Here is a 57,061-nt window from a genome sequence, read left to right as displayed (position 1 = left end):
TACTCGGCGCAGATCAGCTGGTTTTCGAGTTCAGCTTGCGCAGTTCTTCATAGGTCGCCGACTGCACGAACCAAAAGCCGGAGACGATGCACCAGCCCAGGGTGCCGCCTACGAACATACCGAGACCCGAGAGAAAGCTCTGGCTCATCATGAAGAGGGAAACGATCAGGATGACCGCCAATGCGATGTAGAGAACGATGTTGTTGACGCCGATGACGAAATCTTTCATTTGCATTCCTTGGATGTATTTTCCTCTGGCCGCCCTCTATGGCGGCCAGTGCGCGCATCATATTGATATCACCCGGTGTTGCGCTAGTTTCGGTGCCGGATTTTCGTTACTAAAAGCGAAACCACTCTTACTGAGCGGGTTTTTTATCCAGGTCTCTGGAGTCGCTCGACGTCGCCGCATCCTTCTCTGTCTCATGCGGCTCTGATCCCGCGTTGGCGCCTGAGGACTCTTCGCCTTTCTTGTTTGCCTTCTCGTCATGGTCGCGAGAGCTTTCTGCATGATTGACGCCGGGCAAGGCCGTGGCAGGGGTTGCTGCGCCCGCCGTGGATTCGGCTGCCGAAGCGTGAATCGGGCCGATCAGGCACAGGCTGAAAAACGACAAGGCGAAAATTTTCTTGTTCATCACGTGGGCCTTCTGCGCGGTTGGATGTACAGCGTTGGATAGGCCTGTCTGGCAAAGGTGCGCGGTACTGGACGAGCGGCGAATTTCACCCTGATGAAAAAAATCCTGAGAGCAGGCAAATTGCTGGCCCCCAGAGACATTTTGCCCCGGCAAAATCGCCTTTTTTCAAAAGGTTAGGTTGGCTATATGCGGACGATTGTCATCACCGTTGCGATGCTTTCCCTGGCTTTGATCGCCTCGGGAGTGCAGGCAAAAGAGTTAAGCAAGGGCCATCGCTTTGCCTGCACCTGGGGCTCGGATATCGCTGCCGGTGCGCAGCAATCCAAGCTGTCCGGAGTCTCGCTGTATGGCGCGCGCAAGCAATTGCAGGTTCGCCGGTTCCAGCAGCCCTGGATGCGCATGACCGCGATGGGGATTACCGAGCAGACCTACAACAGCAGCTCGAAGCTTAAACCGGCAGCGGTCAAGCAGACTTATTACGAACAATGCGTACGGCACGAATTGGCCCGGCGTTGAGGCAGGTTGACCAAGGCTGACCGGACAACTCAGGAGTCTCGAGAGCCCTTGGCGACTGCCGGCCCGGCCACCCGCGGCAACGGTTTGCTCTGCATCAACGCATCCAGTGCCTTGCGATACCCCTGACCGCCAAGCGCCATGCTGTTGTTGTGCGTTGCTCCGGGCACCAGCAACAGGCGCTTGGGCTGCTCAGCGGCATTGAACAGCTGCTCGCTGAAGCGCGGCGGCACGAAGGCATCAGCCAGGCCATGCACCACCAAAAGCGGCATATGAATATCGGCAATCTTGTCGATGGAGTCGAATTTTTGCGAGAGCAACCAGCGCACCGGGAGCGAGGTGTTGGCCACGGCGGCGGCTACGTCGGCGAGGGAAGTGAAGGTTGACTCGATGACCAGACCACGTACCGGCAGAGGTGTGTGGTTGCGCGCCGCGTTCTGTCCCAGTTCGGCCGCCAGATCAATTGCCACCGCGCCACCGAGAGAGTGGCCGTAGATCAGGCGCTTGTTCGGGTCCGGTTGCAGCAGTTGGAAGCGCTCCCAGGCCACGCGGGCATCTTCATAAACGCTGCTTTCGGATGGTAGATCACCCTTGCTTAGGCCGAACCCTCGATAATCGATGGCCAGCACTGAATAACCCGCCGCTCGCAGTTGTTCGATGCGAAACAGTTGCCCGGTGAGGTTCCAGCGCACACCATGCAAGTAAAGGATTGCCGGGGCATTGGCACGTTCCGCCGGCCACCACCAGGCATGGATGTTCTGCCCCGCCTTGAAACTCTTCGGTTGCAGATCGAGTTCCTGAACGCTGCCGGGCAGTCCGCGATACCAGCCGGCAGTGCCCGGCTCAATGCGAAAAAGCAGTTTGCGCTCGGTGTGTTCCAGCACCGCACAACTCGTCGGCACGCCAATGATCAGCGCGGCCATCATGGCGAATGCCAAGCGGCGGCGTCGCAGACGAGTCAGCAAGGACAGGAACATTAATCGTTTCACCACGGCGCAGACAAAGAACGCTTTTTACCAGATGCCTCGGTCTGCGCGTGATTATTTTCGACCACCGTGCATGTGCAACGATTACAAGATGCTGCAATCACTCACGCCACTTGCAGGACGATCTTGCCGATATGATCGCCGCCCTCCATGCGGGCATGGGCCTGAGCCGCGTCAGCCAGCGGGTAAACCTTGTCGATGATTGGCAGGCAGCGCCCGGCACTAAGCGCAGGCCAAACGTGTTCTCGCAGTTGATCGGCGATGACGGCTTTCTCCGCAGCGGTACGCGCGCGCAGCAACGAACCGGTGACCACCGCGCGTTTGCCGAGGATCGCCAGCAGATCGATGTCGTTGGCGCGGGCGCCGCCGAGGAAACCGAGCATCACCAGTCGGCCGTCCATCGCCAGTGCGCTGATATTGCCGTTCAGATACGAGCCACCCATGATGTCGAGAATCACGTTCACGCCTTGATCTGCGGTCTTCTCGGCAATGACCTTGGCGAAGTCCTCTTCTCGATAGTTGATCGGTTGCCCGCCAAGTTTGCTGATTGCGGCGCATTTTTCAGGACTGCCGGCGGTGGCGAACGCCTCAATACCGAATTCACGGCAGAGCATCAGCGCGGTGGTGCCGATGCCGCTTGTGCCACCGTGAATCAGTACGCGCTGGCCTGCCTTGGCGGCGCCGAGGCCGAACAGGTTGGCCCAGACGGTGAAAAAGGTTTCCGGAATCGCGGCGGCCTGGACCCAATCGACTCCATCCGGCACAGGCAAAGTCTGGCCGGCTGGTACCGCGCAATACTCGGCGTATCCGCCGCCATTGGTCAGTGCGCACACACGATCGCCCACAGCGAACCGCGTAACTCCGGGACCCAGTGCAACCACTTCGCCAGCCACTTCCAGGCCGGGAATCGGGTCCATCCCGGGTTTCATCGGATATTTTCCGGCGCGCTGCAAGGCATCCGGACGATTGATGCCGGCAGCGTGAACGCGGATAAGCACTTGGCCTTCGGCAACGGTTGGCAGCGGCACGCGCCTGGCTTGCAATACTTCAGGGCCGCCGGGTTCGGTGATTTCAATACGGGTCATTTCGTTGGACAGTGACATTGTCGATTCCTGTGAGAAAGGTCGTGTAGATGGGAACGCTGGCAGCGCGCAATGATTCCCTTCAGTTCGCCGCGCAACGGGGTTCAGTTGTAGAGGGCAGCCAGCGCATGGCTTGCTCCAGCAGTAGAGCGACGACGATCGCGCCAGCAGCGATCACAAACAGCAGCGTGTGCTGGCCGCCCGAGGCATTGAACAATGCCGAATAGGCAAACCCGGCCAGCGCCTGAAAGGTTGCGAATGACACAGTGGCACGGCTCCAGGCGATCTGCTGACGGTGATGCGACGGCACCAGTTCATGCACCCGGGCCAGGGCCAGCGGCACGATGCCCGGCGGGAACGAGCCGAGAATCACCGCCAGTAAAGCCAGCGCCAGAAATGAATGGGAGACGGCCAGCAAACCGAGGGCGATGGCTTGCACTACCAACACCAGTCGAATACCAGTGCGGGCGCCGAGCTGGTCGACCAGGAAGCCGTAAGTCACCGGCCCGACAATCGCCCCCAGGCCATAAATGACCCAGACCATTGCGCCGATATGCGCCCCGGCACCCAATCCGCGCGCTACGTAATCCACCAGAAACACCATGGCAGGCACCAGCCCGGCGGCCATGAACGCGTATTGAGCGAATAACAGGTAAACGCCCGACGGTGTTGGCTCATCAGCCGACGTTGCGTGCGCAGCCACGGCATGCGTGGTATCCGCAGGCCAGCCGAACCAGCTCACCGCGGTCAGCAACAACGCCAGCGCGCCCAGTCCCAGCCATGTTGCCTGCAAGCCAAGAGCCAGCAGTGGCGGCACGATGGTGCCGGAGCCGGCAATCCCCAGGCCGATGCCAAGGAAGATTGCGCCACTGGCCAAGCCTCTGCGAGCAGCCGGAACGTGAGGCAGCACGGTTGCCGCCACCAGCACCATGATCGCGCCACCAGCAATCCCGGAGAGCAAACGCCAGCCGAAGAACCAGCTCACCGACAGCGGATAAGCACAGGCAAAAAATGCCGCCGTGACTGCCAGCATCATCAGGCGCAAGGCGTTGCGGTTGCCTGTTCGGTGAGCCATGGGCCGACCGAGCAGGGCGCCGATCAAGTAGCCGACCAGATTGGCCGCGCCGAGGTAGACGACATCATTGGCCGAAAACCACTGCGCCTGAATCAGCGAAGGTATCAATGGCGTGTAAGCGAAACGCGCCAGACCAATGCTGACCAGACTGGCGCAAAGTCCGGCGAAGATCGGCAGCCAGATGCCGGTAGAGTTTGCAGTACGCATGATCGCGATCTCACAAGAGGTGTATGGCGCTCAGCTTATCGGCTATCGTTGCTGCGCATATGCAGCGATTAAGCGGCACAATGATGCAAAAATGCTTCAAAGAGGATCCGTATGAATTGGGATGATGCGCGAGTGTTTCTGGCGGTCTGTCGCGAGTCGACATTGCGCGGGGCTGCGCGTGTTCTGGGCGTCGATCAGGCCACGGTCGGACGGCGCATTACTGCGCTGGAGAAGGCATTGAGCGCGACGCTGTTCCTGCGTACCTCCGACGGTTATGCGCTGACCGCCGTTGGTGAAGCGGCGCGTAAAAGTGTGGAAAAAATGGAGCATTCGGCGCTGGAACTGGAGCGACACATCCACGGGCTGGATGACCGTCTGACCGGTAACGTACGGGTCAGCACCACCGACTCGATGGCCATTGACTTCATCATTCCAGCGATGGCGCGCCTGCATGATCAACATCCAGATGTGCAGATCCAGCTGGATGCGTCGACGCAAATCCTCAGTCTGGCCAAGCGCGAGGCCGATATCGCGGTGCGCAATACCCGGCCGGATAACCCTGATCTGATCGCTCGTCGGATCGCCCGTTGGCCTGTAGGACTTTTCGCAGCACAGGCCTACGTCGATCGCCATGGAGAACCGCAGCCCGGCAGCGCGTTCGAGGGCCATGATCTGGTGGTCTATCAGCCGTACTTACAGAGCAAAAAAGACCTTACGCTGGTCTCTGAACCGTTGACCCGCGGACGCATCGTCACCACGCTCAGCTCCAGCCTTCTGGTGCGCCGCTCTATTGCCGCCGGCCTCGGGGTAGGCGAGATTCCTGTGTACATGGGCGAACGCGACGGCCTGGTCAGACTCTGGCCGGAGCGGACCCGGCCGCTGCCGTATGAAGTGTGGCTGGTCACCCATGCCGACCTGCGTCACACCGCGCGGGTACGGGCGGTCATCGAGCAGATCGTTGAGGCCTTTGCGCTGGAAAACGAATAAGTGGTTCAGGGTTTTGCCCGAGGCTACAACTGCTGACGAAACAGCCTACGTCCGAGACAGAATGGGCCGGCTTGTTGTAGTCCGTGATGAGTTCTATTGTCACTACAGCTCGATGCAGACCTCAGTGACGCATCGAAACGGAGAGCCAGGGAAGGCCGCGTAGCCGCAGGAAGGTGTCGAATTGAAAATCAGGGAAGTGAATCAATATGCAGTCACGGACAGATCGGACGCGGGGCGGGACAGGCAAATCATGAGCAGCATAAGTCGCGAAGAATTCGAGGCCAGGATTGAAACCATCGAGACCAGAATGGACGGCCGCGTGGCAGAAGTGCGCGCCGACATTCGTGGGTTCCTCGCTGCTCAGGCAGAGCAGAACAAGGCCCTACAGGAACGAGACAAACGTTATGACATGATGTGGATGGGCGTGCAGAAAATTGCCGACGAATCGCGGGAAGCGATCAGGCAGGCATCGACGGTAAAGGCCAATTACTGGGCGGCCACCACTGTGCATTTTCTCGGCGTGGCTTCCTTGCTGTTTGGCGCACATTTCGCCAATCAGGCGGCGGTGTTGACCACGATACAAACCACGTTGGCGGCGATTCAGATTGGCAAAGAGGTCTCGTCACCCAAACCGGTCGTACAACCCTCAACAGTGCCGCCGCAATAAAAAACGGCCTTCAGTGGAAGGCCGTTCTGCATCGAGCCAGATCATGGCATTTGCGGCAACTCCTGAGGGCGCAAGTCGAACACCAGCACTTCGGCATCGATACCGTTGCTCAAAGTGAGCAGCTGTTCTTCACGAACCCGCACGCCGTCGCCTTCCTGCAAGGCTTGGCCATTGAGTTCGACGCTGCCACGCGCAACGTGGACGTAGGCGTAACGATTGGCCGGCAATTTCAGCGTGGCACTCTCGTCGCCGTCGAATAATCCGGCATAGACCCGCGCATCCTGACGGACTTTCAGGGAACCGTTGCTACCGTCCGGCGAGATGATCAGTTGCAGGCGACCACGTTTTTTCTGCGCGCTGAAGTGTTCCTGTTGATAGCGCGGCTTGGCGCCACTGACATCCGGCACGATCCAGATTTGCAGAAAGTGCACGGGCTTGGTGGCCGAGTGGTTGAACTCACTGTGCGCCACGCCGCTGCCGGCACTCATCAATTGCACGTCGCCGGGACGGATCACCGAGCCAGTGCCAAGGGTGTCCTTGTGTTCCAGCGCGCCTTCGAGCACATAGGAAAAGATCTCCATGTCGCGGTGCGGGTGCTGGCCAAAACCTTTGCCGGCGGCGACCCGGTCATCGTTGATCACCAGCAGATCGGAGAAACCCTGTTCACGCGGGTTGCGGTAGCTGGCGAAAGAAAAGGTGTGAAACGACTTCAACCAGCCGTGATTGGCGAGGCCGCGATCGGAGGCTTTGCGAAGAGTCAGCATGATGAAATCTCCTGGTTGGACGTGAATTCGTCCGAGTGAGGAGAAGGTTACTGGTTACCTTGGGAGGCAATAAGTAGATGGAAATTGAAAGACTGTCCGGCTCAGGTTGACAGTTTTGCGTTATGGTTCACGCATTCGAACACGCTCATGACGACACAGTCGGCCATAATGCCCCGGCTGTAGCGTGCGTATTGACCCTTGAATATGTGTGATGCCTCCCATGAAAACCGTGGCAATGGTGCTGTTTCCCGACTTTCTGATGCTCGACATGGCCGGGCCACTGGAAGTGTTTTCAGTCGCCAACCGTTATCTGAAACCTGATGTGCACTATCAACTGACGACACTAGGGACGGAGCGCGGCTTGCTCAAGGCTTCCAATGGTGTACAGGTTCAGGCTGATCTGCACATCGACGAGGCGGCCGAGTGCTATGACCTGTTATTGGTGCCCGGCGGCCCCGGCGCTTATAACCAGAGATTTCCCGAGCTGTTTGGCTGGCTGAAGAAAGCCGTGCCGCGTGCGGAGCGTTACGGTTCGATTTGTACCGGCGCATTCATCCTCGGCCATGCCTGCCTCCTTGATGGTTATCGCGTCACCACGCACTGGAATTACACCGAGCGCCTGATCAAGGCTTTCCCGAAAACCACGGTGACCACCGACCAGATCTACGTTGAGGATCGCAATCTCATCACTTCGGGGGGCGTAACCGCTGGCATCGATCTGGCGCTGGCGGTGGTGGCCAGGGATCACGGCAAGAAAATCGCCCAGGACGTCGCCAAGGTGTTGTTGGTGGTCATGAAGCGTCAGGGTGGGCAAGCGCAGTTCAGCCCGTTGATGGCGGCCGTCTCACCGCAAGAAACGCCTATCACCCGCGCGCAGAATTACGTCCTTGAACATCTGGATGAACCCTTTACAGTCGAGCGAATGGCCGGATTGGCCAATATGAGCGCACGGCACTTTGCTCGCCTGTTCGCCCGTGACGTCAACATGACTCCCATGGAGTTTCTGCAGAATGCCCGCATTGACTGCGCGCGAAACCTGTTGGAAACCAGCGATCTGCCGCTGAAAACCATCGCCTACAAAAGTGGTTTCGGCAGTGTCCGGCACATGCGCTCGCTATTCGCCGAAAAGCTCGGTCTTACGCCGTTACAATACCGCGAACAGTTCAGCTAGAGCGGTTCTGTCCGTCAGACGCAGCCGGATGTCCGTGCTGCGTCGGCTCCGGCGGTTGTATCGTCACGCAACAGTGCCAAGATGTTTGGCATGAATAATCACAACGACACAAGCCAAGGTTCGGTGCTGCGTTTTGGCCCCTACGCCTTTCATGTGCGCCAACGTCTGGTCCTTGAAGGCGAGCAGCCGCTACGCATGGGCGGGCGCGCCATGGATATTCTGCAGGTGCTGCTTGAATACGCGGGGAAGGTGGTCAGCAAAGAGCAGTTGATTGCTCGTGTGTGGCCGACATCGATCGTCGAAGAGATCAACCTGCGGGTGCACATCGCGGCGTTGCGCCGCGCACTGGGCGACGGCACCAACGGGCAGCGTTACATCATTCACGTGGCGCACTGCGGCTACAGTTTTGTCGCCCCGGTTGAGCAGGGTCCAAGTGAGGCGCTGAGCATGCTCGCTGCCGCGCTCATGCCACTGCACAATCTTCCGGCACGACTGACGCCAGTCAGTGGGCGCGACGCCCTGATCGGTAGTCTGGTTCGACAAATGCCGGTGTGCCGCTTGATGACCATTACCGGTGCGCCGGGTGTTGGCAAAACCACTGTGGCACTGCGCGTGGCGGAGTTGCTGCTGCAATACTTTCGTGATGGCGCCTGGTGGGTCGACCTTGCCGGCCTCAAAGATGACAAGCCCTTGCTCGAACACCTGTTGCACGCCTTGAATACAGACTTTTTCACACTGACCGGGCGGCACGCCTTGTTGGTGCTGGATAACTGCGATCACCAGCGCGACAACTGCGCGGCTCTGGTAGACACCCTGTTGCATGCCGCGCCTCGCCTGTCGATTCTGGTCACCGGCCGCGAAGCCTTGCACATTCCACAGGAAGCCGTTCATTACGTGCCGCTGCTGGCGATTCCCAAGCGCTCTACATTGAACTCCGTCGAGGAAGCCATGGGCTATCCGGCGGTGCAGTTGTTCGTCAATCGCGCGCGAGCGCGGCAACAGGGCTTCAGTTTGCGTCAACAGGATTTGCCAGGTATGCGCGAAATCTGCCGCCAACTGGACGGTCTGCCGCTGGCGATCGAGCTCGCCGCTGCGCAGATCGACGCGCTGGGCTTGATCGGCTTACAGGCCCAGGTTGAAAACGGTCTGCAATTGCTTGGCCAAGGCCGGCGCACCGCGGAACCACGCCATCAGTCAATGGCCGCTGCGATCGATTGGAGCTTCCAGTACCTGACGGAAATGGAACAGCGTGTGCTGCTGCGGCTGTCGGTGTTCAGCACGGGCTTTACCCTGGAGGCTGCACTGAGCGTGATCAGCTGCGTGGATCTGGCGGGATCCAGGTTGAGCGCAATTATCGAAGGGTTGGCGCGCAAGTCATTGCTCATTCAAGAACCCAACCGGGCAATGGCGCGCTATTGGATGCTCAACACCGTGCGCCGCTATGCTCGTGATCGTTTTGATCGCAGCGACGACAGGCTCGAACTGCAACAGCGGCATGCGCGCTATCTCAGCCGCACGCGCAATGCGTCAGGCCGGGCACTCCTCGCGCAGGCTGTCTAGTAGCACGCGGACCTTGCGCAAGTCCGGTGTGGCGTAGCCTTCGGTGAAGCGCTGGTAGAGGGGGCTGAGCAAATCCCAAGCTTCGCGATGGCGGGACTGGCGTTGCCATAACTGCGCAAGGTCCGTGGCGCTGCGCAGCTCCCAGGCCAACGCGCCTTGGCTTCGGGCGATGGTCAGCGCTTGTTGCAGGGTTTGTTCGGCTTCTCGAGTTTCAGCGGTGTCTGAGCGGAGCGATTCGCGAGCAGGCTCGCTCCCACAGGAAACAGCGCACAACTCGGAATTTGCGCCCGACACCGAGCCCTTGTGGGAGCGAGCCTGCTCGCGAAGGGGCCACTCTGAACCCTTCACTAATGCCGCCGCCCGCGCCCGCAGTATTTCCGCTGCACTCCAACCCGCATCCCCGGTGCGTGCTCGTTCCACCAGTGCCTCATCGACAAAGCGCTCATCCAGCGTAACCATCACTTCCCGGATCAAACCGCTGCTCTGCGTCGATACCGGCGCGGCATTATCCGGATCGATCACCTGCGCGTAGTGCCGCGCCCAATTATTGAACAGCAGCACCGAATGCTTCTGCGACTGCTCCAGCAACAATTGGAGGAGCGCGCGGGCGTTGGCGGCGTCACCGTTGTAATGGGCGATCAGACAACTGGCCAGCGCCAGGGTGTAACAGATCGATGTGCCATGGTCGATCTGCACGGCAATATCCAGCGCCTGCCGTGCCGCGCGCCATGCCTGTTCTGGCAGACCCTGCAGCCATAGCACGCGGGCCAGTACCGTCAGCGAAGCGACGCTCTGGTCGTACTGCACGCCAAAGCCATGGGTGAAACGATTGAGATGGCCGCTGTGGGCCATGCGTTGCAGCACCTGCTCGGCATGTACACGGGCCTGCGGTTGGTCGCCGGCATAATGCAGGGCCAGCACGCGCAAGCGATGCGTGCTCAGCGACAGCAATGGCTCGCCGTGCACGCCGATGCGATCAAATTGCTCACTCTGCGCCAGCGCCATGCGGTAATGCCCGCAACTCAGATTGACCGCCATATGCCCCGATATCGCACGCAGTTGCCCGGCCAAGTCACCGTGTTCTTCGGCTAAGCGGCAGGCGTCGATGAAGGCCTGGATGGTTTGTGGCGTGCCGCCCCAGGTGTGATAGCTGGCGCTGCCGAGCGCCAGTTTCAAGGCGATTTGCAGGCGAGGGCAGGGCGGCAGGAGCGAGTCTGCTGGCGAAGCCTCCAGCAGACTCAGTGCCCGGCGCACATAGCGGCTGTAATCGCGCAGCAACGACAGCTCCTGCCACAAAGGCGCCGACGCGGCTGCCAGTTGCACGCCCAGCTCATCTGGTCCCGGCCCGTTGAGGCTCCAGTCCAGCGCCGCGCGCAAATCCTCCAGCCCCCTGGCATAGCGCTCCATCCACAATACAGTCGGCGTGTTGTCCCAATCCGCCTGCGCCTGCTGCATCAGTGTCAGGCAGCGCTCAGCGTGGCGTTGACGGGTTGCGCTGAGCTCTTCAGCCTGTTCGAGTTTTTCCAGTGCGTAGTGGCGCGTGGTGTCGAGCAACCGGTAGAAAACATCTTCGTCGCCCACTTCGACGCTCAGCAGGGATTTCGCCACCAGTTGCGTGACAGCGGTGAACACCTCGCCGGGGTCGATCTGTTGGCCGATGACCACCGCTGCCGCCGAGGCGAGGGTGAAGCTGCCGCGAAAAATTCCCAGTCGCCGCAGACAGGTTTGTTCGCAGGCGTTGAGCAGGTTGAAGCTCCAGTCCATCGTTGCGCGCAGGGTCAGGTGGCGCTCGGCGCTGCTGTGGTGTCCGGCCGACAATGGCGGCAAACCCTCGCGTAATTGCCTGAGCAATCCGTCCATGCCCAATTCGCTGACCTGCGCGGCGGCCAGTTCCAGAGCCAGCGGAATGCCGTCCAGGCGCTGGCAGATTTCAATCGCTTGCGGCAGCTGTGCAGGGCTCAGTTCAAAGTTTTCCCGCGCCGCGGTCGCGCGCTCGACAAACAGTTGCAGCGCAGCAAAGCCCAGCGCCTGAGCCGGCTCCATCGGCGTCGACATGGACGGGCATTCGAGCGATTCCAGACGCTGCACGAATTCGCCCTCAGCGCGCAGGCTCTCGCGGCTGGTGGCGAGGATATGCACCTTTGGCGCCCCCCGCAGAATCTGCTCACTGAGCGCGGCGACCGCATCGATCAAGTGCTCGCAGTTGTCGATTACCAGCAGCGTTTGCCGGTTACGCAGGCCATCGACCAGACCAGCCTGCGCATCGCCTTCTGGCGCGGACAGATCAAGCAGCGTCGCCAGATGCGAGCCGATCAGCGCGGGATCGGCGATGGGCGCCAAGTCCACCAGGCGGATGCCGTCGCGATACTGGTCGAGCAATTGTTCGGCGACGCGCAGGGCAACGGTGGTCTTGCCGATGCCGCCGGGACCGACCAGAGTGATGCAGCGTCGGCGCGGCAGTTGCGTAATCAAGTGATCGATCAGGGGTTGGCGACCGATCATCCGCGTACTACGCAGTGGCAGGTTGTGCCGGGGCACGGCGATCGCAGGCTTTGCTTCGATGCTATCGAGCAGGATGGGTGCGACAAAGCTGTAGCCGCGCTGCGCCACGGTGACGATGTAGCGCTGACCGTTCTGTCCGTCGCCCAGCGCCTTGCGCAGCGCCGCCATGTGCACGCGCAGGTTGATGTCTTCGACGACGCTGTCTGGCCAGACCCCGGCCATTAATTGCTGTTTGCTCACCACTTCACCGGCGTGGGCCAGCAAAATCAGGAGGATATCCATCGCCCGCCGTCCCAGGCGCATAGGTTGTTGGCCTTCAAGTAGCAATCGTTGCCCGGGATGAATCCGATAGGGGCCAAAGGCAATGGCCTGATTCGGGGAGAAACTCAACAGCGCGCTCCTGCGGTGATGCGGCGGACAGGGCGAATCAGTCCCTGGCGCATGCGCAGGCCGTCTGATCCGGGGTGTCCGGGCATAATCCTCAGGTTTGAGCATCAGTGCAACGGGTGGCGTAACGGCAGCAGTCAAAACACCGCAGGCTGCGCTGCGTTGTTTTTCGGTCTGCCCATGACTCGACAGCGCCAGGCGAAGGGATTGATGCCCTCGCTGCGGGTGAACATGTGGCAGAAGTGCGCCTGATCGCAGAAGCCGCATTCGAGGCTGATTTGCGTCAGGCTGAGGTCGGTGTGCTGGATCAGCAACTTGGCCCGGGCCAGGCGCTGGGCGCGGATCCAGTCCTGTGGCGACACGCCGGTGCTGCACTTGAATGCGCGGGAGAAATGACTGCGTGACAGTGAGCAGGCACGGGCCAGTTCAGCCACTTCCAGACTTTCGCCCAAGCGATCGAGGATCAACTGTTTGATCTGGCGTTCGCGCTGCGGACTGAGTCCGCCAGTCGTGTTTTTCCGCGGTTCGCAGGCAGGGGCGAGGGCGACGGTTTGCTGTAGATAAGCCATGGCCAAGGTCCGTGTCGGTGGGGAATACACGGTCGGCGCATTCCCTCAGGTCAAAAAAGCAACGCTGCGCAGAGGGCTTCATTGTTGGGCGAGGGCGTGAGGCTGACGAGTTAATCGTTGTTAATTTCCTCGCTCAGGCTGGAACTCAGCACATCCTTGCAAGTCACCGCCCCGCGCTTTGCGCGACGATGTCGACAAAGCGCGGCCGCCGTTGGCCAGGATCAAAGGGGAATGCAATGAAAGGCTTGATGAAAGGAGCAACGACCCTGGCGGTCATGCTGGCAATGTCCGGCGCGATGGCGCAGGCACCGCAGGTGGGCACTCAGGCGCCGGGTTATTTCCGCTTGGCGGTGGGCGATTACGAAGTCACCGCGTTGTTCGACGGTTACAACGATTTGTCGCCGAAGTTGTTGCAGGGCATGAGCCAGAGTCAGATTCGCGCGCTGCTCGCACGGCGTTCGATTGAAACCCCGGGCGTGCAGACAGCGTTCAATGCCTTTCTGGTCAACACCGGCACACAACTGATTCTGGTCGACACCGGCGCAGGGCAGTGCATCGGCGCCACCGCCGGGCAGCTTTCGGCCAACATGCAGGTCGCCGGTTACAAGCCCGAGCAGGTCGACACAATTTTGCTGACGCACCTGCACCTCGATCACGTCTGCGGTCTGGTCGATGCACAGAACAAGCCGCTGTTCGCCAATGCCACCGTCTATGCGGCCAAGGCCGAAGCCGATTACTGGCTTGATCCGGCAGCACTGGCCAATGCCCCGGCGGGCGCAAAAGAGTTTTTCAAAATTGCCCAGGATTCGACGGCGCCCTACGTTGCCGCCGGTCGCTTCAAGACTTTTGCCGCCGGGCAGTCACCACTGCCGGGACTGGTCGAAGCAACCCTCGAAGCCGGGCACACCCCGGGCAGCACCACTTACCGCTTCACGTCGCAGCAGCAGAGCATCGTGTTCATGGGCGATCTGGTGCACAACCTCGCGGTGCAGTTTTTGCACCCGCAGGTGTCGATCAGTTTCGACGTCAACAGTCAGCAAGCGATTGTCAGTCGGCAGGCAGTGTTCAGTGCAGCGGCAGCGAGCAAGACCTGGGTGACGGCAGCGCATCTGCCGTTCCCGGGCATCGGCCACATCGCCGCCGAGGGCAAACATTTCCAGTGGGTGCCGGTGGAGTACGGCCCTTACAAACGCGCGGCGAAAGTGCCGTTGATCGAGTAAAGTGCCCAGCGCCAGTGGCATAAAGCGTCTGACACCGATAAGGAAACCACGCCCATGAACCGTAACGATCTGCGCCGCGTCGACATGAACCTGCTGGTGATTTTCGAAGCGTTGATGTTCGAAAAGAACCTGACCCGCGTTGCCGAAAAACTGTTCATGGGCCAACCGGCGGTCAGTGCTGCGCTGGGGCGCTTGCGTGATCTGTTCGACGATCCGTTGCTGCTGCGCAACGGTCGCGGTATGGAACCGACGGCGCGGGCGCTGGCGATCCTCAAGGAGCTGCAACCGGCGATGGACGTGATTTCCGGCGCAGTCAGCCGCGCCAAGGAATTCGAACCGGCGAGCAGTTGCGATGTGTTTCGCATCGGACTGTCGGACGACGCCGAGTTCGGTCTGTTTCCGCCGCTGTTGCGCCAGCTTCAGCAGGAGGCGCCGGGGATTGTCGTGGTGGTACGCCGCGCCAACTACCTGTTGATGCCGGCGCTGTTGGCCTCTGGCGAAATCTCCGTGGGCGTCAGCTACACCACGGATCTGCCGGCCAATGCCAAGCGCAAGAAGCTGCGTGATATTCCCTGCAAAGTGCTGCGCGGCGACGACCGTCCGGGGCCGCTGACGCTGGACGAATATTGCGCGCGTCCGCATGCGATGGTGTCGTTCTCCGGTGATCTGAGCGGCAACATCGACCTGGATCTGGCCAAGATCGGCCGCTGCCGCCGGGTGGTTCTTGGTGTGCCGCAGTTCAGCGGCTTGCGCGCCCTGCTCGCCGGTACCGAGATGATCGCCACGGTGCCGGATTACGCCGCCTGTGCCCTTGTTGAAGGCTGCGCACTGCGTGCCGAAGACCCGCCATTCCCGATCGATGCCGCGCAATTGTCGATGGCCTGGAGCGGGGTGCACGACAACGACCCGGCAGAGAAATGGCTGCGCTCGCGGATCAGCCAGTTCATGGCGGCGCCGCTGGATATTCCTGCGCTTTAACCGCTCTCTATTACACGAGCAGTTTTCATGTGGGAGCGAGCCTGCTCGCGAATGCGGTGTGTCAGTTAGTGTGGATGTGACTGACCTGACGCCTTCGCGAGCAAGCTCGCTCCCACATTGTTTTTGTGGCGGTCTGCAAATGGAGCGCACGCCGCCAAACCCTGTGGGAGCGAGCCTGCTCGCGAAAGCGGTGTGCCAGTCAACGTGGATGTGACTGACCCGCCGCCTTCGCGAGCAGGCTCGCTCCCACAATGTTTTGTGGCTGGCAGCAGAACGTCAGTGACCTGAAAAGCAACTAAGCACACCCATCCAATTTCTTCCGCCCCGGCCTTGGCATGATTCCCGTCAATGACATTCAAAGGGTCGGGTCATGATTGCTACGAGGGATGAACAGGCGCGCGACATCGGGTTGCTGTTCCTGCGGGTCAGCGGCGGGTTGTTTCTGTTGTGGGTGCACGGCTTGCCCAAGTTGCTGGATTTCACCGCGCAACTGCAACTGATCGAAGACCCGTTCCACCTTGGCGCCCACCTGACGCTGATCCTGGCGATTTTTGCCGAAGTCCTCTGCCCATTACTGATCGTCGCCGGTGTGCTGGCGCGTTTGGCCTGCTTGCCTATTCTCTTTGTACTGCTCGTGGCGTTGCTGGTCGTGCATCCGCAATGGAGTGTGGCCGAAGGGCAGTTCGGCTGGTTGCTGTTGATTCTTTTCACCACTGTCTTGATTGCCGGGCCCGGACGGCTGGCGATTCCTGTTCGTTTGCCCGGAGTGCTGCGTTATGCCTGAAGTCCTTAATCAACAAGCACCGGGGGCCGATGAGACCGTCACGTTGATCATCAAACACTCGGTCAAGGCCGGTTTCGAATCGGCGTATGAAGCGTGGCTGCGCAACATCGTGCGCGTCGCCGGCCAGCGCGCAGGGCATTTGGGTGTGGATGTGGTACGCGGCAAGCGCGGACGTCTGGATTTCTACACGTGCGTATTGCGCTTCAGCTCCACCGAAGCGATGCAGGGCTGGCTGGAATCCTCCGAGCGTCAGGCGCTGGTGGCTGAAGCCGCGCCGATGCTGGCTGACGGCGATCAGACCGAAGTCGCGCCGGTTAATGAGTTCTGGTTCACACCGCTGGCCGAAGCCGGCTCGCCACCGCCGCGCTGGAAGCAGGCTGTCGTCACCCTGTTGGTGATTCTGCCGCACACCCTGCTGGTGCCGCTGATCTGGGGGCCGTTGCTGGCGCTGCATCCGTTTCTGTCCAACTACGTGGTCGCCACGTTTTTGATCACCCTGACCATCGTCCTCTCGGTGGTCTACGTGGTGATGCCGCCGGTCACCCGTTTGTTCACCCCGTGGCTGGAAGCCAGTCAGGCCCATGAACACCTCGATTCCCAAGAAACCTCGCCGCGTTGAGCGGGGTTTGCTTCTTTTCACTTTCGCTTGAGGAACTGCGATGAGCGCCGATCTGATTTTATTCAATGGCCAGTTTCATACCGTAGACCGGGAAAAACCACTGGCCAGTGCGGTGGCGATCAAGGACGGCCGCTTCGTTGCCGTCGGTAACGATGCCGAGGCCATGGCCCTCAAGGGCAGCGCCACACAAGTGGTCGACATGAAGGGCCGCTGCGTCATCCCTGGCCTCAACGACTCGCACTTGCACCTGATTCGCGGCGGTCTGAACTACAACCTCGAACTGCGCTGGGAAGGTGTGCCATCGCTCGCCGATGCGCTGCGCATGCTCAAGGACCAGGCCGACCGCACGCCGACCCCGCAATGGGTGCGCGTGGTCGGTGGCTGGAACGAATTCCAGTTCGCCGAAAAACGCATGCCGACCCTGGAAGAAATCAACCAGGCCGCGCCGGACACCCCGGTGTTCATCCTGCACCTGTATGACCGCGCCTTGCTCAACCGCGCCGCTCTGCGTGTGGCCGGCTACACCCGCGACACGCCGAACCCACCAGGTGGCGAGATCGTGCGCGACAGCAATGGCAACCCGACCGGCATGCTGGTCGCTCGGCCGAACGCGATGATTCTCTACTCGACGCTGGCCAAAGGGCCGAAGCTGCCGCTGGAATATCAGGTCAACTCTACTCGTCAGTTCATGCGCGAACTCAATCGCCTCGGCCTGACCAGTGCGATCGACGCCGGCGGTGGTTTCCAGAATTATCCGGACGATTACCAAGTGATCGAACAACTGGCCAAAGACGACCAGTTGACCGTGCGCATCGCCTACAACCTGTTCACCCAGAAGCCGAAAGAAGAGCTGACCGATTTCCAGAACTGGACCGGCAGCGTCAAGCTGCATCAGGGCGACGATTACCTGCGCCACAACGGCGCCGGCGAAATGCTGGTGTTCTCCGCCGCCGACTTCGAAGACTTCCTCGAACCGCGTCCGGACCTGCCGCAGACCATGGAACAGGAACTGGAGCCGGTGGTGCGCCACCTGGTCGAGCAGCGCTGGCCGTTCCGTCTGCACGCCACGTACAACGAATCAATCAGCCGCATGCTCGACGTGTTCGAGAAGGTCAACCGCGACATTCCGTTCAATGGTCTGCCGTGGTTCTTCGACCACGCTGAAACCATCACCCCGCAAAACATCGAACGTGTGAAAGCGCTGGGCGGCGGCATTGCGATTCAGGATCGCATGGCGTTCCAAGGCGAATACTTCGTCGATCGCTACGGCAAACAAGCCGCCGAAGCCACGCCACCGATCAAGCGCATGCTCGCTGAAGGTGTGCCGGTTGGTGCAGGCACCGACGCCACGCGCGTGTCCAGTTACAACCCGTGGACCTCGCTGTACTGGATGGTCAGCGGCCGCACCGTTGGCGGTCTGGCCCTCTACGAAGAAGGTTTGCCACGCAGCACCGCGCTGGAACTGTTCACCCACGGCAGCGCCTGGTTCTCCTCGGAGCAGGGCAAAAAAGGCCAGATCCGTGTCGGTCAACTGGCAGACCTCGCTGCACTGAGCGCGGACTTCTTCAGCGTTGAAGAAGAAGCGATCAAGTGGATCGAGTCAGTGATGACCGTGGTCGGCGGCAAGATTGTCTACGCCGCCGGCGACTTCGAAGACCTCGGCCCGCGCTCGATTCCGGTGCTGCCGGACTGGTCGCCGGTAGTCAAAGTCCCTGGCCACTGGCGCCCGAACTCGCCGTTGCAAGCGCAGGTTCACCAGTGCAGCGGGCCATGCGCCGTGCACACCCACAGCCATGAAAAAGCGCGGATGTCGAATGCGCCGGTCAGCGATTTCGCCGGTTTCTGGGGCGCGTTCGGCTGTTCCTGCTTCGCGTTCTGAGTTTGAAAAAAGCGCCGGTCATCAGGGCCGGCGCTTACCGCAACAACCATCCATCCAGGAGTTTTGCCATGAGCGTTCCTTACAAGCGTCTGAACAAAGATGATGCCGTCGTCCTGCTGGTCGATCACCAGACCGGTCTGATCTCGCTGGTGCAGGATTTCTCGCCGAACGAGTTCAAGAACAACGTGCTGGCACTGGGCGACATCGCCAAGTTCTTCAAGCTGCCGACCATTCTGACCACCAGCTTCGACGCAGGTCCAAACGGCCCGATCGTGCCTGAGCTGCTCGAGCAATTCCCCGACGCGCCGTTCATTCAGCGTCCAGGCCAGATCAACGCCTGGGACAACGAAGACTTCGTCAAAGCGATCAAGGCCACCGGCCGTAAACAACTGATCATCGCCGGTGTAGTGACCGACGTTTGCGTAGCTTTCCCGACCCTGTCGGCGATCGCTGAAGGCTTCGAAGTGTTCGTCGTCACCGACTCGTCGGGTACCTTCAACACCACCGTGCAACAAGCGGCGTGGGCGCGGATGTCGGCTGCCGGTGCACACCTGATGAACTGGTTCGCTGTGGCCTGCGAGCTGCAAGGCGACTGGCGCAACGACATGGAAGGCCTGGCGCATCTGCTGTCCGAGCGTCTGCCTAACTATCGCAACCTGATCAACAGCTACACCAAGTTCACTGCCAAGTAATCTGGTCGAAAGTCAAAAGCCCCTCACCCTAGCCCTCTCCCGGAGGGAGAGGGGACTGACCGCGTTGTTTGCTAGAGTTGCATCGACCTGCAATACCGAGCCGAGCTCCGCTCTTGAAACGCATGGAGATCGGCTCCCTTTCACCCTCGCCCCCTTAGGGGGAGAGGGCTGGGCGGGCGGCGTTCCGATGAGGGGGTGAGCTTTTGATCTTCAAAGTTTCAGATCAGCGTTTTTGCAACCAACCCAAGAAACCACCTTTTTTCACCGCCACCGGTTTGGCCATCAACGCGAGGCGACTGTTCTGCTGACGCACCGCCTGCAACTTGTTCAAGGCCCGGCCGACTTCGCTGCGCTTGTCCATGCACTCACGGGTCAACTGTTTGTCGAGACGATAGATGATGCTCGACGTCAACGCCGTGAACGTCGCCTGCGACGGCGTATCGGCAAGAATGCTCTGCTCACCCATGACTTCGCTCGGCCCCATGCGTCCGGCCTCGGTCTGGCCATTGCCGTCCGGCACCGTCGCGCTGACCACGCCCATGGCAATCACGAACAGACTGTCCGGCACCTCGTCCAAATCCAGCACCACCTGACCCGCCGTGTACTGCTGCGCGACCATCGACTCAGCGAGGCGATCGCGTTCTTCACTGCTCAGCGAGCGGAAAATCTTCACCTCATCCAGCAATGCGCGAGCACGGCTCGACGGTTCGATCACGCCGTCGGGATGCCGGGAAATACCCGCCGCTTCGAGATGGCGGTGGGCGAGGTCGAACAGTTGATTGCGCACTTCGCTCTTCTTGCCCAGCTCGGCGATGAAACCGCTGGCAACGTATTCCGACATGGTTTCGCCGGCCTCTTTGAGCACGGCTTTCGGCGCCGGGCTGAGCAACAGCGAGCTGCTGCCCTGCAAAGTGCGATCAAGGGCATCGAGTACCCGCCGCGGGCGAATGTGGTTCGGCACTTTGATACTTATCGAGACGCCGTGCATGTTGTTCGGTCGGCTGAGGTTGACGATCTTTGCCTTGGCCGCCACCGAGTTCGGTACCACCGCCATGGTGCCGGCGCTGGTCAGCAGGTGCGTGGCGCGCCAGTCGATATCGAAGACCTTGCCTTCGACGCCGTCGATCATCACCAGATCGTCCACCTGATACGGCTTGGTGGTGTTGAGGACGATGCCGGAAAACACATCGGCGAGGGTGCTTTGCAGCGCCAGACCGACCACGATGGCGACCACCCCGGAAGTGGCCAGCAGGCCTTTGACCGGCAGCTCCAGCACGTAACCGGCCGCCGCAACAATGGCGACCAGAAACACCAGCGCACCGATGACGTCCTGCAACAGACGACCGCTGTGACCGATGCGGCGCATCAGTGCCAGGCCGATCACTTCGGTCAGCACTCGTGCCGCGTACAACCACCAGAGAATCCCCAGCGCCGTCGCCCCCAGCTGCGCCACGCGATCATCGGCGAACAGCGGAGCCTGCAACGGGCTGACGCCGGCGTTGATCACCAGCGCGCTGAATGCCAGAAACAGTGCCAGACGCACGCCGACTCGCGGCGCGCGATGGCTGAAGGGCGAGAAGTGCCAGAGTGCGGCGTCGAGCAGCAGCAGGACGGCGCTCCAGGACAGCAGGTGGGCGTAGAAAAGAGTCATGACCGGTACTCCGCGACGCTGGTGAGAAAAAAGATCGCAGCCAGCGGCGGCTCCTACAGGGAATCGTATTCCAGGGTAGGCGCTGCCGCAGGTTGCGATCTTTTGCTTTTATGGATTCAGATGGGTCTTCAGTTCAGCCGCCGCCTGACGCACCGCCGCTTTCACCTCCGGAATCTGGCTCAGCGGATTGAGCAGACCAAAGTCATGAATCATCCCGTTGTAACGCACCGAGGTCACCGGCACGCCGGCCGCATCCAGATGCCGCGCATAACCTTCACCTTCATCACGCAGCACGTCGAACTCGGCGGTCTGCACCAGCGCGGCGGGCAGGCCCTTGAGCTGTTCGGCGCTGGCATTGAGCGGCGAGGCATGGATCTGCGCACGCTCGGCCGGGTTGGTGGTGTAGTTGTCCCAGAACCACTGCATCATGCCCTTGGTGAGGAAGTGGCCCTCGGCAAATTGCTGGTACGAACCGTCTTCGAACTGCGCATTGGTCACCGGCCACATCAACAGCTGGAAGCGCAGGGCAGGGGTTTTCTGCTCCTTGGCCATCAACGCCACGACCGCCGCCATGTTGCCGCCGACGCTGTTGCCGGCCACCGCCAGACGCTTGCCGTCGACACCGATGTCCTTGCCGTGCTCGGCCACCCATTTCGTCGCGGCGTAAGCCTGATTGATCGCGGTCGGGTACTGCGCTTCCGGCGATGGCGTGTAATCGACGTACACCGCAACAGCGCCCGAGCCGACCACCAGATCACGGATCAGGCGCTGGTGCGTCGGGAAATCGCCCAGCACCCAGCCGCCACCGTGGAAGAACATGAACACCGGCAACTCGCCTTTGACCTTGGCCGGTCGCACCACTTTCAGGTTGAGGGTCTGGCCATCGACCTTGATCGCCTTGTCGCTGACTTCCACACCGGACAGATCAACCTTCACCGAGGCCTGCGCACCGGTCAGCACCGCACGGGCGTCTTTCGGGCTCAGTTGCTCCAGCGGACGACCACCGCCAGCGGCGAGGGCATCGAGGAATGCTTGGGTTTTGTGTTCGACGCCAGGGCTGCCAGCGGCGAAAGCGCTGCTGACGGACAGGGCGAGGAGGGAAGCGGCGAGGGTTTTCTTGATGCTCATGTTCAATTCCATTTTTGATGTGTGATGTAGGAGCTGCCGAAGGCTGCGATCTGATCGTTCCCACGCTCTGCGTGGGAATGCAGCCGGGGACGCTCCGCGTCCCAACGATCAGATGGCAGCCTTCGGCAGCTCTTTGTGTTCAGGGTTGTTTTCAAACCGTGAGCACAGATTAATGGGCTGCTGAAAAGCGAAAAAGCGGCTATAAAGCGTTTAACTGTCCACCAGAGAGTGACAATGAACCCGTTCGAAGACATGCGTATTTTTTGCCAGGTCATGGACTCCGGCAGCTTCACCGCCGCGGCCGATCAGTTGGGCCTGTCCAAGCAGTTCGTCAGCCGCCGTTTGATGCAACTCGAAGAGCGCCTCGGTGTGCGCTTGTTGAATCGCTCGACCCGCCGCCTCGACGTGACGCCGCTGGGGCAGAGCTATTACGAATCGGCGTTGCGTTTGCTCGGAGAAGTCGAGCAGGTCGAGCAGGGCATCGCCGGCGAAACCGCCGAGCCGCGCGGCACGATTCGCCTGAGCGCGCCGCTGTCGTTCGCGGTGGCGCATCTGGGGTGTCTGCTGCCGTTGTTCCTGCAGCGTTATCGCGAAGTCACCGTCGAGGTCGATTTAAGCGATCGCCCGGTCGACCTGCTCGGCGAAGGCTACGACCTGGCCCTGCGCATCGGCGTGCTGGAGGACTCGACACTGATTGCCCGGCGCATCGCCAGTATCGAACGGGTCTACTGCGCCAGCCCGGCCTACCTCGCCGAACGCGGCACACCGCTAAAGCCTGAAGACCTGCACAGCCACGATTGCCTGCCTTACGGCCACGGTCGCTCGGTGCAATGGCGCTTCAACGAAGCGCCGGGCAAACCGCTGCTGATCAACGTCACCGGGCGCATGCGCGTCAACAACGGCGAACTGCTGCGAGATGCAGCGGTGCAGGGGATGGGAATTACTTATCTGCCAACCTTCATCGTCGGCGCGGCGCTGAAGGACGGGCGGCTGGTGCCAGTGCTGGATGACCTGCGCCCGGAGCCACTGACCCTGTCGGCGGTTTATCCGCAGCATCGCCAGGCTTCGCGGCCGGTGCAGGCGCTGGTGGAGTTTTTGCGTGAGCGGCTTAACCAGAGTCATGTGAATCTTTGATTTTATTTACCGTCGAGTATCGCGTTCTGTCGGGCCAAATAGCGGTGCATGGGCAGTTATGATTAACTTTGATTCAATTTGTATCAAAGCTGAGCGAACACGATGGGTCAGGACTACTCTGATCGACGGTGACCCCCCGCTGCCCGCAATCTCAAGGAGTCAACTGACATGGCCGCGCCAATGAAAACCCGATCCGTGACTGCCCATGTACCCGTGCAATTGGCCGAAAAGGTCGATCTGATGGCTGAGCGTCTGGAACGCTCGCGTAACTGGATTGTGAAACAGGCGCTGAGCGCCTGGATTGATCAAGAGGAAGAGCGCAGCCGTTTGACGCGCGAAGCCTTGGCTGATGTGGACGCCGGGCGCGTTATCGATCATCAATCAGTGCAGGCATGGGCGGACAGCTTGAGTTCCGATACGCCTCTCAAGGCTCCACTTTGATATGGAGTTGAAGTGGACCAGCAAAGGGCTTTCCGACCTGACCAGGCTTTACGAGTTTTTGGCAGCAGTTAATCAACCTGCCGCTGCGCGCACTGTGCAACAGCTGACCGCCGCTCCGATAATGCTGCTAGCCAATCCGCGCTTGGGTGAACGTCTGGAAGAATTTGAACCGCGAGATGTTCGAAGGATTCTGGTCGGGCACTACGAAATGCGCTATGAAATTGTCGATTCGACTATCTACCTGCTGCGCCTTTGGCACACTCGCGAAGAACGATAATTCATCGCCAGACTCGCGCTTACAACATCGCAACAACCCCAATTCCGGGTCTGTTCTAGACTCACGCCGCTCAATCACGAGCCTCACCCGGAGTAGCGCCATGGAAGTGCCCAACCCCAAAACCGCCATCGAAAGCAATCGACAGGCATGGAACGATTCCGCCCGTCATCATCAGGATTCACCGGACTGGCAGGCATTGCTCAACGATGTCGCGCAGGCGGAGTTTTGCTGCCTTGATGACACTTTGCGCGGCTTGCTGGAAGTCGATGGCAAGGACGTGATTCAACTGGGCTGCAATAACGGTCGGGAAAGCCTGTCGCTGTTTGCGCTGGGTGCGCGCAGTGTCGTCGGCGTCGATCAATCCGCAGCGTTTCTTGAGCAGGCCCGCGAGCTCAACAGCCGCTCGCCGCACACAGCTGAGTTCATCGAAAGTGATATCCACCGTCTCCCCGCGTCACTGCATAACCGCTTCGACGTCGCCCTGATCACCATCGGCGTACTCAACTGGATGCCTGACATCGGCGAATTCTTCCGCCATGTCGCGCAGGTGCTGAAGCCGGGCGGCAAACTGGTGATCTACGAAACCCATCCGTTTCTGGAAATGGTTGATCCGCAGGCTGAAGATCCCTACCGCCTCGCCAGCTCGTATTTCCGTGCCGAGCCGTTTGTGCAGCAAGAGCCGATCGTTTACGTAGGTAGAGTCGAGCAGCCGTCGGCAAAGTCGTACTGGTTCGTGCATACGCTGGGCGCGATCTTCAGCGGCGCCATCGGAGCGGGGCTGCGCATTGTGGATTTTCAGGAATATGCGCATTCGAACCGGGAAGAGGTGTATGACTGCTACCTGAACCAGCAGGCGCAGCTGCCGATGTGCTTTAGCCTGGTGGCGAGCAAGACCTGAGAACCTTTTTTGCGACGGCTTGCCTCTTCGCGAGCAGGCTCGCTCCCACAGGGAAACGCATTCCAGTGTGGGAGCGAGCCTGCTCGCGATGGCGGCCTTGTGACCGCCAGAAAATTCAGGGAACGGCGTGATTGACTACGTGCCCCGGCTGCGCATAAAGATCAATGCCCAACGCATGAATCACCTTCAACACTGTGTCAAAGCGCGGCTTCGCTCCGGGAGCAAAAGCCTTGTACAAACTTTCACGACCCATGCCTGAATCCTTGGCGATCTGCGTCATTCCTCGCGTCTTTAACACGTAGCCGATTGCGCGAAGGAATTCTTCGCTGTCTCCGTCTGCAAGCACCTGTGACAGGTACTCACTGATGGCTTCATCACTGTCGAGCAGCGCGACCATGTCGAAATTCGTCAAAGTCTGGCTCATGGTTAAACCTCCTTTGCCATTTTTTGTGCGCGTCGGATGTCTGCGCTTTGTGAGGATTTGTCGCCTCCGGCCAGCAGAATGATTACTGCGCCATTGCGGATTGTGAAATACACCCGGTAGCCCGCGCCAACATCCAGACGCATCTCAGAGACTCCATCGCCCACCGATTTGGCGTCGCCTAGATTGCCTGTTGACGCCCGATCAATACGCCGGGCGATAGCCACTTTGGCGCGCAAGTCTCTAATCGAACGGTGCCAAGCCTGGAATATTGCGGTTTGCTGGATAAGATAAGTCATTGCTCGACTGTATCCAAGTGGATACGGAAAAACAGTCGGCCAAGTCTTTACTGGATGTTGGAAGTGTCGTCACAGTTTGTAGGCAACCAGCCAATCGCTTGTGAGAGCTGCGGGTGCAGCTACTGGCCTCTTCGCGAGCAGGCTCGCTCCCACAGGGAAACGCATTCCAGTGTGGGAGCGAGCCTGCTCGCGATGGCGGTATCAAAACCGCCGCAAATATTCAGCCTGAATCAAGCCTGCGCCGGCGCACTGACTACCGGTCTTTCCGGCTTGCGCAGCGCCTCCAGCCTTGACTCGCTGTAGCGCGTTTCGCGGAAGAAGCGCCAGTGGCCGAACAGGTCGTAAACATGGGTGATACGCCCTTGTTCCTTGTAGCCCAGACGCACATGCATCTTCAGGGCCTGGATATTGGCGTTGTCGCAGATATCCACCACTTTTTTGTACCCACCGGCGTCCATGACTTGCCAAAGTGCGGTCTGTGCGTCGACGGTCAAGGTGCTGCCGAAATAGGGGCGGGCAATTTCGGCACCGAACTGGAAGTACTCACCGGGCTCGATCGTGAACGTGTAGCGGTAGAAGTGGCGATCGTAATAGTCGCGGGTGCTGGCCCAGACGAACCCGACGGTGTGGCCTTCCTGGTCCAGGTACATGTGCCCCGTGTGCCCTTCAGCGGCCAGTTCGGCCATGGTCTGCACACGGTCACCAAAGTACTTGCCGAAAGCCTTGGCGTTGTCCTCGGTGATGTCGACTCTATGTAAACCTTCACAGGGGCGCAGTTTGTTCGGCGCGATCGGCGTGACCAGATCGCGCTCCATCCACAGCAATTCACGGTGAGCGAAGACATAACGTTTGCCGAAAGCGCCAAGGGTGCGGCGCAGGCCTTTTTGTTTGATGCGCTGAAGCAGTCTGTCGATGACGTTCATGATGCTCTCCGAGGCGCTAGCCCAGGTGTGGTGGATGAAGTTGCAGGTTGTGTTGCGGATGTATTTGCCGCTTTCGGTTTGCCGGCACGCTGTGCGCGCCATTTTTGCAGGGCCGGTTTGACGCAGTACCAAAGACGCAGCCCCAGGCCCAGCAGCAAGCCACTGGGGCGCCATGAGTAGAAGCTCCAGCGCCAGTGTTCCAGTTGCCCGGTCATGCGCTCGTGCAGTTGATGACTGGAGTTTTCCAGGCTGACCCGCGAGGCATCGATCCAGTGCCATTGCTCGGCCAGGCCCCAGCGAATCCATTCCTCCAGCAGCACCCGACCGCTGCCCAGATCGGCATGTTGCGGCAGGAACGCCAGGTTGTAGTCGTAGAGTCGGCCCTGCTCGAGCAGGCCCAGCCGATAACTGATGCAGCGGCCGTCCAGCTCCAGCGTCACCACTCGCACCAGCCCTTGAGCGGCGAGGGCGGTGAAGGCGTTCTGTATCCATTGACGACTGTGGTCAGTTGCGAAAATGCCGACGCCCTCGTCACCTTTCCAACTGACCGACTCGACTTCTTGCAACGCCTGTAAAACCGTAGGCATCGACAGCGCATCGGGAGTGATTCGCCGTACTTGAGCGCCGCACGCGGCAATCCGTTTGCGCGCCCGACGCAGTTTGTAGCGCGGGTCGCCGGAGACTTCCTGATGGTCGGCGTCGCTGATCAGATGCACCGGCACCCGGCAACTCAGGCGCCGTTCAGCAGTAGAGCTAAGCGCCATCCAATCGGTGAGGGCGCTTTCTTCCCCAGCAGGTTCCGACAGTTCGTTGAGTTGCAGCAGCGCATGGGGCAGGCGCTGACGGATCAGCATCAGCGCATCGCGCATATCCTCTGCGCCGAGCAACGACAGCAGGGCCAACCGATCGGCCAGCGGATAACCCAAGTGGCGCAAGACGCGAAATGGCACGCCCGCGAAGCGTTCGCGGCTGGACACCAGGGGCAGGCACAGGCGCAAAGCCTCTGCTTCCCAGCCGAGCAGAACGTGCAGGCACTGATTCTCTTCCAACGCCTGCTCTGCTGCGCACAACCAGCCGAGGTGGTTGAACGGCGTGTGATCGGCTACGTGAAGGCGCAGCGTTTCATACGCGGTTGCCGGGAAGTCGGCAGCGCACAGCGAGGTGCGCCATTCAAATCGCATCACCATAGGTTCAGGCCGCCGTTGCTGGGACAGGTGGACGAGAATTTTTCCGCAGTGCCTCCAGGCGCGAGCCGCTGTAGCGGGTTTCGCGGTAAAAGCGCCAGCGACCGAACAGCGTGTAGATATTCATGATCCGCTGTTGTTCGGTATAGCCCATGCGCAGGTGCAGCTTGAGCGCCGGGATGTTGCTCGAGTCACAGACATCGACCACTTTGCGGCAGCCTTTCTCAGCCATGGCTTGCCACAGGCGCACTTGCACATCGACTGACAATTCGCTGCCCCAGTAGGCACGGGTCATTTCGCCACCGAACTCGAAGAACTCGCCAGGTTTCACCGGGAACCGGCAACCGTAGTAATGCCGATCAAAATAGTCGCGCGGCGTACCCCAGATGAACGCCACGGCATCGCCATGCTCGTCGACATGCATATGCCCGGTGTGACCTTCACTGGCGAGTTCGGCCATGACGCCGACACGGTCGCCGAAGTAGCGGGTGAAGGCGCTGGCGTTGTCTGCGGTGATCTTCATTACGCGCAGTGGCGGGTACGGTTTGAGGTTGTGCGGCGGCACGGGGCTGACCAGATCCCGTTCCATCCACAGCAGTTGCCGATGGGAAAAAATGTACATTCTGCGGATCTTCGCCAAGGTCGCTCGCAGACCTTTACGACGGATATGTCCGCTGAGTTTTTGCAAGATTTCCATGGTCTCTTCTCCTGATGAAGGTGCCGCGCGCAGCATCACGCTCGCAGGGCCGAAGGGCGGTTCATGACGCGTTCCAGTTCAGGGCAAACAGGGTTTGCCCGGGTAATTCGAAACGCACGCGCCCGTTTTCGCAGGCGAACGGTGCGTCGCGGGCGCGATTGTCAGCGCCGAAGAAATGCAGGGCGCCGAGGTTGAGCGGGCACTTGGCGCCGCTCAGAGCAACGCGTTGCAGGCGTGTGCCTTTGTTCACCCCGAGCAAAGTGCGCTGCTCGTCGCCGGCCATCGCCAGCACATCCACTTCGAAAGCGTCGTTGTCCAGTTGCAGCACGTGCGGCAGCCAATGCCGAGCGATGAATTGCTGGGCCAGGCCCACCGGTTTCAGCTCGAAGCGATCGCCGGCCAACACGCGCACCATGCCCTTGGCGTAGGGCGGTTCGTCGGCCGCCTGAAACCAGTTGAGCATGCTCAGCAAGCCGTCCTGAGAAGCATTGATGACGACCGATGTCCACCACAGCGCGGCGTAGTGAGTTTCCTGCTCGTACGGGCTCAGGCTCGAGCCGCTGGACAGATTGGTCTGGTCGAGCAGCAAGGCCTTGCGCGGCTGACCGTGGCTATCGAGTCCCACAAGATCGGCGGCGCGGCGCACGCTGTCGCGGTAGACGCGAGTGGCGAGCAGGTCGCGGATCATCCATTCGTGCCAGGCCAACGCGTCAATCTGATCGGGCGCTTCACTGAGCAGACGCCGTGCCCAATCGATCCCGCGTTTGTCTGCGGCGTTATTGGCGAACGGGCCGTTGACCAGACGCGAAGTGGCCGGCATGGCGATGCGCACACCGGCACTGGCATTGGCCGGATTGCTGCGCACCTGTCGGGCCATGCTGACGAAAATCGAGCGGTATTCGTCGTAGCTCGAATAGTTGAGGTTCGGCTCGTCGGCGAAGCCGATGTAATGCGTGCCTTGACCACCCAAGGCACGAGTGCCGGCGAGCCACGTCTCAAGGCCGTTGCTGCTTTGCACATCGGCGCGCAGATTGGCCTGACGCCCGGTGCCGGCGAGCAGGGTGATGTCCTGGCGGATGCCGAAGCGCGTCTGATAAAGCTGACGAACCGGGTCTTCGAAGCGGGCACTTTTCGACGTTATGTCAACGTAGCTGTAGTAGCTCGCCGCGCTCGGTTTCAACGCATCCAGTACGGCATGACTACTTGCGGGCGGCATCAGATTGGGCAGCGCGATGCCCAGGTCCGGAGTGCGCCCGAGTACCTTGGCGTGCAGGGTCAGGCTGACCTCACCCGATTCTTCATGCACTGGCTGCAGCTGCTGCGGATTCTGCGCAAACAGGTTGGCCGTGCCATCGAGCCAGAACGCCGCTTTGCCGCTGCCCTGCAGGCGCAAGCGCCAGGTCTGAGGCCGGTCACTGACCGGCAAGGCCACTTGATCGAATTGCCAATAGGCGCGGTGGGGCTTAAGGGCCAGCGACAGCTGTTGTCCATCGTCTACACGCTGTGCTTGCAGCGCGTTGACGCCGCCATGGTATTTGCCGTTCAGCACCGCATGCTCTCCCGGTGCGACCTGGAAAAACAGCTCAGTACCATTGCGGGTTTCGACGCTGAAATGCACTTTGGCCGGACTGAACAGCGCCACGGTGGTGGCGTCATGCTCGACGCGGTAACTACGGAAGCTGTAGCCGGGAATCTCCAGGCGATAACCGGCAGCTCCCGGCACCAGCGGCCAGCTTTGCGAACCGCGAACCTCACTGGCCTTGATGAAGCGATCACCTTGCAAGCGGCCATAGCCGTCAAGCAGATAGATATGCTCTTCATTGGCCTCGGCCTGCCACGCCGGAACCCAGCGCACGGTGACTGTATCCGGGCGGTCGGCTTGCAGATACAGGCTGCCGTCGCGAATGTCGCCCCACTGCATCGGCGCAGCGAAGGCGTTCAGCGTCATGCCGAGTCCGAGCAGCAGGGCCAGGCGCTTCATGCGGCTTTCCTGCGGTGCAGCATCAGCCACATCGGGCTGAGGTCACCGGGCAGAATGAACAGCGTGTGCCAGAACGGCACGCCGCTCAGCCTGCAATAAAGCACCAGCATCGCCAGGGTCACTGCCAAATAGGCGATCGAGGACGCCGCCGCTGCTCCGACGATGCCGTAGCTGGGGATCAGCAGCAGGTTCAGGCCCAGGTTAAGCAACGCCCCAACCCCCATCATCAGCGAGACCGTGGCAGGGCGGTTCTTGCCGATCAGGTCCAGGCGCAGAATGCTTGCGTAGCACAGGCCCAACAGCCCCGGCAGCAAAGCCAGCAGCGCCGGATATGCCGGTTGGTAGGCGACGCCGAACAGGGTGATGATCAGCCATTCGCCGATCAGCGCCATGGCGATGCAGGCGCAGAGCATTACCGTGGCGGTCAGACGCAGCGCCAGCGGCGTAACCTTGTCCATGCCCTTGTCCTGTTGCAGCAGACGCTTCATCAGCGGTGTGGTGACCGCTTCCGGAACGATCAGCAACAGTTCAGCGGCGGCGCTGGCCATGGCGTAATGGCCGAGCGCGCTGCTACCGAGCAGGGCGCCGATGAACAAGTAATCGGAGCGCAGAATGACCTGTTGGAACAGCAAGTCCGGATGGCTGCGTGCACTGAATTTCAGCAGCTCCTTCTGGCTTGCACGATCCCATTGCAGTTGCAGCGGCTGTGCGCGTTTGAGCCACATCCAGCCCACCAGTACCACCAGGCTGATACCGGCCAGCCAACTGATGAGCGCCGCTTCGAGTGCCGCCTCTTTCCACATCCAGAACAGCGCAACAAAAAGCAGTAATGGTGCCAGCGATTCGATCAGACGCAGGACATTGAAGGCGACCACTCCACCCGACGCGTTGTGCAAGGTCAGCAGGCCGCTTTTGAGCACGGTCAGCGGTACCGCCAGCAGCAACAGCCAGGCCAGCAGACCGAGCTGCATCGTGACATCGAGTTCGCTGCCAAATTCTCGCGCCAGCGCCACCACCAGCAACGTCAGCAGCCCGGCCAACAGACAACCGAACACCAGCACTTGAGCGAGCAACAGACCCATCGGCCGCTGGTTGGCCGCTTGATAACCGACCGCCGAATTCAAGCCGCCGCTGGTGGCCGCACTGATTAGATCCGGCAGGGTGCTGAGCAGGGCGAACAGGCCGCGTTCGCTCGGCCCGAGAATCCGCGCCAGCAACACATTGCGCAGCAGGCGCAGGGCGATCATCGCCAGTTTGGTGCCCATGCTCAGGGCGAGGTGCTTGATGTAGCTGCCGCGACTCATGGCCGTGCCCCGCGAAAGATCCGTAGCGACAGCAGCTCCGGATTGCGCGCGGTACGTTGGCTGACGCCGAAGCGCGGCAGGTTCAGCGGGTCGCCGGCGCCGCGATAGAGTCCGGTGGACGTGCCAAGGGCAAAGGGATAATCGTGATTGGCGACCTGCTCGCGCACGCGCTCATCGTTGTCGCCGTTGGGGTAGCAATACACCGGCAGTGGCCGATTGCAGCCGTTGTGCAGGGCGTCGCGGCTGCGGCTGATTTCTTCGTGCAGACGCCTGTCATCCAGGCCAGTGAGGATCGCATGACTGGCGCCGTGGGGGCCGAATCGCACCAGTCCGGAGGCTTCCATGGCGCGCACCTGATGCCAGTCCAGCGCTTGCGGCAGAGAATCCGGCGGACACTCATTGGTCAGATGTTCAAGTTCCTGCGGATCGAGGCTCTTCAGCCCTTGCAGGTAATGCAGCAGCGCCAGGCTGCGTCGGTCGACATCGATGTCGTCGAGCAGCACCGGCAGCGGATGACCGGTGATGCGCAGGTGCTCGATCAGGTGCATGCGCGCCTTTTCGCCATGGCTGCCCCACAGCGTTTCACCGACGCTTTCCCACCAGAACCGTTGCCGGCTGCCAATGAAATCGGTGGAAAGAAAAATGCTCGCCGGCACCTGATATTTCTGCAACAGCGGATAGGCATTGACCGCGTTGTCACGCCAGCCGTCATCGAAGGTCAGCGCCACGCGCGGGCGCTCGGTGCGAAGGGCGTTGGGCTGCAACAGCTCCATCAGCGGCACGCAATCGAAATGCTTGCGCAGCCATATCAGCAAGTGTTCGAACGCCTGCGGGCCGACACACAGTTCATTGCGGTGCGGCAGGTTGGCGGCACGGTCGTTGGCCAGCACCCGATGGAGCATCAGGATGACTCCGGCCCCGTGCAACTGGCTGCGCCCCACGGACGAGTTGAGATAGAGCCAGCCGCTGGTGCGTTTTATCAGTTGTTTGATAGCCATGGCATGCGCCCTCTCAACGATTCTGGTCAGGATTCCACTGTACGTACCGTTGCCCGCGCAGGAACTGCCACAGGCCGACGCTCATGCCTGCCAGTGTCACCAGCAGGAATGCCGCGAGGCGGAACGGTTTCGGTAAACGGTGTTGCGAATCCAGCAGGCCGGCGATGGCAATCGAGTAACCGAGCAATTGCGCGATCAGGCTCAGGCGATAGAAACCGTGCTGGTTCCACAGCCAGAAATTGCTCAGCAGCAGCGGCAGCAACAGCACCGGCGCCAGTCGACGAATCAGTTTGTGGCTGATCAACGCGATCGAATACAGGCCGTGCTTGAAGGGATTGAGCAGTTCACGGCGTTGCGCCAGGCTCTGCAGGCCACCGACGGTGACCCGCTGGCGGCGACGCCATTGCTTGTCCGCTTCGTCGACGCCCTGATCGATCACCTGCGCCTCGGGCACGTAGACGATGCGTTTATGCGCCACCGGTGCGCAGGTACTGATGAAGAAATCATCGTTGACCTCGGCCGGCACGGTCTGGAACAACTCGCGACGCAGGGCGAGCAGGGCGCCGTCGGCGGAGACCATGCAGCCGGTGCGATTCTCGACCCGGCGCAACCAGCCTTCGTAATGCCGATACAGACTGTCGCCGATGCTCAGGCCGCCACCGGCAACCGGGATCACCATGTGCCCCGCGCAGGCGCCGACCTGCGGATCGCTCAACGGCGCGAGCAAGTGGCCGAGAGTGTCGCGCGACCATTGGTTGTCGGCATCGGTGAACACCAGAATGTCGCCGCTGCTCAGGGCGGCGCCGGCATTCAGGGTGGCGGCTTTGCCCTGGCGCGGCAGGTCGAGCACGGTGATGCGCGGATCAATCACTTTGTGCGCGCAAGCCACGGTGTCATCGGTCGAACCGTCGCTGGCCAGAATGATCTGCAACGCGGCCGGCTGATAGTCCTGAGCCAGCAGCGTGCGCAGCTTGTGCTCGATATGGCGTGCCTCGTTGTGCGCGGCAATCACGATGCTGACGTTCAGCGGCGGTGCGGGGGCATGTCGCCAGGCCGGGAACAGCGGCGCGAGCAAGGTGAGCAGCAGCGGATAGCCGATGTAGGCGTACGCTGGCAACAACAGGCACAGGCAAAAAATGAGTTCAGCCACGGGCAGGCCTCCTTGCATTCCAATGACACAGACCGAGAATCAATGCTGCGCTGGCCAAGTGCAGGCGCACCCAGTGCAGGCCCCAGAGCTGCAAGGTCAGGCTGAGGTTATGCTGGCGAATGCTCTGCCGCACACTGAGCAGCAGACTGGGCAACAAGCCCGCCATCAGCAGCAGCAACGCCTGCTGCGCGTGGCCGCCCAGCAATGCGACGATCGCCAGAGCATCGAGCAACCACACCAGCAATGACAGCAGCGGAAACCGCAGCAGACGCAGGCTCATGCCGTGGGCGCGGAGCAATTGCAGATGACTGCCCTGACGCCACAGTTCCTTGCCGACCCATTCGCGCCAGGTCATTTCGTAGCCCCAATGCAGAGCGATGCTGGTATTGACCGACAGCAGGCGAGCACCGTGCCTGTGCAGACGCAGGGTGTATTCCTTGTCCTCGCCGGTGCGCAGGGTTTCGTTGAATCCGCCGACCTTGTCGAACCACTGCTTGCGCATCAGCAGGTTGGCGCTGGGCAGCCATTGCACAGTGCGCGTGGCGCGGCTCGACGGCCGCAACGAGCGGCGTTGCCACGCGGCGGCGAACCATGGCGCGGCGGCAGGGGTGTGCAGGTCAAGGCCGAAGACGTCGCCCTGGTCGCACGCAGCCAAAGCCAACATCTGCTTCAGCCAGTCTTCCGGCATCTCGATATCGGCATCAATGAACGCCAGCCATTCACCACGGGCAACCGTGGCGCCACGATTGCGCAAGGCGCCGATCAGCAGGCCGGGCAGCAGCAGAACCTGCGCGCCGAATGCGCGGGCAATCTGCGGCCCTTCGTCGGTGGAGCCGTTGTCGACGACGATCAGTTCACAGTCGATGTCGGCTGCGTGCGCGGCCTTGCTGGCGGCCAGTAGCGTTCGGCCGATGTGCCGGGCTTCGTTGAACATCGGAATGACAATGCTGATCCGGCTCATGCTTTGGCCTCCGTCAGCGCTGCCTGCTCGGCTTTCAGGCGCAGCACCCAGGTCAGCGCCAGCATGATCCACAGGTATTTCAGGTTCGGCGCACTGAGGAACATCAGGAACAGCGTCAATGACAGAAAGCTCATGCCCAGATGGGTAACCATGCCTGCGTGCTGCCACTCGCGCCGTTGCAGCCACGTGCGTCGTGCGCGGATCAGGTTGTAGAAACCCTGTACCAGCATGCCGACAAACAGCAGGCCGGCGGGAATCCCCAGTTCGCTGAAGATCTCCAGATAAGTGTTATGCGCCCGGCGGTACAGGTCGCCGATCTTGCGGTTGGCCGAGAACGCCTTGGCATAACCGGTGGTCGCGTAGTGCAGCGGGAAGGTGCCAGGGCCGGAGCCGAGCAGCGGATGCTCGCGAATGATCTGGCTGCCAACGACTATGTAGGAGGCGCGACGGCCGAGGGATTCGTCCTGGGCCTTGGCCCCGGCGCTGAGGATGCTCAGCGACTGAATGCGTGCCAGATAACCGGCCGGCATCGCATAGATCGCCAAGGGCAGGATGATCGCAGCACCGAGCATGGCGAAGCCGAAATGCCGTGGACGAATGCGGGTCAACTGCTGGCGGTAGTGCCAGACCCCGATTGCCAGACTCAACGCCAGTACCACCAGCCCTGAGCGCGACTCGGTTTTGGTCATGCCGCCGAGCAGCAACAGACAGCAACCAGCCCAGAACAAACGGTGCAGCAGGTTCGGGCTGCGAATCACCAGCAGCAGGCCCAGCGGCACGGCGAAAGCGATCAGCAGGGCAAAGGCATTCGGGTCTTCGAGCAGGCCGGCGGCGCGGCCCTTGTCCTGGAATCGGCTGGAAAACATCGCCATCGCGCAGGTCGTGCTGACGCTGAGGGTGACCAGTCGGGCGAACAGATCCAGATTCAACTCACGGCCGATCAACAGGGTGATCACGAACAGGACCAGGCCCACGCTCAGTTCACGCAGATGAGTCTGCGACATGCCCAGATTGTCGCTGGCGAACAGGCTCAGCAGGTACAGCGCCATGAAACCGATCAGGTAACGCCACAGATTGCTGCGCAGGCGCTGCGAGGGGATCTGGTACAGCGCCAGTTGCAGCATCACGATTACTGCCAGCGAGGCACCGATCAATTTGCTGCCCGATACCGAGCTGTCCTTGAAGAAACCTTCGAACGGCACCAGCGCGGCAATGCCGAGCAGGCCCCAGGTCGGCTTGCGGTACAGAACGGTGAAACCGACCAGACCAATAACCGCCCCCGGCGCCAGATACGGCCAGGGACTGGCCAGCAAACCGAGGCTGACCAGGGCGAACAGACTGACGATCGAGAGCGGGAAAATCATGCGCGTGTCTCCCGTGCCGTTTGGATGTACAGCTGCGACCAGCGTTCGGCCAGAGCCTTGAGGTCGTAGCGTTCCTGTTGGGTGCGTCTGGCGTTGTCGCGCAACTGCGCGGCCAGCTTCGGTTCGGCCAGCAGTGTGTCGAGCTGGCGGGCGAGGGCGGCGGTATCCGTCGGCGCCGCGAGCAGGCCGTTGTGACGATCCTGCAAGACATCCGGAATACCGCCGACCGCGAACGCCACCACCGGCACGCCGGCCTGCATCGCTTCGAGCAGAATCATCGGAGTGCCCTCGGTGCGCGAGCTGATCACCAGCGCATCGAGTTGCCGCCACCAGCCTTGCATCGCCGTCTGGTAGCCCGGTAGGCGAACCCGCTGCTGCAACCCGGCAGCGTCGATGCGCGCCTGCAAGGCCTCGCGTTCCGGTCCGTCACCGAGCATCACCGCGTCCAGTTGCGGATGCTGGTGACACAACGCAATCAGCGCATCGAGAAACAGGTCCGGGCCTTTTTCACTGCTCAACCGCCCGACGTAACCGGCCAGCCAGCGTTGCCGCTCTGCCAGCGGCGGCATCGCTGGCGCCGCTGGCAGACCGTTGGGAATCACCTGCAACTTCTCCGCGCGCACGCTGGCCTCAAGGTGCAGCGTGGCGATGCTTTGCGCCACGCAGACCACCCGTTTCACCGACGCCGTGCGGCACAGTTGCAGGCTCAGCCAGGTGTAGAACTTCTGCTTGCGACTGCGTGGAGTGAAGCCGTGCTGGGTGATCACCAGCGGCAGGCGCAACAGCGTGGCGCTGACCCAGCCGAACAACAGCCCTTTGAAGTTGTGGGTGTTGAGCAACGGTTTGTCGCCACGGCGCTGACGCAAGTGCCGCAGCAATTCGCCGAGCCCGGCACAAGCGCGAGCGTCCACCCCGGCCTCACGAAAGCGCGCGATCAGTTCTGGCGGCGCGTCGAGGAACAGCACCTGGTGCTGCCCCGGCGTGGCCAGGCAATGATCCAGCAACATCCGCTCGGCCCCGTAGAAGCCGCCGCTGCTGAGCAAATGAATGATCGGCAGGGCGACGATTGGGGTGGACACCGCGTTCAATTGCGCACCCAGTGAACCAGGCTCGGCATGGTCCAGTTCTTGTGCGGATTGCCCGGCTGCGACGTTTCTTCGTTGAGCACCAACAACACTGGCACGCCCAGTTCATGGCTGATTTGCGCCGGATGCTTGAAGCGATGGTCGAAGAACTCACGCACATAGACGAACGCGATTGCCAGCAGCAGCCCGGTGAACAGCCCGAATGGAATGATCAGCATCGGCTTGGGAAAAGCCGCTTCGGTCGGCTCGAACGGTGGACTCAATACCCGGGCGTTGGACAGGTCGTTGTCCAGCGCGCGTGTCGTGCTGCTTTCGGCAAAGCGTTGCGCATAGGTGGAAAACGCTGCGTGCAACGCGCCGATCTCGGTGTCCATCTGGCGCAGCTTGCTTTGGGTCTGCTGCAATTGATGGATGCGATTCTTGAACTCGGCAATGCGCGCGGTTTTCTGCTCGATGACCTGGCTCACCACCGACAGGTCGATCGTGCGTTCCTGGATGCGGTTGTTGACCACTTTGAGGAACTGTTGGCGCGTGCGGGCAATTTGCTCGCGGGCCAGCAACATCGGCTCGCTGCCAGGCTGGAATACCGCCAAGTCATTCATATAGCGGCTGACCTGAGTGGTCAGCGCCTCGCCCATCTGCCTGATCTCGCGATCCTCGAACGCAATGTTGTCCACCGTCGTGGTGAAGGTGAACGGGAAGGTGTAGTCGTTGAGCTTGTTGGTGTTGGCGGCGGCCAGGCTGGTTTTCAGGTAATCGAGCCAGCGTTGGCTCTGCAGCAAGCGATCGCGATACAGGTTGAGTGCCTGCTCTTCGGTGTTGATCGCGTTGAGGCGAAAGGTGATTTCCTCTTTCGGGTCGGAAGAACCGACGCTTTCCAGCAGGCTCAGCCGCGCGCCTTCAAGACCATCGAGCCGCACCTGATACTGATGCTTCTTGGTTTCGTAGAACGAATGCGGCAGCTCGATCGATTGCAACGCCTGACGATCGACCAGATAGTTCTGCAGCAACGCGGCAACAAACGTTGTGCCCTGGGCCGGATCGGGGAAGCTGTAGACGATCGAGATCACATTGGAACCCGGCAGGGTTTCGATCTTCAGGTTGTCGATGGCGTCCTGGGTCAAACCGTCCAGTGCCGTGTCGCGCACCGGATCGGTTTGCATGCCCAGCGCATCACGCAGCGGATTGATCACGTATTCGCGCAGCGGCGTGCTGACGTAACGCTTGAATGGCTCGCCCGCCAGCTTGCTGAGCATCCCCGGCGGCGGGTTGTACTGACCCATGTCGCGCAGTTCGCTGATGGTCTGACGGATCAGCGCCGGCGAACGGAGGATGTTGCTTTCGGTTTCCATGTCCGCCAGCGACGGCGGAATGAAGGTGGCGCTGTCCTGGGTCAGCGAGGTGGTCGCATCGCCCTGAGACAGCTTTTTCGACTGCACGATGACCTGCGCGGTGATATCGAAGCTCTGTTTGAGCAGCAACGGCAGGAGCAGGGCGATCACTGCAAAGGTCAGGAAGATGCGCTTCACCGTTTGCTTGTTGGCGAAGAAAATCCTGAAGAACTCATGCAGGTAATTTTCTTTTGGGTTCATGTCGGTCACCTGAGAGTCAGTTGTCACTGCCTTTGTTGTCGACGCGGTAGCCGAAGCTGAAACCGACGCCCTGGAACAGCACCACATCAGCCAGTTGGCGGGCGAGTTCGCCGGCGCTGGCCAGTTTGGTTTTTGGCACGTAGAGCATGTCATCCGGCTGCAGATAGGCGATTTGTGGCGCGTCCCCGGACAGTGCTTTCTCGACGTCGTAGTTCATCGCCTGCACCTGATTGCCGTTGCGCCGCATGATCACTACCGAATCCAGCCGCGCCTTGACGTTGGTACCACGCGCCAGGGTCAGTGCCTCGAGTACCGACACCGGCCGCCGGATCGGGTAGGAGCCCGGTTGTGCGACTTCACCCAGCACATAGATCTCGTTGCCCGCGGTGGACTTGAGCAGCACGTCCACGGTCATGCGGCCCGGCAGTTGCGCGTACTTTTTGTTGAGGAAGGATTCCAGTTGATTGACGGTCATGCCTTGCAGCGGCACGGCGCCGATTTCCGGAAAACTCGCGTAGCCGTCAGTGCCGACGGTGATCTCGCGACTCATGCCGGTCGCCGGGTGGTTCAGCGCGCTTTTCAGGTTCTGCTCATTGCTCAGCGGGCTGATGATCTGCACGGTGAGCTGGTTGCGGTTGGGCTGGAACAGCTGTTTGCGCTGATAGACGCGCTGGATTTCCTGGCGCGCTTCTTCGCTGGTCAACCCGGCGATTTTCACCGAGGTGTTGGCGCCCGGCAGCTCGATGGTGCCGTCGGGCAGCACCAGCTGGTTGCCGTTGAGCTGGCTGGCGGCGGTGAAATTCAGGCCGATCTGGTCACCTGATTGCACGCGGTAAGCGTCCGAACCGCTGGTGCTGATGTGAAAGATCACATCCAGCACGTCTTTCGGGCGCAGGGTCTGTTCGACCCGCGGCATGTCGGTGGCCTGCGCATTGGCCGGTGTGGCGGTGAGAATATTCACCGGCATGTTGCGGGTCTCGGAAGTGCTGGTGCAGCCCGCAAGCGGCAGCAACAGCAGGACAAGCATTCTGGCGTTCATGGCGTCATCCTTTGCGTTCGCTTACAGGTTTTTGTAAAGCCATTTGGGCATGTAGTACTTGCGCCGGTTGAACACGCTGCCGACCACTTTCGCCCCGGCCTGAGTCAGGCGTTGCACAGCGGCTTGGGCGACTTCCCAGCGGGTGTCTTCGGCGCGCACGACAAACACCACGCCGTCGACCTGAGTACTGATGACCAGGGTGTCGGCGGCGGAATACACCGCGTCGCCGTCGATCACCACAAAGCGGTACTGGCTGCCCAACTGGTCGAGCAACGGGCTCAGGCGCTCGGCGGTCAGGTGTTCCAGCGTGCGGATCGGCCGGCCGTTGGGCAGCACATGGAAGGGCAGGCTCGAGACCTGCACCACGCAGTCCTGCAACAGCGGCGGGTTGCCCGGGTTGAACAGCAGGTCGCGCAGGCCGCGCTCCTTGCCGAGGTTCATCTGCTGGGTGAGGTTGTTCGCCGACTGGCTGGCATCGACCAGCAGCACCTGGCCGCTGCTCATCTGCGCCAGTTGACTGGCCAGTGCCAGCGCGCTGGTGGTGGTGCCGGCGCCGGGGTTGGCGGCGGTCAGGAACAGAATGCGCAGATCGAGATCCAGCACGGTCGAAGTCAGATTCGATTCGCTGGGGCTGGCGATGCTCAGGCTTTTATTGGTTGAACCGTCCATTAGCTTGCTCCGTGGCCGCTGAATACTTTGAAGGGGGTTTTCAACAGAATCTTCAGATCAAGCAGAAGGCTCTGCTCGGCGATGTAGCTGAGGTCCAACTCAACGCGCTGGTCGAAGTCGATGTTGCTGCGTCCGGAGATCTGCCACAGACCGGTCATGCCGGGGTAGATCGCCAGACGCGCGAGGTGATTGTCCTTGTAGCGGTAGGCGTTGAACGAGGTCGGGCGAGGGCCGACGAGGCGCATGTCGCCGGTCACTACGTTGATCAGGTTGGGCAGCTCATCGAGGCTGGTGCGCCGCAGAAAACTGCCGATGCCGGTGACGCGCGGGTCCTTGTCGATCTTGAAGTCGATGGCGTCTGCCCCGTGTTTGTTGAGGTGGCGCAGCGACTCTTTGAGGTCTTCGGCGTTGCTGACCATGGTGCGGAACTTGAACATGCCGAACTTGCGCCCGCGATAACCGGTGCGTTTCTGCACGAACAGCACCGGCCCCGGGCTGGTGAGCTTGATGGCCAGGGCCAGACCCAGCAGCACCGGCGAGATCAGCACGAGAATCGTCAGCGCGCCGAGGCAGGCGACCACCCGATTGGTCCGCGACAGCTGCCATGGGCGGCCGCCATCGCGGCCGCTGAGCCAGCCGCGACCCTGACGGTGAATCGCCGCATCGAGGCGCATGCGATGTTCCGGGTCGACGCGCTTGTCAGGGCGCATCTGTGCAATCGACACACTTCTTTCATGTCCAGTCATGGCGTCCTCCGCATTCAATCAGCCGCAAGCGGCGCACGGGCAGTGGGGTAGTAGTCGCGGAACCAGGCGATGAAGCGGCCCAGTCCTTCATCCAGTTCTATCCGGGGCTGGAATCCGGTGGCCTGGGCCAGATCACTGGCCTCGGCGCAGGTGTTGAGCACGTCGCCCGGTTGCAGCGGCAGCAGCTCGACAATGGCTTGCCGATCAAGATGTTTTTCCATCAGCGCGAGGTAGGTTTTCAGCGCGACCGGCTGCTGCCCGCCGATGTTGAACAGGCGCCACGGCGCCATGCTGCTGGCGGGGTCGGGCTGCTCGCGATCCCACTGCGGATTGGCTTGCGGTGGCTGATCGATGAGGCGGGCGATGCTTTCGATGATGTCGTCGATGTAGGTGAAATCGCGCTGGTGCTCGCCGTAATTGAACAGCTTCAGCGGCTCGCCTTCGCTGATCGCCCGGGCGAACTGGATCGGCGACATGTCCGGCCGGCCCCAAGGCCCGTACACGGTGAAAAAGCGCAGGCCGGTGCAGGGAATGCCGAACAGATGGCTGTAGCTGTGCGCCATCAGTTCATTGGCTTTTTTGGTCGCGGCGTACAGCGACAGCGGATGGTTGACGCCATCCTTGACCGAGTAAGGCGTGTGTTGATTGGCGCCGTACACCGAACTCGACGAGGCATAGATCAGGTGCTCGACCGGGTGATGCCGGCAGCTCTCGAGAATGTTCAGGAAACCGTTGAGGTTGCTGTCCAGATACGCCCGTGGATTGTCCAGCGAATAACGCACCCCGGCCTGCGCGGCCAGATGGATCACCACTTGTGGCTGCTCGCGGGCAAACAACGCGTCGATCGCTGAAGCGTGGGCCAGATCCACTGTGGCCAGCGGAAAATCGCCGACCTGCTCGCGCACCCACTGCACGCGATCATGCTTGAGCTGCGGGTCGTAGTAGTGATTGAAATTGTCCAGGCCGACCACCGAATGCCCGTCGCGCAGCAAGCGCAGGACGCAATGGGCACCAATGAAACCGGCGGCACCGGTCACCAGAATCTTCATGGCCGCAGCCCTTCAGGGGCGATGTGGCGCAGGCCGATGCCGCTGTAATGCAGGCCGGCGGCGGCTACTTGTTCCGGGTTGTAGAGATTGCGCCCATCGATGATTACCTTCGAACGCAGCTTCTCGGCGAGCAGCTCGAAATCGACCACGCGGAAGTTTTTCCACTCGGTGCAGATCACCAGCGCGTCGGCGTCTTCAAGGGTATCGTCGCGGGTCGCGCACAGGTGCAGGTCGTTGCGGTAGCCGTAGATGCGCCGGCACTCGGACATGGCTTCCGGATCGTAGGCCTGCACGCTGGCGCCTTCGGCCCACAACGCGTCCATCAGATAACGGCTGGGGGCTTCGCGCATGTCGTCGGTGTTCGGTTTGAACGCCAGGCCCCAGACCGCAATGGATTTGCCGGCCAGACCTTGGGGAAACTGCGCGCGCAATTTGCTGAACAGGATGTGCCGCTGGCTGTCGTTGACGTCGGTGACGCTGCGCAGCAGTTTCAACGGCATGCCGTTGTGTTCGGCGGTGTGCAGCAGGGCACGCAGATCCTTGGGAAAGCACGAGCCACCGAAGCCGCAGCCCGGATAAATGAAGTGGTAGCCGATGCGCGGGTCGGAGCCGATGCCTTTGCGCACCGCTTCGATGTCGGCGCCGAGCAGCTCGGTGAGATTGGCCAGTTCGTTCATGAAACTGATGCGGGTGGCGAGCATCGCGTTGGCCGCGTACTTGGTCAGCTCGGCGCTGCGGTTGTCCATGAACATCAGTTTTTCGTGATTGCGGCAGAACGGCGCGTACAGCTCGCTCATCAGCTCGCGGGCAGCGTCGTCGCGGGTGCCGATGATGATCCGGTCCGGGCGCATGCAGTCGGCGAGGGCGCTGCCTTCCTTGAGAAATTCCGGGTTGGATACCACCCGCACCTGCAGCTCGGTTTTGCCGCGCAACAGCAATTCGCTGGTGGCCGTGGCCAGGACTTGATCGGCAGTCCCGACCGGCACCGTGGATTTGATGATCAGCGTGCGATCGGCCTCCATCAGGCCGGCAATTTGCCGGGCGACGTGGAGCACATGGCTGAGGTCGGCAGAGCCGTCTTCGTCCGCCGGGGTGCCGACGGCGATGAAAATCAGCTCGGCGTGAGTCACCGCATCACTGGCCTGAGTGCTGAACAACAAGCGCCCGGCCTTGATGTTTTCTTCAAGTGTTGCGGACAGGCCTGGTTCACTGATGGGCGGCACCGCTTGTTGCAGTTGTTTGATCTTGTTCGGATCAATATCAATGCATAAAACCCGATGGCCGACATCGGCAAGTGCAGCGGCTTGTATAAGTCCGACATAGCCAGTGCCAAATACGCTCACGTCCATCTGCGCACCTCAATAAAACCAGAAAAGTTAATTACGGATGAGATTGTTAAAGTGGTATAGCGCAGGGTTTGGAAAGCGTGTCAGCAAAATGACATGTTGCACGGGTATAACACTTGAGGCGTTTTTGGCGATTGGCCATCAAGTCATTGCTGCGATTGGATTTGTTGTTTTCTTGCAGATTTGTTCAGATTTTATTTAACCGACAGACGGTCTAAGTCCTCGAAATTAAAGGCTTTAATCGCTACAGGTGTGTCAGATTTGAGTCACCGTTTTTTTGACGCTTTCCCCGCCTATCAGTCATTTCTTGCGCTTTGATGGCCGGGTGCTAGTGTCAGGTTCTGACCGACAAAGCTTTGACAACCTCCCATTTCGGACGGCCGGTATCGCCATGTTCAAATACGTCAAGGAACTGCTCTTAGTTGCCTATCTATTGCTCTTTTCCGACTATTACCTGGATCGGTTAAATGCTATCGGGTGGGGTTTGAATGTACTTGTTTTTGGCGCGATGTTTTTGGCGCTTACTTTCGCGTTATATCTAACTGCCTATATACGTCAGGCTCTCGTTCGACATGCATTCGCATTAACGATGTATGTCGCAGCGGTTTTTTTTGATGTTTACACACGGGTTACCGCGGATTACCTGAGGTACAGCGATTTCGTTTCGCTGGTGTACTCCGGCGGCTTCATTCAGGAAGCGGCCTATCAGTATCGCGATGCGATCCTGCGCGCGGTGCTCAGTGGCTTGCTGCTGTTGTTCGGCATCGGACTCAAACCGCGTCATGCGCTGTTCTTACCCAACACGTTGCGGGTCGCGGCGCCCCTCGTCGGCGTATTGATGCTCAGCGGATTGTTGTTTCTACGAGCGGGTGAGGGCGCACGTGGGTTGCCGATCATGTACACGCCGCTGGCCTACCTGAACCTGTTTGCCTACGAAGCGCTGCATGACACCGTCGGCCCCCGTGAAGCGGTGACGCTTGCGCGCGCCACGCCCGCCGTCGGCCATGACATCGTGCTGATCATTGACGAAAGCATTTCCGGCAATTACCTCGACATCAACGCGCCGTTCGGTGTGCACAGCAACCTCAAGCAAGCGCCGGCCGGGGTCGATGTCTTCAACTTCGGTTATGCCGCGTCCATTGCCAACTGCAGCGCCGACACCAATGTCACCTTGCGCTACGGTGGCACCCGCGCCGACTACAGACGCATCAACAGCACGTTGCCGTCGATCTGGCAGTACGCGAAAAAGGCCGGGCTCGGCACGGTCTACATCGACGCCCAGCGCACCGGCGGCAACCTGCAGAACCTGATGACCGCCGCCGAGAAAAACGACATCGACAGCTTTGTGCAATTCGACCAGACCAGCGTGCGCGACCGCGACATGGCGGCAGCGGCGAAGCTGATCGAACTGCTCAACGACGATCGGCCCGAGCTGATCGTGATCAACAAGGTCGGCGCGCATTTTCCGGTGCATGACAAATACCCGGACGCGTTCATGGCCTACCGGCCAACGCTGCCCCGCGGACAGTTCACTGAAGTCGCCGACACTGGCGAACGCACCGGTTTCAACGGCCAGCCGGATGACTGGCTGCGGTATCGCAACGCCTACAAGAACACGCTGTTGTGGAACGTCGGCGAGTTCTTCGCCCGGGTGTTTGCCCAGGCCAATCTGGACAATGCGCTGCTGATCTACACCTCCGATCATGGCCAGGATCTGCATGAGCGCGGCAACCCGGGCTTGAATACCCATTGCGGCGGCGACCCGGTGGAGGAGGAAGGGCTGGTGCCGCTGGTGGTGATCCAGGGCCGTGGTTTGCAGGCGCCGGACTGGGCGGCGAATCTGCCAGCAAACAAGGACCGCTCCAGCCACTACAACATCTTCCCGACGCTGTTGCAGGTGATGGGTTATGACCTTGCGGGGATTGAAGCGGTGTATGGCAAACCGCTGAGCGTGCCGACGGCGGATGAGTTCACTTTCAACTACCGCTTCAATGCGCGCTTGGGGGCCAAGCCTGAGTGGAAGCATATCGATCTGGGCAGCATCGTGACGCCTGAGCGGGCGCCGGCGAGTGTGGCTTCGGGGCAGTGAGTTCTGGATTGCTCGGGCGGGCCTCTTCGCGAGCAGGCTCGCTCCCACAGGGGATTGCATTCCAGGGTGGGAGCGAGCCTGCTCGCGAACAAGTCGGGACAGGCTGCGACAGTTTCAACCGTTGTTGAACCGCGCCCGATACTCCCCAGGCGCGCACCCCAGCCAGCGCGCGAAAGCCCGGTTGAATCCCTGCACATCGCTGTAACCCAACCGATCCGCCACGTCGACCAGCCCCAGCGCCCCGGATTGCAACAGGTCCTCGGCCCGATAGCGCCGATGCTCATCGAGCAGTTCGCTGAAAGTCCAGCCCAACGCCTTCAAGCGCCTTGCCGCCGTGCGCTCAAGCACATGCTGTGTAGCACAGAACTGCTGCCAATCCGCTGAAGCCAGATCTTCGATCAGAAAATCGCTGAGCTGTCCGAGCAAGGTCGATTCACTGTGGCGGCGGGTCTGCTCCAGCAGATCGACAAGCGTTGTTTCCAATCCCGGATTACCCGGTGTCAACGGCATCACGAACAGCTGAGGATCCAGATGAATCGCCGCGCATGACTGCTCTGCGCTCACCGGGGTGCGCAACGCCGATACATGTTCCTCGCGGCTGGCCGACACCAGCGCCACACCCAGCACCGGATCACGATTCACACCGCTGGCGAGCAACTTGCGCCGCACCAGGCTGCACAGGCTGACAAGGATGTAATCGGTCAGCGCCGCCGGAGCACCAAGACTGCCGGCTTCGACCAAGCGCAGTGTTACGCCGCCATCTTCACGCAGGATTTGCACACGGAAATGTCCGTTGAAAAACGCAAAGTACTCGGCGAAAAACTCACAGGCACGTTCCAGCGACACGGCGACATCGAACAGATAGGTCAGTCCATTGGTGGCCGTCGAAACGAAGCGTTCACCCGCCGCCAGACCGATCAGTGGATCGCCGCTCTGTTCCACGGCAAACGCCCAGAAGCGCCGCGACATCAGCAGCGGCATGCGCGAGAACGGCGTGCGCAGATCGAACAGGCTGCGGAGAAGGGGTGAGGAGAGTGAGAATGGGAGAAGGAAGAGAGAGAGAAAGGAGGAAAGGGAAGGAAGAAGGGGGTGAGCGTAAAAAGCGTTAACGGATTGCGGATGGGTTTTGCTCATGTTCTGCGCGCGTCTCCCGTCGCTCCGTTAGCCGCCAGCAACCGCTGATCGACGCTGAGGATCGCCTCGATCATCGCCCGCGCTGCTGGCGTCAGGGTAAAACCGGCGCGGCTGACGATGCCATAACCCAGTTGCAGCGCCGGCTCGTCATGGGGGACGTCGACAAAGTCGAGCAGCTCGATCAGGCCGCGATCAAGTTGTTCACGCAAGGCCTCCAGCGTGGCCAGCCCCACCGCGTCGGAGCGCAGCACTACGCGCTGGATCGCGTCAAATTGTGCGCACTCGACGCTCGGGTTGAAGTCCTGCTCACCAAGGATATCGGCGAGCACCTTGCGGATCATCGGTGGAATGCGCGTGCCGACGATCGGGTAATCGAGCAGGGCGCGCAATCGCAGGTCTCGTTGCGCGAGGAGCGGATGGCCGGCGCGACAGAAAAACCGTCCCGGCCGCGTGCGCAGCAGGTGCACCTGATACTGCGGATCGCTGACAAAGTGCCGCGCGTCCGCGACGAAAAACTCGATCTGCTGCTCGCGCAACCACAGCGTCAATTGCTGCCAGTCGCCCTGATGAAACCGCGTGCGAATCGCCGGATGCGCATCAATGAAGTCGGCCAGCGCTTCCGGCACCAGCACCTGCGCCGGATACGGACCGCAACCAAATTGCAGTTCACCGCCGGTGAGGCCGTTGTATTGCGTCAATTCGTTGTGCAGCGCCTGGCTGCCAGCGAGCAGGCGCCGCGCATGTTGCAGCACCAGTTCGCCTTGCCCGGTCAGGCGAAATTCACGGCTGCTGCGCTCGACCAGCTCACAATCAAGGTCACGCTCCAGAGTCTGGATGCTGCGGCTGAACGCCGGTTGGCTGAGGTTGATCGCCTCGGCGGCGCGACCGAAGTTGCGGTAATCAGCGAGAGCGACCAAGTGGCGAAGCTGGCGAAGATCCATCATGCGTCTCCTGCATTTTGCGGATACTTTTAATGCATTGGATCGATAGCACGTCCACTGGCATAAGTACACGCCTGTTCTTCGATGGCCGCCTTCATGTCTCAGCCTCTGTTCGCCTCAAGCGCGTTTACCCGCACGATTCTCGCGCATGCTCGCCAGTCCGGACTGTGCCCGCAACGTTTGATGGCGCGCGTGGGGATCTGCCCGTCAGTGCTCGCCGGGCAGCATCAATTGATCGCCGCACAAGCGGTCGAACAGTTGTGGCGTGAGTGTGAATGGTCAGGGGTAGCGCCGACGTTTGGCTGTGAACTGGCCGACGGGATGGCGACCGATTGCCTGCAAGGACTGAATATTCTGCTCGACTCGTCCGCGACTTTGCGGGCCAGTCTGAAGTGCTTCATCGACTGCTTGCCAAGGGTGATCAATTACGTTGCGGTGGAACTGGTCGAGGCGGGCGATTTCGCTCATTTGCGCCTGCGTTCGCAGCAGGGGCAGTTGCATCATTTCGCTCTGGATGCGGCAGTGATAACGCTGGTGCGCAACATTGCCCGCCGATTGGGCGGGGCGCCTGGAGATTCGTTTGTGAGTGTCAGCCTGCGCCCGGCGCAAATTGCCGGTGGCTGGCTGCGTGGAGTGGGCATCGCAGTGGAGCAGGGCGAACATCTGTGCCTGACCTTACCGAGATATAGCCTCGATCAGGTCTTGCTTGGCGCCAACCCGTTTCTGCACCAGAGCATGCTGCGCCACTGGCACGCTGAAACTCGCGCACCTGCGCGGGAGGACAATCTATCGATGGCGCGGCACTGGCTGACGGCGGGTGATCAACCGATCGAACGGATAGCTGAGCGGCTGGGTTATCGCCAGCCGAGTAACTTTATCCGCGCGTTTCGCAAACAGTTCGGGATTACGCCGAAGCAGTTTCGGTTGAATCCGGGGCAGGTTTGTTGAAAGCAGGATTGAGGTGATTGATCGTTATCGAGGGTGCCAGCAAGATTTACCCCCTCACCCCAGCCCTCTCCCCCAAGGGGGCGAGGGGGAAAGGGAGCCGATCTTCATGGCGTTCGGAATCTGAGTTCAACTCGGTATCCCACCTCGGCGTATCTCGTACATCCAACGCGGTCAGCCCCTCCCCCAAGGGGTGTGTATGTACCGGAGACATGGTGGACACATTTTCGGAGACATGGTGGACGGTTTTAGATCTTCTTACCTGCCGTCACGATCTGCAAGTTCAAGTCGATTCGAGCGACACGATGTCTACTCCAGTAGACATCGTGGATGCCGTCTTCCGTCGTCTCCCTGTTCGCTATGCCCCTGCCGTAAAAAGCCTTTCCGATCTTGTATTCCCGGTTTTTCCAGAAGATTTCACCTCCCACCTGTACCTTCCTGACCACATCTGCGTCGTTGTAATCCGGCTCCGCCGGTTGCTCCTGATATTCCCGTGGGCTGCCACTGTAACGAGTCGCCGGCACCGCCATGCCCAGCGCCTGATGAGGGCGCTTCTGGTTGTAGATGTCGCGCCAGGTATCAAACGCCCGTTGTGCGTCGTCGAGATCGGTGAAATACCGGCCTTGCAGGACTTCACTTTTCAGGCTGCGATGGAAGCGTTCCAGTTTTCCCTGAGTTTGCGGGTGATAAGGCCGGGAGTGGCCAACCTTGATGCCCTGGCTCATCAGCCAGACTTCCAGCGCGGTGTAAACGCCAGTCTGATCGCCCCATGGCGAGCCGTTGTCCATCGTCATGCGTAACGGCAAGCCGTAACGTCGAAACGCCCGCATTAGATGGTCCTGAACGGTTTGGCGCTGCTCATTGGCACATGCGGCAATACACAACGAAAAGCGTGAGTGATCGTCCAGTATCGTGAATGGATGGCAGCGTCCTTGGCTCAGGCCGAAGTGTCCCTTGAAGTCGATCTGCCATAGATCGTTAGGCGCTTCGTGCTCAAATCGGATAAATGGTTTGATCTCGGCAGCCTTTGGATCAACACGCGAATGACGCTGTAAAACCGCATGCACCGTGCTGACAGAGGGCATCACAGCGCCTTCGTCTTCCAGCACGCGCTTGAGCTTGCGGGCACCCCAAGCCTCGTATTGCTGACTCATGGTCAAAATTTGCTGCTCAACCTCTTCAGCACAACGTTTGGGTGATGTTTTCGGTCGCCGGGACTGATCGTGCAAGCTCTCTGCACCCGAGGTTTCAAACCTGTTGAGCCATTTGTAGGCAGTACTTGGGCTGATATTGAATCGACGGCAAAGCTGCCGAACATTCGACCCTTCTTGCCGAGCTAAACGCACAAACTCTGTACGAAGTTGCATGGTGGATGCCTCTTGCCAGGACACAGGTCATCTCCTTGATGATGAGCAATGTGCCTATTAAAAAGTGTCCACCATGTCTCCGAACACCTGTCCACCATGTGTCCGGTACATACAGGGTGAGGGGGAAAGGGAGCCGATCTTTGTGGCGTTCGGAATCTGAGTTCAACTCGGTATCCCACGTCGGCGTATCTCGTACATGCAACTCGGTCGGTCCCCTCTCCCTCCGGGAGAGGGCTAGGGTGAGGGGCTTTTGACTTACGGCGTGACGATATTGAACTGCGGCCCGAACGTATCCAGGCTGCCCATCAATAATCCGAATTTCTGACCATTGCCCTGCAACTTCACCAGTCCTTTTTGCATCGCTGTCGGGAAGTCCAATTGCTTCAGGCTGATCTTCTCCAGCGTATCGCGGCTCAGGCTGACGCTCGCATCCGCCGCCGGATTCAGACCGGCGCGGTGAGTCAGCACGCCGTTGCGCAAGGTCAGGGTGAAATCCTTTTGCACATCGTCGAACGTCCAGTTCAGCGTCAGGTCATGGGCCACGGCTTTGTCGCTGTCCAGGCGTACCGCGAGGTAATCGAAGAACATTTCCGGACTCATCGCCCGGACCATATCCACCGACACGGTATTGGCTGACTGCGGCGGCACGCCGTTGCGCAGTTCCATCGCACCGGTCAGGTACATGTTGCGCCAGGTGGCGTTCTCGCTTTGATAACCCAACTGCTCCAGCGTCTCGGCTTGAGCCTTGCGTGCATCCGCGTTGTCCGGATCGGCGAACAGCAACTGGTTGCCCAACTGCGCGGCCCAGCGGTAGTCAGCGCTGGCCATCGCACTGCGCATTTTCTCCAGCACCGACGCGGTACCGCCCATGGCCTCGACCGAACGTTTGGCCGCATCGACCGGGGGCAGCGGATTGAGGTTGGCCGGGTTGCCGTCGTAGAAACCCATGTAGCGCTGATACACCGCGCGCGTATTGAAACTCAGCGAGCCGTAATAGCCACGGGTGTACCACTTCTGATCGAGCGAGCCGGGCAGTTTCTTGATTGCTTCGGCAATTTCCAGCGGCGTCAGGCCCTGGTTGAGCAAGTGCAGGGTGCGGTCGTTGATGAACGCGTACATGTCGCGCTGATCGGCGAGCAAAGTACGAATCCGCTCGCCACCCCAGGTCGGCCAGTTGTGCTGAGCGAACAGCACGTCGGCCTTGTCGCCGTAGCGCGCCAGGCTGTCATCGAGATATTGCGACCAGGCCTTGGCATCGCGTACTTGCGCGCCGCGCGGGGTGAGGATGTTGTGCATCATCTGCGTGGCGTTTTCGGCCATGCACAAGGCTTTCAACTCCGGTAGATAAAGGTTCATTTCTGCTGGCGCTTCGGTGCCCGGCGTCAGCTGGAATTCGACTTGCAGACCAGCGATGGTGCGAGTTTCCAACGGCTCGGCAATCAGATCGGTAGGCGCGATCAGTGTGACCGTGCCACCGCTGGGCGCACTCTTGCCGAGGCCGGCATCGACCTGACCTTTTTCACTGCGCGGCAACAGGCTGCCGAACTGGTACTGCGCGCGGCGACTCATGGCGTTGCCGGCCATGACGTTCTCGCTCATCACGTGTTCCATGAAGCCGACCGGCGCGTAGACCTTGACCTTGCCGGACTTGACATCGGCCTCGTCGATCACCCCGCGCACGCCGCCGAAATGATCGACATGGGTGTGGCTGTAGATCACCGCGACGACCGGTTTGCGCGGGCGATTGGCGTAGTACAGGTCCAGCGCCGTCCTGGCGGTTTCGGCCATGGTCAGCGGATCGATGATGATCAGCCCGTCGTCACCTTCGATGATGGTCATGTTGGCCAGGTCGAGACCGCGTACCTGATACAGCCTGGGGCTGACCTCGAACAGACCGGCGTGGGCATTGAGCTGGGCCAGCCGCCACAGGCTCGGATTGACCGATTCCGGCGCCTTGTCTTTGGCGAGGAAGTCATAGGCGTTGACGTTCCAGATGACTTTGCCGGCGGCATCCTTGATCTGGCCCTTGAACGGTGCGATCAAGCCTTTGCTGACGGATTCGAAATCGGTGCGGTCGCTGAAAGGCAGGGTTTGCAGCACGGCAGCGTTGCTTGCAGCGGTTTGCACGCTCGGCGCCACCGGACCGTCAGCAGCGAGCAACGGCTGGCTCAGGCAAGTGGTGATCAGGCAGGTCAGCAGGCCACGCGGGCTCAGGATGAAACGGGGCATGGGTGTCTCCGGTTTTTTTATCGTTATGGCCGAACAGCCAGCAGCTTAGGGCGCGTCCCGGAGTAGGCGATGATCATCAGCGGACAAAAACCATTCAGGGCCGCTATCCTAGGCCCAGGTTCACTGATCGGGTTTGCCCATGCTTGAGGTTCGCGACGTTTTCAAAAGCTATGCCACGCCACAGGGATTGTTGCCGGTGCTGCAAGGCGTCGACCTGACGCTGGAGGCCGGTGGCAGCCTCGCGCTGATGGGCGAATCGGGCAGTGGCAAAAGCACGCTGCTGCATCTGGTGGCGGGGCTGGACAAGGTCGACCGCGGCAGCATTCGCAGCGGCGAACATCGTCTGGAAGCCATGAGCGAAGCGCAACTGGCGAACTGGCGGCGTACGGAAATCGGTCTGGTGTTTCAGCAGTTCAACCTGATCGGCAGTCTGCGCGTGGAAGACAACCTGGCCTTTCAGGCGCGCCTCGCCGGGCGCCATGAGCCGCGCTGGCAAGCGCATCTGGTGCAGCGTCTGGGTCTGGGCGATCTGCTCTCGCGGTATCCCGAGCAACTCTCTGGCGGCCAGCAGCAACGAGTCGCATTGGGCCGCGCATTGGCTTCGCAGCCGAAATTGCTCTTGGCCGATGAACCCACCGGCAGCCTCGATGAAGCGACCAGCGATGAAGTGCTGCGGCTGTTGCTGGAATTGCTCGATGACACGCCGACGACTTTGTTGATGGTCACTCACAGTCAGCGCGTGGCGGCGCGATTGGCCCAGCGCGTGGTGTTGTCGAACGGACGGGTCGCCTGATGATCTGGCGGCAAACCCTGCGCGCGCTGCTCAGCCACTGGCGGCGCCATCCCGTGCAGTTTTTCAGTGTGCTGACCGGGCTGTGGCTGGCCACTAGTCTGCTCACTGGCGTCGAGGCGCTGAACAGTCAGGCGCGCGACAGCTACGCGCGGGCCAGCCAGATGATCGGCGGTGAACCACAGGCCAGCCTGAGCACGCTAAATGGGGCACTGTTTCCCCAGCTCTGGTTTATCGAATTGCGCCGTCAGGGCTGGCCGGTGTCGCCGGTGTTGCAGGGCCGGCTGACGCTCAAGGGCCACGAAGACCAGCGGATTCAGGTGATGGGCATCGAGCCGGTGTCGCTGCCGTCGGATTCCGCGGTAGCCGGGCAGGCGATGCCGATCGAGCGCATCGTTGAATTTTTCAGCCCGCCGGGCAGCACCTGGATTTCCCCGGACACGATGCAAATGCTCGGCTTGCGCGAAGGCGATACACCGCAAACCGTGAACGGCCAGACCCTGCCGCCGCTGCTCGCGCAGAAGGACATGGCGCCGGGCCTGTTACTGGTCGACATCGGCGCAGCGCAAAGACTGCTCGACCAACCCGAGCAATTGTCGCGATTGCTGCTGCCCAAGGATTTTCATCAGGAATTACCAGCGAGTTTCAACGATCGCTTGCAGCTCAAAAGCAGCGGCGAAGAAAACAATCTCGCGCGGCTGACCGAAAGCTTTCATCTCAATCTCGATGCTTTGGGATTTCTCTCGTTTCTGGTCGGCCTGTTCATCGTCCACGCTGCCATCGGCCTCGCTCTGGAACAGCGCCGAGGCTTGCTGCGCACGTTGCGTGCCTGTGGCGTCAGTGCACGAATGCTGATCGCGTGTCTGGTGGTTGAACTGGGTGTGCTGGCGCTGATCGGTGGATTGTTCGGTGTGATCAGCGGCTATTGGCTGGCCAGCGTGCTGCTGCCGGACGTCGCCGCCAGCCTGCGCGGTCTGTATGGCGCGGAAGTGGCGGGGCAGTTGCGTTTGAGTCCCTGGTGGTGGTTCAGCGGCATCGGTCTGAGCCTGCTTGGCGCGTTGCTGGCCGGGGCCAATAGTCTGCTGCGGGCGGCGCGCTTGCCGTTGCTGGCGGTGGCCGATCCGCAGGCGTGGCATCAACAGTATTCGCGCTGGTTGCGCCGGCAGGGTTGGTTGGCGACAGCGCTGCTGGCGATTGCGCTGGCGGCGCTGATCTGGGGCGACAGCCTGAGCAGCGGCTTCGTGCTGATGGCCGGGCTGTTGCTCGGTGCCGCGCTGGCCTTGCCGGTGTTGCTCAGCGCGTTGTTGAACCCGTTGCTTGGGCGTAGTCGGTCGGTGCTCGGCCAATGGTTTCTCGCCGACTGCCGCCAGCAACTGCCAGCCCTGAGTCTGGCGCTGATGGCGCTGCTGCTGGCGCTCGCCGCCAATATCGGCGCCGGCAGCATGACCGCCGGTTTTCGGCAGACCTTCAACGACTGGCTCGAACAACGCCTGAGCGCCGAGTTGTACATCAACCCGGCCAATCCGGCGCAGGCCCGCGAGATGCACAGTTGGCTCAAGCAGCAGCCCAATGTGACCGCTGTGCTGCCCAACTGGCAGGTTTCGGTGACGCTGCAAGGCTGGCCGGCCGATGTCTACGGCATCATCGACCACTCTTACTATCGCCAGCATTGGCCGTTGCTCGACAGCAGTGGCAGCGATCCGTGGGGCAAACTGGCCACGGATGATGCGGTGATGCTCAGTGAACAACTGGCACGACGCCTGAAGTTGCGGCCGGGCGAGCATCTGAACATTCCCACGCCAAACGGCACGTGGTCGCCGCGTATCGTCGGCATCTACGCCGACTACGGCAATCCGAAAGGGCACGTGCTGATCAGCAGTGAGCACCTGTTGCGCGGCTGGCCGCAACTCATGCCGAACCGCTTCAATTTGCGTATCGATCCAGCACAGATTCCGGCGCTGCTCAACGCCTTGCAGGCGCGTTTTGCGCTGGATGACAACCGCATCGTCGATCAGGCGCGGCTCAAGGGCTGGTCGGTGCAGGTCTTCGAACGCACCTTTGCCGCGACGGCGGCGTTGAACAGCCTGACCTTGGCCGTGGCTGGCGTGGCGCTGTTCATCAGTCTGCTGACCCAGAGCCAGAGTCGCCTCAGTCAACTCGCACCGCTGTGGGCGCTGGGCGTGACGCGCAAACAATTGATGCTGCTCAACCTCGGCCAGACCTGGCTGCTCGCCGTATTAACGTTGCTGTTGGCGCTGCCGCTGGGCATTGCTTTGGCATGGTGCCTGGATGCGGTGATCAATGTGCAGGCATTCGGCTGGCGCTTGCCGTTGCGGGTGTTTCCGTTGCAGTTGTTGCAACTGATGGGCCTGGCCTTGCTGGCGACTCTGTTGGCCTCGGCATGGCCGCTGTATTCGCTGTACCGCACACAACCGGCGGACTTGCTGAGGACGTTTGCCCATGAGGACTAAATGGCTCGTGCTGATGATTGCGCTGCTGCTCGGTGGCTGCGATCAGCCTGCACCCGAGGAGAAGGGCTTTGCCGGCATGGGCGATCAGGCGCAGTCCTTCACTCCGGTGGTGCCCGGTCGGGTGTTCAGCTTCCCGGCCGATCACGGCGCGCATGATGGTTTTCGCATCGAGTGGTGGTACGTCACCGCCAATCTCAAGGATCAGCAGGGCAATGATTTCGGCGTGCAATGGACGCTGTTTCGCAGCGCCCTGAAACCCGTCGCCGAGCAGGCCGGTTGGGGCAACCAAACGATCTGGCTGGGCCATGCGGCAGTCACCTCGCCCTCGGTGCACCACGCCGCCGAGCGCTACGCCCGGGGCGGTGTAGGCCAGGCCGGCGTGCGCCTGGCGCCGTTCGAAGCGTGGATCGATGACTGGATGTTTGCCAGTCAGGCGCAGGATCCGTTGCGCGATATGCAACTCAGTGCTCGTGACAAGAATTTCGCCTATCAACTGCGCCTCACCTCCAGCCGCCCGCTGGTGCTGCAAGGCGACAACGGTTTCAGCCAGAAATCCGAAGAAGGTCAGGCCTCGTATTACTACAGCCAGCCATTTTTCCAGGCCAGCGGCACGCTGCAGATCGATGGCCAGACCTACAGCGTCAGCGGCCCGGCGTGGCTCGATCGCGAGTGGAGCAGTCAGCCACTCACCGCCAATCAAACTGGCTGGGACTGGTTCTCGCTGCATCTGGATAGCGGCGAACATGTGATGCTTTACCGCATGCGGCAGAAGGACGGCGCACCTTATCTGACCGGCACCTGGATCGCCGCCGATGGGCAGATTCAGACGTTGCACAGCGAGCAGATCAGCCTCGTTCCGCAGGATACGGCCAAGGTTGCTGATCGACCGATGCCGGTGAAATGGTCGATCCGCATTCCCGAAAAGCAACTCGATATCAGCGTTGACGCGATCAACCGCAATGCGTGGATGGATTTGCGTATTCCGTATTGGGAGGGGCCGGTGAAGATTGAGGGCAGCCATCCTGGCCAGGGCTATCTGGAAATGACCGGATATTAACGGTAGGTGCAGTTTCCCTGTGGGAGCGAGCTTGCTCGCGAAGGCTTTTTGTCGAGCGATGATTTGTTCTGCTTGACCGGGTACATATCCGTTGCTGCGGTAACGGCCGCTTAGGGTTTCGCCCTTACGGCGACTTACTTTTTTACAAGCGCCAAAAAAAGTAAGCAAAAAACGCTAGCTCCTACGTTCGGCCCTCGCAGGCTCGGGTTCCTTCGCTGCGGGATCGATCCGGGCGCAGCGGCTACGGTTTGCTTCGCTGCACCTCCTTCCGCTGTGTCTGGCTGCGCCAGACGGTCGCTGCGCTCCCACGCCCGGATCAATCCCTCCACTCAGCCTTCCGATGTCGCCGGTGGATCAAGATCAAGAGCACTCGAGCTTGCGCTCATTGTTGAGTGGTGCGGCTTCGCCGCGGGCAGCTGCGCTGCTT

The 57,061-nt window shown here is 60.8% G+C and carries 52 protein-coding genes; 20 read left to right on the top strand and 32 right to left on the bottom strand.

Features of this window, described 5'->3' with window-relative positions; genetic code table 11:
* Window positions 1-13: 13 nt before the first annotated feature.
* Window positions 14-229 carry a hypothetical protein gene (locus OC605_RS13280; RefSeq protein WP_041478566.1) on the bottom strand — a complete coding sequence of 72 codons (216 nt, stop codon included), beginning with the start codon at window positions 227-229 and terminating at the stop codon, window positions 14-16.
* Window positions 230-356: 127 nt separating this feature from the next.
* The gene (locus OC605_RS13275; protein WP_130926672.1) at window positions 357-632 is read right to left on the bottom strand and encodes a hypothetical protein; all 276 of its coding nucleotides are present in this window, start codon (window positions 630-632) and stop codon (window positions 357-359) included.
* A gap of 186 nt (window positions 633-818) precedes the next feature.
* Here OC605_RS13275 and OC605_RS13270 point away from each other — a divergent pair, with 186 nt between their 5' ends.
* Entirely contained in the window at window positions 819-1,148 is a 330-nt protein-coding gene (locus OC605_RS13270; protein WP_262137592.1) for a hypothetical protein, read from the top strand.
* 29 nt (window positions 1,149-1,177) lie between these two features.
* Here OC605_RS13270 and OC605_RS13265 read toward each other — a convergent pair whose 3' ends face one another.
* The 3 genes from OC605_RS13265 to OC605_RS13255 all read right to left on the bottom strand — a co-directional run bounded on the left by OC605_RS13265 (window position 1,178) and on the right by OC605_RS13255 (window position 4,495).
* Window positions 1,178-2,122, bottom strand: a complete 945-nt coding sequence (locus OC605_RS13265; RefSeq protein ID WP_186565463.1) for an alpha/beta hydrolase — start codon at window positions 2,120-2,122, stop codon at window positions 1,178-1,180.
* A 113-nt stretch (window positions 2,123-2,235) separates the two neighbouring features.
* Window positions 2,236-3,234, bottom strand: a complete 999-nt coding sequence (locus OC605_RS13260; protein WP_262137589.1) for an NAD(P)H-quinone oxidoreductase — start codon at window positions 3,232-3,234, stop codon at window positions 2,236-2,238.
* 61 nt (window positions 3,235-3,295) lie between these two features.
* Window positions 3,296-4,495, bottom strand: a complete 1,200-nt coding sequence (locus OC605_RS13255; RefSeq protein ID WP_186565459.1) for a YbfB/YjiJ family MFS transporter — start codon at window positions 4,493-4,495, stop codon at window positions 3,296-3,298.
* 111 nt (window positions 4,496-4,606) lie between these two features.
* Between OC605_RS13255 and OC605_RS13250 the strand changes: the two genes are divergently transcribed.
* Together OC605_RS13250 and OC605_RS13245 are read left to right on the top strand one after the other, a co-directional pair.
* Window positions 4,607-5,482, top strand: a complete 876-nt coding sequence (locus OC605_RS13250; protein WP_016774069.1) for a LysR family transcriptional regulator — start codon at window positions 4,607-4,609, stop codon at window positions 5,480-5,482.
* Between the two features lie 181 nt (window positions 5,483-5,663).
* The gene (locus tag OC605_RS13245) at window positions 5,664-6,149 is read left to right on the top strand and encodes a hypothetical protein (RefSeq protein WP_262137585.1); all 486 of its coding nucleotides are present in this window, start codon (window positions 5,664-5,666) and stop codon (window positions 6,147-6,149) included.
* A 41-nt stretch (window positions 6,150-6,190) separates the two neighbouring features.
* Here the strand turns inward: OC605_RS13245 and OC605_RS13240 are convergent, their stop codons facing one another.
* Window positions 6,191-6,913 carry a pirin family protein gene (locus OC605_RS13240; protein WP_186565453.1) on the bottom strand — a complete coding sequence of 241 codons (723 nt, stop codon included), beginning with the start codon at window positions 6,911-6,913 and terminating at the stop codon, window positions 6,191-6,193.
* Window positions 6,914-7,133: 220 nt separating this feature from the next.
* Here OC605_RS13240 and OC605_RS13235 point away from each other — a divergent pair, with 220 nt between their 5' ends.
* Window positions 7,134-8,084: a GlxA family transcriptional regulator gene (locus OC605_RS13235; protein WP_186566053.1), complete on the top strand. Its 951-nt coding sequence runs from the start codon at window positions 7,134-7,136 to the stop codon at window positions 8,082-8,084.
* A gap of 90 nt (window positions 8,085-8,174) precedes the next feature.
* Window positions 8,175-9,644, top strand: coding sequence for an ATP-binding protein (locus OC605_RS13230; RefSeq protein ID WP_262137583.1), 1,470 nt, complete (start codon window positions 8,175-8,177; stop codon window positions 9,642-9,644).
* Here OC605_RS13230 and OC605_RS13225 read toward each other — a convergent pair.
* Window positions 9,612-12,536, bottom strand: a complete 2,925-nt coding sequence (locus OC605_RS13225) for an ATP-binding protein (protein WP_262137581.1) — start codon at window positions 12,534-12,536, stop codon at window positions 9,612-9,614. The genes OC605_RS13230 and OC605_RS13225 overlap by 33 nt on opposite strands.
* A gap of 134 nt (window positions 12,537-12,670) precedes the next feature.
* Window positions 12,671-13,102, bottom strand: a complete 432-nt coding sequence (locus OC605_RS13220; protein WP_262137579.1) for a helix-turn-helix domain-containing protein — start codon at window positions 13,100-13,102, stop codon at window positions 12,671-12,673.
* Between the two features lie 236 nt (window positions 13,103-13,338).
* Here OC605_RS13220 and OC605_RS13215 point away from each other — a divergent pair, with 236 nt between their 5' ends.
* The 6 genes from OC605_RS13215 to ycaC all read left to right on the top strand — a co-directional run bounded on the left by OC605_RS13215 (window position 13,339) and on the right by ycaC (window position 19,274).
* Window positions 13,339-14,322: an MBL fold metallo-hydrolase gene (locus OC605_RS13215; RefSeq protein ID WP_410055997.1), complete on the top strand. Its 984-nt coding sequence runs from the start codon at window positions 13,339-13,341 to the stop codon at window positions 14,320-14,322.
* A 54-nt stretch (window positions 14,323-14,376) separates the two neighbouring features.
* Window positions 14,377-15,300 carry a LysR family transcriptional regulator gene (locus OC605_RS13210; RefSeq protein WP_122506416.1) on the top strand — a complete coding sequence of 308 codons (924 nt, stop codon included), beginning with the start codon at window positions 14,377-14,379 and terminating at the stop codon, window positions 15,298-15,300.
* A gap of 370 nt (window positions 15,301-15,670) precedes the next feature.
* On the top strand, window positions 15,671-16,084 hold the full coding sequence (locus OC605_RS13205; RefSeq protein ID WP_024012430.1) for a DoxX family protein: 414 nt from the start codon (window positions 15,671-15,673) through the stop codon (window positions 16,082-16,084).
* Window positions 16,077-16,703: an antibiotic biosynthesis monooxygenase gene (locus OC605_RS13200; protein ID WP_262137557.1), complete on the top strand. Its 627-nt coding sequence runs from the start codon at window positions 16,077-16,079 to the stop codon at window positions 16,701-16,703. Before OC605_RS13205 ends, OC605_RS13200 begins: the two co-directional genes overlap by 8 nt.
* A 40-nt stretch (window positions 16,704-16,743) precedes the next feature.
* The gene (locus tag OC605_RS13195) at window positions 16,744-18,582 is read left to right on the top strand and encodes an amidohydrolase (RefSeq protein WP_042609477.1); all 1,839 of its coding nucleotides are present in this window, start codon (window positions 16,744-16,746) and stop codon (window positions 18,580-18,582) included.
* A 68-nt stretch (window positions 18,583-18,650) separates the two neighbouring features.
* Entirely contained in the window at window positions 18,651-19,274 is a 624-nt protein-coding gene (gene ycaC, locus OC605_RS13190; RefSeq protein WP_016774080.1) for an isochorismate family cysteine hydrolase YcaC, read from the top strand.
* A gap of 223 nt (window positions 19,275-19,497) precedes the next feature.
* Here ycaC and OC605_RS13185 read toward each other — a convergent pair whose 3' ends face one another.
* The gene (locus OC605_RS13185; protein WP_262137554.1) at window positions 19,498-20,925 is read right to left on the bottom strand and encodes a mechanosensitive ion channel family protein; all 1,428 of its coding nucleotides are present in this window, start codon (window positions 20,923-20,925) and stop codon (window positions 19,498-19,500) included.
* A gap of 108 nt (window positions 20,926-21,033) precedes the next feature.
* Window positions 21,034-22,053 carry an alpha/beta hydrolase gene (locus tag OC605_RS13180; RefSeq protein ID WP_262137552.1) on the bottom strand — a complete coding sequence of 340 codons (1,020 nt, stop codon included), beginning with the start codon at window positions 22,051-22,053 and terminating at the stop codon, window positions 21,034-21,036.
* 234 nt (window positions 22,054-22,287) lie between these two features.
* On the opposite strand from OC605_RS13180, the gene OC605_RS13175 reads away from it, so the two are divergent.
* From OC605_RS13175 to OC605_RS13160, 4 genes are all read left to right on the top strand, one after another.
* The gene (locus tag OC605_RS13175; protein WP_024012435.1) at window positions 22,288-23,187 is read left to right on the top strand and encodes a LysR family transcriptional regulator; all 900 of its coding nucleotides are present in this window, start codon (window positions 22,288-22,290) and stop codon (window positions 23,185-23,187) included.
* Window positions 23,188-23,355: 168 nt separating this feature from the next.
* A complete protein-coding gene (locus tag OC605_RS13170) occupies window positions 23,356-23,628 on the top strand; it encodes a CopG family ribbon-helix-helix protein (protein WP_041478584.1) in 273 nt (90 codons plus the stop codon).
* A 1-nt stretch (window position 23,629) separates the two neighbouring features.
* Window positions 23,630-23,905: a type II toxin-antitoxin system RelE/ParE family toxin gene (locus OC605_RS13165; protein ID WP_041478585.1), complete on the top strand. Its 276-nt coding sequence runs from the start codon at window positions 23,630-23,632 to the stop codon at window positions 23,903-23,905.
* A 100-nt stretch (window positions 23,906-24,005) separates the two neighbouring features.
* Entirely contained in the window at window positions 24,006-24,803 is a 798-nt protein-coding gene (locus OC605_RS13160) for a class I SAM-dependent methyltransferase (protein WP_262137548.1), read from the top strand.
* A gap of 115 nt (window positions 24,804-24,918) precedes the next feature.
* Here OC605_RS13160 and OC605_RS13155 read toward each other — a convergent pair whose 3' ends face one another.
* The 18 genes from OC605_RS13155 to OC605_RS13070 all read right to left on the bottom strand — a co-directional run bounded on the left by OC605_RS13155 (window position 24,919) and on the right by OC605_RS13070 (window position 43,614).
* A complete protein-coding gene (locus OC605_RS13155; protein WP_262137547.1) occupies window positions 24,919-25,227 on the bottom strand; it encodes an addiction module antidote protein in 309 nt (102 codons plus the stop codon).
* Window positions 25,228-25,229: 2 nt separating this feature from the next.
* Window positions 25,230-25,523 (bottom strand): type II toxin-antitoxin system RelE/ParE family toxin, encoded by a 294-nt coding sequence (locus OC605_RS13150; RefSeq protein WP_076567390.1) that lies wholly within the window; start codon window positions 25,521-25,523, stop codon window positions 25,230-25,232.
* 230 nt (window positions 25,524-25,753) lie between these two features.
* Window positions 25,754-26,446 (bottom strand): N-acetyltransferase, encoded by a 693-nt coding sequence (locus OC605_RS13145; protein WP_262137544.1) that lies wholly within the window; start codon window positions 26,444-26,446, stop codon window positions 25,754-25,756.
* Window positions 26,443-27,633: a GNAT family N-acetyltransferase gene (locus tag OC605_RS13140; protein ID WP_186565430.1), complete on the bottom strand. Its 1,191-nt coding sequence runs from the start codon at window positions 27,631-27,633 to the stop codon at window positions 26,443-26,445. The genes OC605_RS13145 and OC605_RS13140 overlap by 4 nt, the downstream gene beginning before the upstream one ends.
* A gap of 4 nt (window positions 27,634-27,637) precedes the next feature.
* A complete protein-coding gene (locus OC605_RS13135) occupies window positions 27,638-28,327 on the bottom strand; it encodes an N-acetyltransferase (RefSeq protein ID WP_262137541.1) in 690 nt (229 codons plus the stop codon).
* A gap of 61 nt (window positions 28,328-28,388) precedes the next feature.
* Complete coding sequence (locus OC605_RS13130) at window positions 28,389-30,308, bottom strand: hypothetical protein (protein ID WP_262137539.1); 1,920 nt, start codon at window positions 30,306-30,308, stop codon at window positions 28,389-28,391.
* Window positions 30,305-31,612 (bottom strand): oligosaccharide flippase family protein, encoded by a 1,308-nt coding sequence (locus OC605_RS13125; protein WP_262137538.1) that lies wholly within the window; start codon window positions 31,610-31,612, stop codon window positions 30,305-30,307. The genes OC605_RS13130 and OC605_RS13125 overlap by 4 nt, the downstream gene beginning before the upstream one ends.
* Window positions 31,609-32,610, bottom strand: a complete 1,002-nt coding sequence (locus tag OC605_RS13120; protein ID WP_262137536.1) for a polysaccharide deacetylase family protein — start codon at window positions 32,608-32,610, stop codon at window positions 31,609-31,611. Before OC605_RS13120 ends, OC605_RS13125 begins: the two co-directional genes overlap by 4 nt.
* A 13-nt stretch (window positions 32,611-32,623) precedes the next feature.
* Entirely contained in the window at window positions 32,624-33,760 is a 1,137-nt protein-coding gene (locus OC605_RS13115; RefSeq protein ID WP_262137534.1) for a glycosyltransferase, read from the bottom strand.
* Window positions 33,753-34,721: a glycosyltransferase gene (locus OC605_RS13110; RefSeq protein ID WP_262137532.1), complete on the bottom strand. Its 969-nt coding sequence runs from the start codon at window positions 34,719-34,721 to the stop codon at window positions 33,753-33,755. Before OC605_RS13110 ends, OC605_RS13115 begins: the two co-directional genes overlap by 8 nt.
* Entirely contained in the window at window positions 34,718-36,085 is a 1,368-nt protein-coding gene (locus tag OC605_RS13105; protein ID WP_262137530.1) for an O-antigen ligase family protein, read from the bottom strand. Before OC605_RS13105 ends, OC605_RS13110 begins: the two co-directional genes overlap by 4 nt.
* Complete coding sequence (locus OC605_RS13100) at window positions 36,082-37,173, bottom strand: glycosyltransferase family 4 protein (RefSeq protein ID WP_262137528.1); 1,092 nt, start codon at window positions 37,171-37,173, stop codon at window positions 36,082-36,084. The genes OC605_RS13105 and OC605_RS13100 overlap by 4 nt, the downstream gene beginning before the upstream one ends.
* Window positions 37,170-38,762 (bottom strand): GumC family protein, encoded by a 1,593-nt coding sequence (locus OC605_RS13095; protein ID WP_056784537.1) that lies wholly within the window; start codon window positions 38,760-38,762, stop codon window positions 37,170-37,172. The genes OC605_RS13100 and OC605_RS13095 overlap by 4 nt, the downstream gene beginning before the upstream one ends.
* A gap of 16 nt (window positions 38,763-38,778) precedes the next feature.
* Window positions 38,779-39,801 (bottom strand): polysaccharide biosynthesis/export family protein, encoded by a 1,023-nt coding sequence (locus OC605_RS13090; protein ID WP_262137526.1) that lies wholly within the window; start codon window positions 39,799-39,801, stop codon window positions 38,779-38,781.
* A 21-nt stretch (window positions 39,802-39,822) separates the two neighbouring features.
* Window positions 39,823-40,470 carry a CpsD/CapB family tyrosine-protein kinase gene (locus OC605_RS13085; protein WP_024012451.1) on the bottom strand — a complete coding sequence of 216 codons (648 nt, stop codon included), beginning with the start codon at window positions 40,468-40,470 and terminating at the stop codon, window positions 39,823-39,825.
* Window positions 40,470-41,216 carry a sugar transferase gene (locus OC605_RS13080; RefSeq protein ID WP_041478600.1) on the bottom strand — a complete coding sequence of 249 codons (747 nt, stop codon included), beginning with the start codon at window positions 41,214-41,216 and terminating at the stop codon, window positions 40,470-40,472. Before OC605_RS13080 ends, OC605_RS13085 begins: the two co-directional genes overlap by 1 nt.
* A 14-nt stretch (window positions 41,217-41,230) precedes the next feature.
* On the bottom strand, window positions 41,231-42,265 hold the full coding sequence (locus OC605_RS13075) for an NAD-dependent epimerase (RefSeq protein WP_041478601.1): 1,035 nt from the start codon (window positions 42,263-42,265) through the stop codon (window positions 41,231-41,233).
* A complete protein-coding gene (locus OC605_RS13070; RefSeq protein ID WP_262137522.1) occupies window positions 42,262-43,614 on the bottom strand; it encodes a UDP-glucose dehydrogenase family protein in 1,353 nt (450 codons plus the stop codon). Before OC605_RS13070 ends, OC605_RS13075 begins: the two co-directional genes overlap by 4 nt.
* A 388-nt stretch (window positions 43,615-44,002) precedes the next feature.
* Here OC605_RS13070 and OC605_RS13065 point away from each other — a divergent pair, with 388 nt between their 5' ends.
* Entirely contained in the window at window positions 44,003-45,700 is a 1,698-nt protein-coding gene (locus OC605_RS13065) for a sulfatase-like hydrolase/transferase (RefSeq protein ID WP_262137521.1), read from the top strand.
* Window positions 45,701-45,814: 114 nt separating this feature from the next.
* On the opposite strand, the gene OC605_RS13060 is transcribed toward OC605_RS13065, so the two are convergent.
* Both OC605_RS13060 and OC605_RS13055 read right to left on the bottom strand, forming a co-directional pair.
* Window positions 45,815-46,834 carry an AraC family transcriptional regulator gene (locus tag OC605_RS13060; protein WP_262137520.1) on the bottom strand — a complete coding sequence of 340 codons (1,020 nt, stop codon included), beginning with the start codon at window positions 46,832-46,834 and terminating at the stop codon, window positions 45,815-45,817.
* The gene (locus OC605_RS13055) at window positions 46,831-47,775 is read right to left on the bottom strand and encodes a LysR family transcriptional regulator (protein ID WP_262137518.1); all 945 of its coding nucleotides are present in this window, start codon (window positions 47,773-47,775) and stop codon (window positions 46,831-46,833) included. The genes OC605_RS13060 and OC605_RS13055 overlap by 4 nt, the downstream gene beginning before the upstream one ends.
* A gap of 96 nt (window positions 47,776-47,871) precedes the next feature.
* Here OC605_RS13055 and OC605_RS13050 point away from each other — a divergent pair, with 96 nt between their 5' ends.
* Window positions 47,872-48,723, top strand: a complete 852-nt coding sequence (locus OC605_RS13050) for an AraC family transcriptional regulator (protein WP_262137516.1) — start codon at window positions 47,872-47,874, stop codon at window positions 48,721-48,723.
* Window positions 48,724-48,968: 245 nt separating this feature from the next.
* Here the strand turns inward: OC605_RS13050 and OC605_RS13045 are convergent, their stop codons facing one another.
* Together OC605_RS13045 and OC605_RS13040 are read right to left on the bottom strand one after the other, a co-directional pair.
* Window positions 48,969-50,111, bottom strand: a complete 1,143-nt coding sequence (locus OC605_RS13045; protein WP_410055996.1) for an IS481 family transposase — start codon at window positions 50,109-50,111, stop codon at window positions 48,969-48,971.
* 231 nt (window positions 50,112-50,342) lie between these two features.
* A complete protein-coding gene (locus tag OC605_RS13040; protein ID WP_262137515.1) occupies window positions 50,343-52,316 on the bottom strand; it encodes an alkyl/aryl-sulfatase in 1,974 nt (657 codons plus the stop codon).
* Window positions 52,317-52,455: 139 nt separating this feature from the next.
* Between OC605_RS13040 and OC605_RS13035 the strand changes: the two genes are divergently transcribed.
* Genes OC605_RS13035 through OC605_RS13025 form a run of 3 tightly spaced genes read left to right on the top strand, consistent with a single transcriptional unit; the run spans window position 52,456 to window position 56,634 of the window.
* Entirely contained in the window at window positions 52,456-53,109 is a 654-nt protein-coding gene (locus tag OC605_RS13035) for an ABC transporter ATP-binding protein (protein ID WP_262137513.1), read from the top strand.
* Window positions 53,109-55,577 (top strand): ABC transporter permease, encoded by a 2,469-nt coding sequence (locus OC605_RS13030; RefSeq protein ID WP_410055995.1) that lies wholly within the window; start codon window positions 53,109-53,111, stop codon window positions 55,575-55,577. The genes OC605_RS13035 and OC605_RS13030 overlap by 1 nt, the downstream gene beginning before the upstream one ends.
* Entirely contained in the window at window positions 55,567-56,634 is a 1,068-nt protein-coding gene (locus tag OC605_RS13025; protein ID WP_262137511.1) for a lipocalin-like domain-containing protein, read from the top strand. The genes OC605_RS13030 and OC605_RS13025 overlap by 11 nt, the downstream gene beginning before the upstream one ends.
* Window positions 56,635-57,061: the final 427 nt, after the last annotated feature.

Source organism: Pseudomonas sp. Marseille-Q5117 (assembly GCF_946901175.1).
GTDB lineage: Bacteria > Pseudomonadota > Gammaproteobacteria > Pseudomonadales > Pseudomonadaceae > Aquipseudomonas > Aquipseudomonas iranensis.
This window is presented reverse-complemented; position numbering and strand designations above follow the sequence as displayed.

Bases quoted from the DNA above. Each gene is read 5' to 3' on its own strand.
- OC605_RS13145 (WP_262137544.1), bottom strand. From the start codon at position 26,446: ATGAACGTCATCGACAGACTGCTTCAGCGCATCAAACAAAAAGGCCTG.
- ycaC (WP_016774080.1), top strand. From the start codon at position 18,651: ATGAGCGTTCCTTACAAGCGTCTGAACAAAGATGATGCCGTCGTCCTG.
- OC605_RS13030 (WP_410055995.1), top strand. From the start codon at position 53,109: ATGATCTGGCGGCAAACCCTGCGCGCGCTGCTCAGCCACTGGCGGCGC.
- OC605_RS13235 (WP_186566053.1), top strand. From the start codon at position 7,134: ATGAAAACCGTGGCAATGGTGCTGTTTCCCGACTTTCTGATGCTCGAC.
- OC605_RS13195 (WP_042609477.1), top strand. From the start codon at position 16,744: ATGAGCGCCGATCTGATTTTATTCAATGGCCAGTTTCATACCGTAGAC.
- OC605_RS13080 (WP_041478600.1), bottom strand. From the start codon at position 41,216: ATGACTGGACATGAAAGAAGTGTGTCGATTGCACAGATGCGCCCTGAC.
- OC605_RS13230 (WP_262137583.1), top strand. From the start codon at position 8,175: ATGAATAATCACAACGACACAAGCCAAGGTTCGGTGCTGCGTTTTGGC.
- OC605_RS13210 (WP_122506416.1), top strand. From the start codon at position 14,377: ATGAACCGTAACGATCTGCGCCGCGTCGACATGAACCTGCTGGTGATT.
- OC605_RS13065 (WP_262137521.1), top strand. From the start codon at position 44,003: ATGTTCAAATACGTCAAGGAACTGCTCTTAGTTGCCTATCTATTGCTC.
- OC605_RS13200 (WP_262137557.1), top strand. From the start codon at position 16,077: ATGCCTGAAGTCCTTAATCAACAAGCACCGGGGGCCGATGAGACCGTC.
- OC605_RS13265 (WP_186565463.1), bottom strand. From the start codon at position 2,122: ATGTTCCTGTCCTTGCTGACTCGTCTGCGACGCCGCCGCTTGGCATTC.
- OC605_RS13150 (WP_076567390.1), bottom strand. From the start codon at position 25,523: ATGACTTATCTTATCCAGCAAACCGCAATATTCCAGGCTTGGCACCGT.
- OC605_RS13185 (WP_262137554.1), bottom strand. From the start codon at position 20,925: ATGACTCTTTTCTACGCCCACCTGCTGTCCTGGAGCGCCGTCCTGCTG.
- OC605_RS13090 (WP_262137526.1), bottom strand. From the start codon at position 39,801: ATGAACGCCAGAATGCTTGTCCTGCTGTTGCTGCCGCTTGCGGGCTGC.
- OC605_RS13260 (WP_262137589.1), bottom strand. From the start codon at position 3,234: ATGTCACTGTCCAACGAAATGACCCGTATTGAAATCACCGAACCCGGC.
- OC605_RS13060 (WP_262137520.1), bottom strand. From the start codon at position 46,834: ATGAGCAAAACCCATCCGCAATCCGTTAACGCTTTTTACGCTCACCCC.
- OC605_RS13165 (WP_041478585.1), top strand. From the start codon at position 23,630: ATGGAGTTGAAGTGGACCAGCAAAGGGCTTTCCGACCTGACCAGGCTT.
- OC605_RS13180 (WP_262137552.1), bottom strand. From the start codon at position 22,053: ATGAGCATCAAGAAAACCCTCGCCGCTTCCCTCCTCGCCCTGTCCGTC.
- OC605_RS13035 (WP_262137513.1), top strand. From the start codon at position 52,456: ATGCTTGAGGTTCGCGACGTTTTCAAAAGCTATGCCACGCCACAGGGA.
- OC605_RS13140 (WP_186565430.1), bottom strand. From the start codon at position 27,633: ATGGTGATGCGATTTGAATGGCGCACCTCGCTGTGCGCTGCCGACTTC.
- OC605_RS13120 (WP_262137536.1), bottom strand. From the start codon at position 32,610: ATGGCTATCAAACAACTGATAAAACGCACCAGCGGCTGGCTCTATCTC.
- OC605_RS13160 (WP_262137548.1), top strand. From the start codon at position 24,006: ATGGAAGTGCCCAACCCCAAAACCGCCATCGAAAGCAATCGACAGGCA.
- OC605_RS13270 (WP_262137592.1), top strand. From the start codon at position 819: ATGCGGACGATTGTCATCACCGTTGCGATGCTTTCCCTGGCTTTGATC.
- OC605_RS13175 (WP_024012435.1), top strand. From the start codon at position 22,288: ATGAACCCGTTCGAAGACATGCGTATTTTTTGCCAGGTCATGGACTCC.
- OC605_RS13170 (WP_041478584.1), top strand. From the start codon at position 23,356: ATGGCCGCGCCAATGAAAACCCGATCCGTGACTGCCCATGTACCCGTG.
- OC605_RS13025 (WP_262137511.1), top strand. From the start codon at position 55,567: ATGAGGACTAAATGGCTCGTGCTGATGATTGCGCTGCTGCTCGGTGGC.
- OC605_RS13055 (WP_262137518.1), bottom strand. From the start codon at position 47,775: ATGGATCTTCGCCAGCTTCGCCACTTGGTCGCTCTCGCTGATTACCGC.
- OC605_RS13110 (WP_262137532.1), bottom strand. From the start codon at position 34,721: ATGAGCCGGATCAGCATTGTCATTCCGATGTTCAACGAAGCCCGGCAC.
- OC605_RS13075 (WP_041478601.1), bottom strand. From the start codon at position 42,265: ATGAAGATTCTGGTGACCGGTGCCGCCGGTTTCATTGGTGCCCATTGC.
- OC605_RS13085 (WP_024012451.1), bottom strand. From the start codon at position 40,470: ATGGACGGTTCAACCAATAAAAGCCTGAGCATCGCCAGCCCCAGCGAA.
- OC605_RS13040 (WP_262137515.1), bottom strand. From the start codon at position 52,316: ATGCCCCGTTTCATCCTGAGCCCGCGTGGCCTGCTGACCTGCCTGATC.
- OC605_RS13215 (WP_410055997.1), top strand. From the start codon at position 13,339: ATGAAAGGCTTGATGAAAGGAGCAACGACCCTGGCGGTCATGCTGGCA.
- OC605_RS13250 (WP_016774069.1), top strand. From the start codon at position 4,607: ATGAATTGGGATGATGCGCGAGTGTTTCTGGCGGTCTGTCGCGAGTCG.
- OC605_RS13105 (WP_262137530.1), bottom strand. From the start codon at position 36,085: ATGATTTTCCCGCTCTCGATCGTCAGTCTGTTCGCCCTGGTCAGCCTC.
- OC605_RS13050 (WP_262137516.1), top strand. From the start codon at position 47,872: ATGTCTCAGCCTCTGTTCGCCTCAAGCGCGTTTACCCGCACGATTCTC.
- OC605_RS13130 (WP_262137539.1), bottom strand. From the start codon at position 30,308: ATGAAGCGCCTGGCCCTGCTGCTCGGACTCGGCATGACGCTGAACGCC.
- OC605_RS13125 (WP_262137538.1), bottom strand. From the start codon at position 31,612: ATGAGTCGCGGCAGCTACATCAAGCACCTCGCCCTGAGCATGGGCACC.
- OC605_RS13135 (WP_262137541.1), bottom strand. From the start codon at position 28,327: ATGGAAATCTTGCAAAAACTCAGCGGACATATCCGTCGTAAAGGTCTG.
- OC605_RS13205 (WP_024012430.1), top strand. From the start codon at position 15,671: ATGATTGCTACGAGGGATGAACAGGCGCGCGACATCGGGTTGCTGTTC.
- OC605_RS13220 (WP_262137579.1), bottom strand. From the start codon at position 13,102: ATGGCTTATCTACAGCAAACCGTCGCCCTCGCCCCTGCCTGCGAACCG.
- OC605_RS13095 (WP_056784537.1), bottom strand. From the start codon at position 38,762: ATGAACCCAAAAGAAAATTACCTGCATGAGTTCTTCAGGATTTTCTTC.
- OC605_RS13070 (WP_262137522.1), bottom strand. From the start codon at position 43,614: ATGGACGTGAGCGTATTTGGCACTGGCTATGTCGGACTTATACAAGCC.
- OC605_RS13240 (WP_186565453.1), bottom strand. From the start codon at position 6,913: ATGCTGACTCTTCGCAAAGCCTCCGATCGCGGCCTCGCCAATCACGGC.
- OC605_RS13255 (WP_186565459.1), bottom strand. From the start codon at position 4,495: ATGCGTACTGCAAACTCTACCGGCATCTGGCTGCCGATCTTCGCCGGA.
- OC605_RS13275 (WP_130926672.1), bottom strand. From the start codon at position 632: ATGAACAAGAAAATTTTCGCCTTGTCGTTTTTCAGCCTGTGCCTGATC.
- OC605_RS13155 (WP_262137547.1), bottom strand. From the start codon at position 25,227: ATGAGCCAGACTTTGACGAATTTCGACATGGTCGCGCTGCTCGACAGT.
- OC605_RS13280 (WP_041478566.1), bottom strand. From the start codon at position 229: ATGAAAGATTTCGTCATCGGCGTCAACAACATCGTTCTCTACATCGCA.